This is a genomic window from Streptomyces sp. NPDC031100 (assembly GCF_055570785.1).
The window spans coordinates 1-57,478 of record NZ_JBVIGN010000012.1 but is presented as its reverse complement, the minus strand read 5'-3'; the positions used below and the strand labels follow the sequence as shown (position 1 = coordinate 57,478).

The window sequence follows — 57,478 nt, the reverse complement described above, 5'->3', positions numbered from 1 at the left end:
GCCGGTCTCCAGGACGTGCCGTACCCGCTCCTCGGCCGGACCCCCGTCCTCGTCGACCAGGAATTCGCGGGCGCGGTGGCCCACCGGCGCCTCGGCCGGGACGCCGGTTGCCTTTTCGATCGCACGGTTGACCCGTATCACGGTCATGTCCGGGCTGTGGATGGCCAGGCCGATCGGGGACCGGTGGTACAGGCCGTCCAGCAGCGCACGGTCCCGCTGCCAGGCAATGACCTCCGCGGCGGGGGCGCCGACCAGGACCCACTCCTGACTGTCCCCGTCCCGAGTGATCGCACGGGCCCGGAAACCCATTTCCACCCGCCGTCCGTCGCGGTGTCGGACAGGCAGGACCCCGAACCAGCCCCCCGCCCTCACGGCGTTGACGACGACGGACCGTGCGACAGGCAGGTCACGGGCATCGACCAGGAGGTCCTGCCACGCCCGTCCGATCACTTCCTTGGTCGGATAGCCCAGCAGTTCCTGCGCACGTGCGCTCCAGCCGACCACGATGCCGTGATCGTCGAGCACAGCCGAGGCGCCACGCCCGAGGGCGAACGGATCTTCCGGACTCTCGCTGAAATCCATCGACGGCGTCCCCATAGCCACCACCTTGCCTCTGTGACTTCGATGCTCCTCCCCCTGGTATCCGTCCGCGACTCTCCCGTTCCTCTCGGTCCGGCGGTTCGGCAGGAGCGGCACGGCGACGCTCAGCGTGTGCAACGAACGCGGTGGCCACTGCCCGGGACCGCAGGTGGTTCGCCGGCAGCGCGTCCACCCGTGCTCCCGGTCAGCCCGGCAGGCTCGCCGGGCTGCCGCCGTTTGCCTCGTAGCCCCCCACGGCCAGCGCGCGGTAGAGGGCGAACTCGGCGGCCGGGTCGGTGGACAGGGTCCAGGGCAGGGCGCCCACATGGCCGTCGACGTGGATCAGCTGGTCCATGGCCTCCGCCCAGCGCTCGGCGCGGACCAGGAAGAAGACCAGCAGATGGCGGACGTGCGCGAGCATCGGGTCGTCGGGGCGGGCGGTGTGCACGGCGTGCAGCGCGCCGTGCATCGCCTTGGTGACGACCTCGCTCTCGTAGAAGCTCGCCACCAGGTTCACCTCGGGGAGGTGCTCGAAGACCGCGAACAGCGGCAGCGCGGCGAGCAGCGAGCCCTCGGGGGCGCGGGCCGCGGCGGCCTGGGCGAACGCGTACGCCTGCTCGCGCGAGCCGTGCCACTTCTCGCACCAGTAGTGCAGCGCTGCCAGGTGCGCGCCCATGTGGTGGGGCGCGCGGTCCAGGACGCTCAGCCAGAGCTTCTCGAACTCGGGCTGCGGATAGGCGAGGCCGCGGGCGACGGACAGCTCCACGAGGTACGGCACCGGGTCGCCGGGGGCCAGCAGCGCCGCCTGCTCGCAAGCCTGCTTGGCCTCCTCCATGATGATCCGGAAGTCGTCCGTGCCCGGCGTCGACGTCCGCCACGCCTGCTGCACCAGGAACTCGGCGTGCACCGCCGCGCCGCCCGCGTCCTTGGGCTGCTCGGCCCGCCACACCCTGAGCCACTGACCGCCCGGGGTCTCGTGTATTCCGCCCGGCCGCTGCTGCAGCTCAAGGGCCGCCGCACCGGCGAAGGCCTGCACCCGCTGCCAGCGCTGCTCGCCCTCGGCCTCGGTGCCGGCCAGCAGCTGGGCCGCTGCGCGGTAGTCCTGCGTGCGCTGCACCAGCTCCAGGACGTCCAGCAGGTCCTGGTCGGGGCCGGGCATCCGCACGTCCAGCTCCTCCTCGCGCACGAAGCCGTAGTTCGCCGGGTCGGCGGCGTCCGGGTGGCCCGGGGGGACCAGCCCGATCGCCCCGCGCCTGCGCCGGATGAGCGGGAGCAGCACGAAGCTCAGCAGGACCAACGCCATGAGCAGCCAGAGAATCGACATGACTCCAGCGAACCAGACGCCGCCGACACATGGCCAACCCCGCCCGCCGGGCCTGTGGAAAACTCCTCCCCGGCTCGAGGACCAGCCCGCCGGACAACACCATCCGGTGAAGCGCACTACGCTCGGTGGACATGAGCGACAGGCATATCAGTCAGCATTTCGAGACCCTCGCGATCCACGCGGGCAACACCGCGGATCCCCTCACCGGCGCGGTCGTCCCGCCGATCTACCAGGTCTCGACCTACAAGCAGGACGGCGTCGGCGGACTGCGCGGCGGCTACGAGTACAGCCGTAGCGCCAACCCGACCAGGACCGCCCTGGAGGAGAACCTCGCAGCGCTGGAGGGCGGCCGCCGCGGCCTCGCGTTCGCGTCCGGCCTGGCGGCCGAGGACACGCTGCTGCGCACGCTGCTCAGCCCCGGCGACCACGTGGTGATCCCGAACGACGCCTACGGCGGCACGTTCCGCCTGTTCGCCAAGGTCGTCACGCGGTGGGGCGTGGAGTGGTCCGTCGCCGACACCAGCGACCCGGCCTCCGTGCGCGCCGCGATCACCCCGAAGACCAAGGCCGTCTGGGTGGAGACCCCCTCCAACCCGCTGCTCGGCATCACCGACATCGCCGCCGTCGCCCAGATCGCCCACGACGCGGGCGCGAAGCTCGTCGTCGACAACACCTTCGCCACCCCCTACCTCCAGCAGCCGCTGTCGCTCGGGGCGGACGTCGTCGTGCACTCTCTGACCAAGTACATGGGCGGCCACTCGGACGTGGTCGGCGGTGCGCTGATCGTCTCCGACCAGGCGCTGGGCGAGGAGCTGGCCTACCACCAGAACGCGATGGGCGCCGTCGCCGGCCCCTTCGACTCCTGGCTGGTGCTGCGCGGCACCAAGACCCTCGCGGTGCGCATGGACCGGCACAGCGAGAACGCCACCCGGATCGCCGACATGCTCACCCGGCACCCGCGCGTGACCCGCGTCCTGTACCCGGGGCTGCCCGAGCACCCCGGTCACGAGACCGCCGCCAAGCAGATGAAGGCGTTCGGCGGCATGGTGTCCTTCCAGGTCGAGGGCGGCGAGGAGGCCGCCGTCGAGGTGTGCAACCGCGCCAAGGTGTTCACCCTCGGCGAGTCCCTCGGCGGTGTCGAGTCGCTCATCGAGCACCCGGGCCGCATGACGCACGCCTCCGCGGCGGGCTCCGCCCTGGAGGTCCCCGCCGACCTGGTGCGCCTGTCCGTCGGCATCGAGAACGTCGACGACCTGCTGGAGGACCTGCAGCAGGCCCTGGGCTAGGGCCCGTCCGGGTCACCAGCCGGTGACCGGTGGAGTCGTCTGCGACGGCGGCTCCACCCAGGGGCGGGCCAACACCGCCCAGACGGTGAACGCCACTGCCGCGGCGAACAACAGCAGCCACAGCAGGCGGTGGACGACTTGGCGGCGCCGCAGCAGGCGATTGCCGCGGCGGACGGCCTCGCCGTACACGTCCGGCGGCACGGGGGCCGGCGCCTGCTCCAGGATCCGGCGCACCGCGGCCTCCCGCTGGGGGCGGTTCACCGGTGCCTCCCCGCCGGAGGGGAGGCCCATGACGGCGTCACCTTCGCACGCACCGCGCGCGGGACGGCCGTGGGCGCCGGATGCAGCACGGTGGTCGTGGCGCGGTCGCAGAGTGACAGCACCCGTTCGACGGGCAGGCCGAGCAGGGCCGCCACCTGTTCCTCGGCGATTCCCTCGTACATCCGCAGCACCAGGACCAGCCGCTCCTGCGGACTCAGGGCGGCGAGCGGGCTGCGCGGATGCGGCCGGGCGCGGCCGAAGGCGCCGTACTGGTGCCACATCCCGTGCGCGAAACGCGTGGCGAGGTCCTGGCGGGCGCACTCGTAGGGGTCCTCGCCGTGCAGCCGGTCCCAGCAGGCGTAGGTGTGGGCGAGCGCGAGCGTCAGCAGGCGCCGCGCGCGCGGGTTGGCGTCCGGCGCCTCCGCGGTGAGCAGGGTGGCGGTGTGCAGCAGCCGCCCCGCCGCGCCCGCGACGAACGCCTCGAACTCCCGGGCCCGGCGGGCATCACGGGATGCCTGCCGATCACGCACCGCGCCTCCCCCCTGAGGGGGCCCTGTCCGGTACGGGACGGCCGCACCGCACACGCCGCAGGACCCGGTCTCATATGAGGCCAGTGGCGGCCCGAGGTCAATACTCGGGACGGCACCAGTGCGGCGGGCCTCAGGACGCCGGCGGCTGCTCCGGGGACGGCACTCCCTGGACCGCCATGCGCGCGGAGAGCGCGGTGTTGAAGCGCGTGAGGAGCGTGCAGAACTGCTCGCGCTCCTCCGGCGCCCAGTCGTGTGTCAGCTCGGCCATCAACTGACGCCGCGACGAACGCACCTCCTCCAGCCGCGAGGCCCCGCGCGGAGACAGCTGGAGGACCACCGCACGCCCGTCCTCCGGGTGCGAGGTGCGCTTGACGAGCCCGGTGTCGACCAGGGGCGCCACCTGCCGGGTGACCGTGGAGGAGTCGATCCCCATGCTCGCGGCGAGCGCCTTGACGCCCATCGGGCCTTCCTTGTCGAGGCGGTTGAGCAGCAGGTACGCGGCGCGGTCCATGGAGTTGCGCACCTGTCCGACGCCGCCGAGCCGGGTCTGTTCGGCACGGCGGGCGAACACCGCCACCTCGTGCTGGAGGGTGTCGAGAAGACCGGTGTCACCAACGGTCGTCATGTCCATCGACATTTCAGGTGTTGTGGGCATGGCCGGAGGCTCGCTTCATGAAGGGCTGCTGGGTTGGGGGACAGGGTACGCGGCCCGGGGGCAAGCCGTACCGGCGCCGACCAAACCGGTCTCGGAGCTTGGTCACACCAGCGCTGTACGTGCGTGAACTGCGAGACTTGAGTCATGAGCTATGGCACCGCTGACTCCTTGCGCTCCGTCACCCTCGACGATGTGCGCGGAGCCCGGAAGATGCTCTCCGGCGTGGCTCGCGTGACGGCGATGGAGGGCAGCCGTCACCTGTCCCAGCTGGTCGGTGCGCCGGTGCACCTGAAGTGCGAGAACCTCCAGCGGACCGGCTCGTTCAAGCTGCGCGGCGCCTACGTCCGGATCGCCGGACTTCTCCCGGAGGAACGTGCCGCCGGAGTCGTGGCCGCGAGCGCCGGCAACCATGCGCAGGGCGTCGCGCTCGCCTCCGCCCTGCTCGGCGTCCACGCCACCGTGTTCATGCCGAAGGGCGCCCCGCTGCCGAAGATCAGTGCGACCCGGGACTACGGCGCCGAGGTGCGCCTGCACGGCCAGGTGGTCGACGAGACGCTGGCCGCCGCCGAGGAGTACGCGCAGCAGACGGGCGCCGTGCTCATCCACCCCTTCGACCACCCGGACATCATCGCAGGTCAGGGCACCATCGGCCTGGAGATACTGGAGCAGTGCCCGGAGGTCCGCACGATCGTCGTCGGCATCGGCGGGGGCGGGCTCGCGGCCGGCATCGCGGTCGCGGTGAAGGCGCTCAGGCCGGACGTGCGGATCGTCGGAGTGCAGGCCGAGGGCGCGGCGGCCTACCCGCCCTCGCTCGCGGCAGGCCGCCCGGTGTCGGTGGAGGGCCCGACGACGATGGCCGACGGCATCAAGGTGGGGCGGCCGGGGCTCGTGCCGTTCGGGATCATCGCAGAGCTGGTGGACGAGGTGCGCACGGTCAGCGAGGACCAACTGTCCGCCGCGCTGCTGCTGTTGCTGGAGCGGGCCAAGCTGGTCGTGGAACCGGCCGGGGCGAGCCCGGTCGCGGCCCTGCTCGCGGAGCCGGGCGCCTTCCCCGGCCCGGTCGTCGCCGTACTGTCCGGCGGCAACGTCGACCCGGTGCTGCTGCAGCGGGTGCTGCGGCACGGCATGGCCGCCCAGGGCCGCTACCTGGCCGTTCGGCTGCGGCTGACGGACCGGCCGGGCGCCCTCGCCACGCTCCTCGGGGTGTTGTCAGTGGTCGACGCTAACGTCCTCGACGTGAGTCATGTACGAACCGATCCCCGGCTCGGGCTCACGGAGGCGGAGGTGGAGTTGCACCTCGAGACGAAGGGACCGGCGCACTGCGCCGAGGTCGGCCAGGCCCTGCGCGAGGCGGGCTACACGGTCATCGACTAGGGCCGCGACCGAGGTCTGAAGCGACGGTGTCACTCGTCCGGGAAAACCCATTGAGAGACGCGATACATCGCGTTATGGTGTGGTGCACTCAGCCTCTTCCGAAGCATCCCCGACGACGTGGAGACCCACATGCCAGGCGCCATCTATGCCGAAGGCCTGGTGAAGACCTTCGGCGACGTAAGGGCACTGGACGGCGTCGACCTCGATGTCCCCGAGGGCACCGTCCTCGGCCTGCTCGGGCCGAACGGCGCCGGCAAGACGACGACGGTCCGCTGTCTGACGACCCTCCTCACCCCCGACAGCGGCCGCGCCGTCGTCGCAGGCGTCGACGTGCTCAAACACCCCGACACCGTGCGCCGCTCCATAGGCCTGTCCGGCCAGTTCGCGGCGGTCGACGAATACCTGACCGGCCGGGAGAACCTGCAGATGGTCGGGCAGCTCTACCAGATGAAGGCCAAGGCGGCCAAGCAGCGCGCAGCCGAGCTGCTGGAACAGTTCAACCTCGCGGACGCCGCCGACCGCCCCGCCAAGACCTACTCCGGCGGCATGCGCCGCCGGCTCGACCTCGCCGCCGCCCTCGTGGTCTCCCCGCCCGTGATGTTCATGGACGAACCCACCACCGGACTCGACCCGCGCAACCGCCAGCAGCTGTGGGAGGTCATCAAGCAGCTCGTCTCCGGCGGTACGACCCTGCTGCTGACCACGCAGTATCTGGAGGAGGCCGACCACCTCGCCCACGACATCGCGGTCGTCGACCACGGCCGGGTCATCGCCAAGGGCACCTCCGACCAACTCAAGGCCCGCACCGGCGGCGAGCGCGTCGAGGTCGTGGTGCACGAGCGCGAGCACATCCCGACCGCCGCGGAGGTCCTGCGCGGCTTCGGCAAGGGCGACACCACGGTCGAGGACCACACCCGCAAGCTCACCGTCCCCGTCACCGGCGGCGCCAAGCTGCTCGCCGAGGTCATCCGGGAGCTGGACAGCCGCGGGATCGAGATAGACGACATCGGACTGCGCCGTCCCACCCTCGACGACGTCTTCCTGTCCCTGACCGGACACGTGGCCGAGGCCACCGACCAGGGCGAGACCAACGGCAAGGAGGCCGTGAAGTGAGTGCCGTCACCGACGCCGTACGCATCGCGGCGCCCGGCAACCCCGTCAGCCGGTCCGTCCGCGACTCGCTGATCGTTGCAAAACGCAATCTGATTCGTATGTCCCGGATTCCCGAGGTGGTGATTTTCGGGCTGATCCAGCCGATCATGTTCGTGGTGCTGTTCACCTATGTGTTCGGCGGTTCCATGAAGATCGACGGCAGCACCAGCGCCGAGTCCTACAAGAACTTCCTGATGGCCGGCATCTTCGCGCAGACCGTCACCTTCGCCACCGCCAGCTCCGGCGCGGGCATCGCCGACGACATGCACAAGGGCCTCATCGACCGCTTCCGCTCCCTGCCCATGGCGCGCGGTGCGGTGCTGACCGGGCGGACCCTCGCCGACAGCGTTCAGACGGCGCTCACCCTGCTCGTCCTCGCCGTTGTCGCGCTCCTGGTCGGCTGGCGGGTCGGGACCTTTCACGACACCAACGCCGGCCGGGTCCTCGCGGCCTTCGGCCTGCTGCTCCTGCTCGGGTACGCGTTCACCTGGATCGGCGCTCTCATCGGCCTGACCGTGCGCACCCCCGAGGCGGCCACCTCCGGCGGACTGGTCTGGCTCTTCCCGGTGACCTTCATCTCCAACGCGTTCGTGGACACCAGCAACATGACCCCGTGGCTGCGCCACATCGCGGAGTGGAACCCGTTCAGTGCCACCGTCCAGGCGAGCCGCGTCCTGTTCGGCAACCCCGGCCAGTCCCATTCGACGGCCTGGCCGATGGAGCACCCGGTCTGGGCCTCACTGCTCTACTCGGTCCTGATCGTGGTCATATTCCGCACCCTGGCCGTCCGCAAGTACCGCTCGGCGACCGCCTGACGACATGCGGCGCCCCCGGCATCACGCGGACGCCGGGGGCGCAGTACGCATCGGGGCGGTGGGATCAGCCCGAGTAGGGCTCGGCCCTCAGGATCCGCACCGAGGCCTTCTTGCCGTTCGGCAGCTCGTACTCCGCGTCCTCGCCGACCTTGTGGCCGATGACGCCGGCGCCGAGCGGGGACTGCGGCGAGTACGTCTCGATGTCGGTGCTCGCGTACTCGCGGGAGGCGAGCAGGAACTCGAGCGTGTCGTCCTCGTCACCGTCGAAGGCGATCGTGACGACCATGCCCGGCGCGACGGCACCGTCGGCGGAGGCCGGAGCCTCGCCCACCTGGGCGTTCTCCAGAAGCTGGGTCAGCTGGCGCACACGCAGCTCCTGCTTGCCCTGCTCCTCCTTGGCAGCGTGGTACCCGCCGTTCTCGCGCAGGTCGCCCTCCTCGCGCGCGGCCGCGATCTTGGCGGCGATCTCCGTGCGCGCAGGACCAGTAAGGTACTCAAGCTCGTCCCTGAGCTTGTTGTACGCCTCCTGGGTCAGCCAGGTGACGTTCTCGCTGGTCTGGGTCACAGGGTGCTCCTCGTCGGTACTGGGAATACAAAGCATCGCCCTACCCAGAAGCATGTTCCCTCTTGGAAGGGCGAAACCACGAGCCTAACAATTCAATGGCGAAAGGGGGAGGACATAAGCCATCAGAATCGCATCAACGCAGGTCAGCGTGTATGCATTCGGGGTGAACGATCAGCCGGTGTGGCAGCCGAGCAGCTCGGCCGTGGTGCCCTTGGCGGTCGTACGGAGCGTGACGACCTTGTCGATGCGCGTGGCCGAACCGGTGAAGCGGAAGTCCGCCCGGCCCACCTCGGCACCTTCGGCCGACTGGGAGCGCAGGGTGCAGTAGCCGGAGGCGCCGGAGTCCTTGTGGACCTCCAGATGCACCTGGACCGCGTCGTCCGACGCCTTGAAGGTGATCACCTGGGCGCTGATCTCGTTCTGCGCGACGTAGTGGTAGGCGAAGTACCCGACCAGTGCGAGCAGGGTCGCGCCCAGCACCGATCCGGCGACCTTGAGCTTGCGGTCGGCACGCTCGTCCGAGGAACGGCCGTAGCGGCCCTCGGGCAGCCGCGCGCTCGCCGTACTCATGATCGTCCTCTCCGCGGAATTATTCGCCCCCCGATTCGGTCACTATAGAAGCCGCCGATCGCACCCCAAGACACGGGGCGCCGACTACCGAGGATTGAGTCTTGACTGACCAGCTGCGACTGATGGCCGTGCACGCGCACCCCGACGACGAGTCGAGCAAGGGCGCGGCGACCATGGCGAAGTACGTGTCCGAGGAGGTGGACGTGCTGGTGGTGACCTGCACCGGCGGAGAGCGCGGGTCCATCCTCAATCCCAAGCTCCAGGGCGACCAGTACATCGAGGAGCACATCCACGAGGTACGCAAGAAGGAGATGGACGAGGCCCGGGAGATCCTCGGCGTGAAGCAGGAGTGGCTCGGCTTCGTCGACTCCGGCCTGCCCGAGGGCGACCCGCTGCCGCCGCTGCCCGAGGGCTGCTTCGCCCTCGAGGACGTCGACAAGGCGGCCGGCGAGCTGGTGCGGAAGATCCGCTCCTTCCGCCCGCAGGTGATCACCACCTACGACGAGAACGGCGGGTACCCGCACCCCGACCACATCATGACCCACAAGATCTCGATGGTGGCGTTCGAGGGCGCGGCGGACACCGAGAAGTACCCCGAGAGCGAGTACGGCCCGGCCTACCAGCCGCTCAAGCTCTACTACAACCAGGGCTTCAACCGCCCCCGCACCGAGGCCCTGCACCAGGCGATGCTCGACCGCGGCCTGGACTCGCCGTACGGGGAGTGGCTCAAGCGCTGGAAGGAGTTCGAGCGCACCGAGCGCACGCTGACCACGCACATCCCGTGCGCGGACTTCTTCGAGATCCGCGACAAGGCGCTGATCGCCCACGCCACGCAGATCGACCCCGACGGCGGCTGGTTCAAGGTGCCGATGGAGCTGCAGAAAGAGGTCTGGCCGACGGAGGAGTACGAGCTGGCGAAGTCTCTCGTCGACACCTCCCTCCCCGAGGACGACCTCTTCGCGGGCATCCGCGACAATGCCTGACATGAGCGCAAGCCTGGCACTGACGCATCTCGTCCCCCTCGCCAAGGAGGTCGACGAGAACAAGGTCACCCCCGGCGTCCTCGGCTTCATCGTCTTCGCGGTGATGGCCCTGGCCGTCTGGGGCCTGATGAAGTCGATGAACAAGCACATGCAGAAGGTCGACTTCAAGGAGGCCCCGGACACCGAGGCGGACAAGAAGGCCGACTCGGCCGCGCAGCGGGGCTGAGAGCCTGTGTCATATCCCCGGCCGGGCGCGCGGCGTCTGGCACGCACTCCCCCACTGCCTTAAGGGCGTGGGGGGACCCCCAGCCGCGTTGCCGAACCACCCACGTGGCTCCTCCCCCACGCTCGGCTTCGCTCGCGCGGGGGCACCCCCATCGAGGGTGCTCCGGCGCCTTGCGATCGCACGCACCAGACGCCGCGCGCTGATCCGACCGGAGATATGACACAGGCTCTGACCGCGGCTCAGCGTTCCGCCGGCACCGCCACTCCCATCACCTCCCGGGCGTGGCGGTCCGGTGTCATGCGCAGCGGCCAGGCCTGCCAGCCCGCCTCCAGGCTCACGCCCCGCTCCAGCAGCAGGGCGTAGGCCGACACCCACTCGTCCAGCTTCTCGTCCCGCAGCGGATGCGTGGTGCGGGCCAGCTGGGCCAGCTCCTCCTGGGCCACGGCCGTCCCCACCTCCACCCCGCCCGGCGCCGCGTACGGCAGCAGTGTGCAGCGCAGGAAGCGCGCCCAGTCCTCGCCGCGCCGGTCGCCGTAGGACGTGAACAGGGTCAGCGCCTCGTCGCACAGGCCGAGCCCCTGCTGGATCCGGGCGTTGCCCGCGTCCACCACCGCCAGCTCCAGGCAGGTCCACGCCTCGCCATGGGCGACGCCGATGCGCTGGAAGTCGGCGCGGGCGTCCACCAGCAGCTGGCGGGCGAAGCCCGAGTTGCGCAGCGAGCCCGTCTGCGCGGCCCGCTGGTCCCGGGTGACCCGGGCCGAGTGGTGCCGGGCGCAGGCCAGGCCGTAGACGTCCCGCATCCGGGAGAACATCTGCCGGGAGCGCTCGAGCTCCCGGACCGACTGGTCCAGATCGCCGGTCTCCTCCAGAGCCTGGCCGAGGTAGTACAGCGTCCAGGCCTCGCCGCGTGCGTCCTCGTTCTCCCGGTGCCTTGCCGCCGCCTGACGCAGGCCCTCCACGGCGGGTGAGGCGTCGCCGCCGACCAGCCGCGCCCGGGCCAGCTGGGTCAGCGCCCAGGCTTCCCCGCGGGCGTCGTGCGTCCGGCCGTACCGCTCCAGGGCGGAGCGCAGCTCCGTCTCCGCACGCGGCACGTCGCCCATGCGCAGGGCCAGCTGGCCGAGCTGGAAGTGGGCCCAGGCCTCGCCGTGCAGGGAGCCGCCCTCGCGGTGCAGGACCAGGGAGCGGGTGAGCAGGTCCAGGGCCTCCGACAGCCGGGCACGGTCACGCTGCACCGCCGCCAGCGCGTGCATCGTCCAGGCGCGGTCCGTCGCCAGCTCCGGGGCCGCCTGCAGGTCCAGGGCTTCCTGGAGCTTGGCCGCCGCCTCGGTGAGGTTGCCCTGGTGGTGCAGGGTGATCCCGAGCGAGCACAGGGCGCGGGCGGCGCCCGCGTCGTGGTGGGCCTCCCGGTACAGGTCCACGACCGAGGCCAGCGTGGAGCGCGCCTTGTCCAGCTCGCCCAGCTGGCGGGCCGCGATACCGGTGCGCCACTGCACCGAGCGCACCAGCAGGCCCTGGTCGACGGCCTGGGCCAGCTCGCTGATCTCGCCGAGCCGGTAGAGGTCGCCGCGCAGCAGGCAGTAGTCGCACAGGGCGCCGAGCAGGTTCTGCACGGCGGCCTGGTCCACGCCCTCCGCGTGGCGCAGCGCCGCCGTGATGAAGCTGGACTCGTCGTCCAGCCAGCGCAGCGCCTCGTCCAGCGAGGTGAAGCCGTGCGGGCCGAACCGGTCCGAACGCGTCGACATGTTGCCGTCGACCAGACGCAGCACCGAATCGGCCAGCTCCGCGTAGTTCACGATCAGCCGCTCCTGCGCGGCCGTACGGTCGGCCGGGTCCTCCTCGTCCAGCAGCCGGGCCTCGGCGAAGGCACGGACCAGGTCGTGCAGCCGGTAGCGGCTGCCGCGCACATGGTCGATCAGGCCGGCCCCGGCGAGGGCGACCAGATGACGGGTGGCCTCCTGCTCGTCGGTGGCCAGCAGAGCGGCGGCCGCGGCCGCGCCGAGGGAGGACCGCCCGGCGAGCGCGAGCCTCCTCAGCAGCCGGCGGGTGGTCTCCGGCTGGTCGGTGTAGCGCAGCCACAGCACGCGCTCCACCGGCTCCACCGGGCCGTACGCGTCGAGGTCCGCGGCCAGCTGCCGGGGCGAGCGCGGGCCCAGCGACGAGCCCGCGACGCGCAGCGCCAGCGGCAGGCCCCCGCACAACCGGCCGATCCGGTCGGCGGATTCGGCGTCGTACGGCCCCGACGCGTCCTCGGCGGCCGCGCTCAGCAGCTCCTCGGCGCCCGCCGCGTCCAGCGCCTCGACCGGCAGGTGATGCACCCAGGCCGACAGGTCCGCGGGCAGTTCGAGCGGCGTGCGGGCGGTGACCAGGACCAGGCTGTCGGAGCGGTCGGGCACCAGGGCGCACACCTGCTCCGCGTCCGAGGCGTCGTCCAGCACGATCGTCACCGGCAGACCGGTCAGCGTCCGGTGGTACAGCTCGCCGAGCCGCTTCACCTGCTGGTCGGGGGAGGAGCGCTCACGGAACAGCAACTGCTCGCGGGGTGCGCCGAGCCGGTTGAGCAGATGCAGCAGGGCGTCCCGGGTGGGCAGTGGCGGCTCGTTCCGGCTGGCGCCGCGCAGGTCCACCACGACCGCGCCCCGGAAGTGGTCCCTGAGGTCGTGCGCCGCCCGGACCGCGAGAGTCGTACGGCCCGAGCCGGGCTCTCCGTGCAGCACGACCACCGTGGGCCGGGTCTCCGTGGCCGCCCGCGCCGACTGCGCCCACTGCCTGATCCGCGCCAGCTCCTGACGGCGCCCCGCGAACGGGCCGTCCGGCTCGGGCAGTTGCCCGAACGACTGCTCCAGCACCGTACGCCTGCGGGCCGCCGCGCTCTTGTCCGCGCCGCGCAGCGCCGGGCCGCCGGTCTTCGCCGGGCCCGTGGAGGCGGTGATCACCCGCTGCTGGTCGAGGAACGGGCGGATACCGCGCACCTCCAGCGCGGTCAGCCACTGGAGCCGCAGCTGCTCCGGGCCACCGGGCTGGCCGGCCGCGCCCGCGCGATGGTGAGCTGCGGGCAGATGGGAGCCGGCCACCTTCACCACGGTGGCCGCGGCACCCACCACGCCCACGGCGACGCCCGCGCCCACGGCCGTGCCGGTGCCGGTGCCGAGGGAGAGGTCGGCGACGGCGGCGGCCACCGCGGCAACAGCGGCCACCAGCAAGGCCGTTCCGGCGCCCTCGCGTGCGTAGCGCTGGCCGAAGGTGAGGCGGCCGGCCTCGGTCTCGTCGAGCGCGCGGGTATAGGTCTCGTACTCCTCGGCGGCCTTCTGGGCCATGGTGTCCAGTGCGCCGCGGGCCCGTGACAGCAGGAGCTGCCCGTCGGTCCGGCCGCCGGAGCGCCGTACCTCCTCCTCCACGGCCCGTCCCAGCAGCCGCTCGGCCTCCGCCCGATGGCTGTCCCGCATGTCCCGTCCCCCTCCGGTGGCAACTCCGTTGGCTACGAGTGTGCTTCGGGGGTGGCGGGAACGCGAGGGGTCCGGGATCACGGGGTGAGTGAGGATTTCGTGGCAACTCCCTGGTGTGCGGCCGGTTTCGCTACGGTGACTCCTGCCGGCCGCGCCCCTTGGACAGCGCCAGGAACACGCACGCCCCCGCCAGCACCGTCTCCGCCACCGCGCATGCGAGGGCCTGCACGAAGTCGCTGCCCGACTGGGCCGTCGTCATGTCGAACCACCCGTCCAGCACCGCCATCGCCGCCGTCGCCGAGGCCGTGAGGCGGGCGCGGGGATCGCCGCGCAGGCCGAGTAGGGCCGTGGCGGCGCAGCCCGCCGCCATCAGGACGTCCAGGCCGATCCAGGCCAGCGACCAGTGCCGGACCTCCGCGCTGCCCGGGAGGGTCACGGCGAGCACCACCACCCATGGCACGAGCAGGACGGCACCTGTGCCGAGCAGGATCAGCGTCCACTTCTTCATCGCGGCCCCCGTTTCCTTCATCACAGCCCCGTTTCGTCATCCGGCCCCCACCGTAGACCGCAGAGAAAACTCTGCAAAGAAAATTCGGCATACATCAGGGACGTCTCAGGGTTCTCAGGGTTACGGTGGCCGCATGACCGACGGCATGCCCGAGATGACAAGCCTTGAGCGCACCGCTCTCTACAAGTCCCTCGGCAACCCGCTGCGCCGCCGGATCCTCGACTACCTCGGCCGGCACGGCGAGGCGAACTCCACCGTCCTCGCCCGCGAACTCGGCGAAAGCTCCGGCACCACCAGCTACCACCTGCGCAAACTCGCCGAGCAGCGGCTCATCGAGGAGATCCCGGAGAAGTCCGGCGGGCGCGAGCGCTGGTGGCGGGTGCTCCCCTTCAGCCACACCACACCCGACCCGGCCACGATGTCCCCCGAGGAGTACGCGGCCGCCGAACAGCTCGCCCACCTCAAGATCGAGGTCGACACCGCCCTCTTCCGCCGCGCCCACCAGGAGTACCGCGGCCCCGAGGGCTGGGCCCAGGTCCAGCGCCACGGCACCTGGATGACCAGGGAGGAACTCCTCGCCTTCCTGCGCGAGTACCACGCCCTCTGCCAGCGCTACGGTCACCTCCGTGAGGAGGCTCCGGAGGGGGCGCGCCCGGTGTCGATGCGTTTCTACGCGGTGCCGGAGCCCGTGGTGGAGGTGGACGGGTGAACCGTCCGGCACCTGGGCGATGCGCCGGCTCGCCGCGAACGTCCGACGACGGCCGACGGCGCGATGGCCTGGACCACTCCCGGGTGCGCCCAAGGCGGAAGGTCGAGCCGCCGCAGGACTGACCGGAACGCGTGGGGCAGGATGGGAGCATGCCGAATCGACTGGCTCACGAAACGTCGCCCTACCTGCTCCAGCACGCCGACAACCCCGTCGACTGGTGGCCCTGGTCGGCCGAGGCATTCGGCGAGGCGCGGCAGAGGGGTGTTCCCGTGCTGCTGAGCGTCGGCTATTCGAGCTGTCACTGGTGTCACGTCCTCGCGAGCGAAAGCTTCGAGGACGACGTGACCGCCGCCTTCATGAACGAGCACTTCGTCAACATCAAGGTCGACCGGGAAGAGCGCCCCGACGTCGACGCCGTCTACATGGAGGCCGTCCAGGCGGCCACCGGTCAGGGCGGCTGGCCCATGACCGTCTTCCTCACGCCGGACGCCGCACCCTTCTACTTCGGCACCTACTTCCCGCCCGAGCCCAGGCACGGCATGCCCTCCTTCCGGCAGGTGCTGGAGGGTGTCCGGCATGCCTGGTACCAGCGGCGCGACGAGGTCGGTGAGGTCGCCGGGAAGATCGTGCGCGACCTCGCGGAGCGGGAGATCAGCCACCAGGGTGCCCAGGCGCCCGGCGAGCAGGAACTCGCCCAGGCCCTCCTCGGGCTCACCCGCGAGTACGACGCGCAGCGCGGCGGATTCGGCGGCGCGCCGAAGTTCCCGCCGTCCATGGTGCTGGAGTTCCTGCTGCGTCACCATGCGCGGACCGGGGCCGAGGGCGCGCTGCAGATGGCCCAGGACACCTGTGAGCGGATGGCCCGGGGCGGTATCTACGACCAGCTCGGCGGCGGGTTCGCCCGCTACTCCGTCGACCGGGACTGGGTGGTGCCGCACTTCGAGAAGATGCTGTACGACAACGCCCTGCTGTGCCGCGTCTATGCCCACCTGTGGCGGGCCACCGGCTCGGATCTCGCCCGGCGGGTCGCGCTGGAGACCGCCGACTTCATGGTGCGCGAACTGCGCACGAACGAGGGCGGGTTCGCCTCGGCGCTCGACGCCGACAGCGACGACGGAGGTGGGCGGCATGTCGAAGGCGCGTACTACGTGTGGACCCCCGAGCAGCTCCGTGCCGCCCTCGGGGACGAGGACGCCGAACTCGCCGTCCGGTACTTCGGGGTGACCGAGGAAGGCACCTTCGAGCAGGGGCGGTCCGTTCTCCAGCTTCCGCAGGAGGAAGGGGTTTTTGACGCCCAGGGGATCGCTTCCGTCAAGGACCGGCTCCTCGCGCAGCGTGCCGAGCGGCCCGCCCCCGGGCGGGACGACAAGGTCGTCGCCGCCTGGAACGGGCTCGCGATCGCCGCGCTCGCCGAGACCGGTGCCTACTTCGGCCGGCCCGATCTCGTCGAGGCCGCCGTCGGCGCCGCCGATCTCCTCGTACGGGTGCATCTCGACGAGCAGGCCCGGCTCGCCCGGACCAGCCGGGACGGCCGGGTGGGGCCCAACGCAGGCGTGTTGGAGGACTACGCCGACGTCGCCGAGGGCTTCCTCGCGCTCGCGTCCGTGACCGGCGAGGGGGTCTGGCTCGACTTCGCCGGGCTGCTTCTCGACCATGTGCTGGCCCGCTTCGTCGACCCGGAGAGCGGCGCCCTGTACGACACCGCCTCCGACGCCGAGCGGCTCATCCGCCGCCCCCAGGACCCCACCGACAACGCCACCCCGTCCGGCTGGACGGCGGCGGCCGGCGCCCTGCTGGGCTATGCGGCCCACACGGGATCGGAGCCGCACCGGGCCGCGGCGGAGCGGGCGTTGGGCGTCGTCCACACGCTCGGACCGCGCGTGCCCCGGTTCATCGGGTGGGGGCTGGCCGTCGCGGAGGCGCTGCTCGACGGGCCCCGGGAGGTCGCGGTCGTCGGGCCGTCCCTCGCCGACGAGAAGACGGCCGCCCTGCACCGCACGGCCCTGCTCGGCACCGCCCCGGGTGCCGTCGTCGCCGCGGGGACTCCGGACAGTGACGAGTTCCCGCTGCTCGCCGACCGTCCGCTCGTCGGCGGTGAACCGGCGGCGTACGTCTGCCGTAACTTCACGTGTGACGCGCCGACGACCGATCCGGAACGGCTGGGAGCGGCGCTGAACACCCGCTGAGCAGCGCGGATGCGCGGGGAGTGGAGACGGCGAACTGTCCGAATCTGAGCGGGTGTTCGGATAGATCCCACTACCCGCACGACCGTTCCGAAACAAGCTATTTATCGGAACAGCTCCCGCATTTCACAGATCCCCCCTAGTCTCTCCACAGTGCGTGCGACGGGTGTAACTGACCGTTGCGTGCAGGGGGTATTGGGGATCTGGGGGGATCTTTTTGCTGACGTCTGTCTTCATTGCTGCCGTCTCGCTGGCGTTGTTCTGGATGGCGGCGTTCACCCTGTGGTGGCAGATGCACGCGTGGCGCACGCCCGAGGTGCTCGCCTCCACCCGGTTCAGCAGACCGGACGGGGACGAGCATCTGTCGTTCTCGCTGCTGCTGCCGGCGCGGCACGAGCAGGCCGTGCTCGACCACACCATCCAGCGGCTGCTGGAGTCCACGCACACCGACTTCGAGATCATCGTGATCGTCGGGCACGACGACCCGGAGACCACCGAGGTGGCCCGGGCGGCGGCCGAGCGCGACGCGCGCGTCCGCGTCGTCGTCGACACCCACGAGAAGAAGAACAAGCCCAAGGCGATGAACACGGCGCTGCCGCACTGCCGCGGTGACGTCGTCGGGGTCTTCGACGCCGAGGACCAGGTCCACCCGGAGCTGCTCGCCCACGTCGACCACGCGTTCCGGACCACCGGGGCGGACGTCGTCCAGGGCGGCGTCCAGCTCATCAACTTCCACTCCAGCTGGTACAGCCTGCGCAACTGCCTGGAGTACTTCTTCTGGTTCCGCTCCCGGCTGCACCTGCATGCGCAGAAGGGGTTCATCCCGCTCGGCGGCAACACCGTGTTCGTGCGGACCGACGTCCTCAGGGAAGCGGACGGCTGGGATCCCAACTGCCTCGCCGAGGACTGCGACCTGGGGGTCAGGCTCTCCAGCGTCGGCAAGAAGGTCGTCGTCGCCTACGACTCCGACATGGTCACCCGCGAGGAGACCCCGGGTTCACTGATGTCGCTGCTCAAGCAGCGCACCCGCTGGAACCAGGGCTTCCTGCAGGTGTACCGGAAGAAGGACTGGAAGCAACTCCCGGGATTCGGGCAGCGGTTGCTCGCCCGGTACACGCTGATGACGCCGTTCCTGCAGGCCTTCTCCGGCGTGATCATCCCGCTGAACGCGGCTGTCGCCCTCTTCCTCGACGTGCCCGTCGGGGTCGCCTTCCTCACCTTCCTGCCGCTGGTCACCGCCGCCGTCACCTTCGTCTTCGAGGTGGTCGGGCTGCACGACTTCGGCCGGCAGTACGGGCTCCGCGTCCGCTTGGTCCACTACGTGAAGCTCATCGTGGGCGGGCCCTTCTACCAGGTCCTCCTCGCCGGGGCCGCGATCCGCGCCGTATGGCGCGAGCAGCGCGGCCGTAACGACTGGGAGTTGACCACTCACGTCGGCGCGCACCTCACCGCGGCCGAGCCGATCCGAGAGGACGTTCCTGCGTGACCTCCACTCTTCCCGCGGTGACCCCTACGAAGGTCCCCGCGCAGAACCGGCCTGCGCCTGCTGCGCGTTCGACCGGCCGAACGACCCCGCCGGCGCGGCTCCGCTCCTCCCGCTCCGACCTGCTGCTGTGCGGTGCCCTGCTCGTGGCGATCCTCGTCGTCCAGGGCTGGAACATCGCCGACTACCCGACCCTCAGCGACGACGAGGGCACCTATCTCGCCCAGGCCTGGGCCGTCCAGGAGGGCAAGGGCCTGGCCCACTACACCTACTGGTACGACCACCCTCCGCTCGGCTGGCTCCAGATAGCCCTGCTCACCTGGATCCCCTCCGCGATCAGCCCCGGCTCCATGACCGTCGGCTCCATGCGGACGGCCATGCTCGTCATCAGCGGGGTCAGCGCGGTGCTGGTGTACGTCCTCGGCCGCAGGCTCTCCCTGCCGCGCTGGGCCGCCGGGCTCGGCATGGCCCTCTTCGGCCTCTCCCCGCTGGCCGTCGTGCTCCAGAGGGAGATCTTCCTCGACAACATCGCCGTGATGTGGATGCTGCTGGCGTTCTGCCTGGCCGCCTCGCCCAGCCGGCACCTGTGGCACCACTTCGGCGCGGGCCTCGCGGCCGCCGCGGGCGTGCTCACCAAGGAGACGATGCTCGTCGTCCTGCCCGCCCTGTTCGTCACCATGTGGCGGCACAGCCACCGCGACACCCGCAAGTTCGCCCTCACCGGAGCGGTCACCGCCTGCGCCCTGATCGGCTTCTCGTATCCGCTCTTCGCCCTGCTCAAGGGCGAGTTGTTCCCGGGCGCCGGGCACGTCTCGCTGTGGGACGGCATCACCTACCAGATGTCCAGGCCGGGTTCGGGCTTCATCCTCGACCGGGGATCCGGCTCGTACGGTGTGCTGCACTCCTGGCTGTACTACGACCGCGTCCTGCCCCTCGGTGGCCTCGCCGGAGCCCTGCTGCTGATCGTCACCTGGCGCTGGTCGGTCACCGCCCGCGCGCTCGCCGGACCGGGCCTGACCGTGGCGATCCTGGCCGCCGTGGCCATGCGGCCAGGCGGCTATCTGCCCGCCATGTACATCATCGGCGCGCTGCCTTTCCTGGCTCTGGTCCTGGCCGGGGGCGCCGCCTCGGTCGCCCACGCGGTGCTGCGCCGGTGGCGCGCCGAGGGCGAGAAGCGGTTCGTCTCCGTCGGCCGGTACGCGCTGGCCGCCGTCCTCGCCCTCGCCGCGGGCGCCTACGTCGTCCCGCACTGGTACGACGGCGACCGCACCGCCCTCACCGCCGACGCCAACAAGCCCTACCGGCAGGCCTCCACCTGGCTCAGCACCAAGGTCGAGAACCCGAAGAGCACCCGGGTCCTGGTCGACGACGCCCTCTGGCTGGACCTCGTGCACGCCGGATACCGGCCCGGGCTCGGCGCGATCTGGTTCTACAAGGCGGACCTCGACCCGGCCGTCACCAAGACCATGCCCCACGGCTGGCGGGACATCGACTACGTGGTCGCCTCGCCGACCGTCCGCCGCGACGCCAAGGACCTGCCGAACGTCAAGGCCGCCATCCGGCACTCCGAGCCGGTCGCCACCTTCGGCACCGGAGACGACCGCATCGAGATCCGGCAGATCCGGGCGGCAGCCGCGGGAGGTGTGCGATGAGCAGCCACGAGTACACGGTCCCCGCCGAGGGGCTGGAAGCAGCGGAACTCGCCGAACCCGGCGCCGTCACCATCGTCGTACCGACCTTCAACGAGTCCGCGAACATCCGGCAGCTGCTGCACCAGATCACCGAGTCGGTGCCCGCGCGGCTGCCCTGCGAGGTCGTCTTCGTGGACGACTCCACCGACGACACCCCCGAGGTGATCCGCGAGGCCGCCCAGGACTGTCCGTTCCCGGTGGCCGTGCTGCACCGCGAGGAGCCGGTCGGCGGGCTCGGCGGGGCGGTGGTCGAGGGGCTGAAGGCGGCGACCTCGGAGTGGATCGTCGTCATGGACGGCGACTGCCAGCATCCGCCGTCGCTGGTACCGGAGTTGGTGGCCACCGGTGAACGGGCGAACGCCGGGCTCGTCGTCGCCTCCCGGTACATCAAGGGCGGCAGCCGGGCCGGGCTCGCCGGCAGCTACCGGGTGGCCGTCTCGCGCGGCGCGACCTGGCTGACCAAGGCCCTGTTCCCGCGCAGGCTGCACGGCATCAGCGACCCGATGAGCGGCTTCTTCGCCATCCGGCGCAGCGCGGTCACCGCGGAGGTGCTCAAGCCCCTCGGCTACAAGATCCTCCTGGAGCTGGCCGTCCGCAGCCGTCCCCGGCAGGTTGCCGAGGTGCCGTTCGTCTTCCAGGACCGGTTCGCCGGCGAGTCCAAGTCGACCGCGCAGGAAGGCTTCCGGTTCCTGCGCCACCTGGCCGGGCTGCGCACCGCCTCACCGGTCGCCCGCATGGTCGGCTTCGGGCTGATCGGCGCGAGCGGCTTCGTGCCGAACCTCGTCGGGCTGTGGGCGCTGACCGCCGTCGGCCTGCACTACGTCCCCGCCGAGATCCTCGCCAACCAGCTCGGCGTCGCCTGGAACTTCCTGCTCATCGAGCAGCTGCTGTTCCGCGACCGGCGCGCGCACCGCCGCTGGTGGGACCGGCTGGGCCGGTTCGCGCTGCTCGCCAACGCGGACCTGGTGCTGCGCATCCCGCTGATCGCGCTGTTCGTCGACCGGTTCGGGATGGGCGCGCTGCCCGCCACCGCGCTCGCGCTGGTCATGACGTTCGTCCTGCGCTTCGTCGGGACCGAAGCGCTGGTCTACCTCCCTCGCCGCAAGACCGGGGGTCGTACAACCGCAAGGAGAGCCGTGTGAACAAGCACCGCAGACGGACCGCGCTGGTCGGGGTGGGGGCCCTGACCGCCGGTCTGCTCCTCACCTCGCCACAGGCCGCCGAGGCCGCCAACCTCGTCAAGAACCCGGGCTTCGAGACCGCCGGCACGGACGACATGCCGTACTGCTGGGAGAAGTCCGGCTGGGGCGACAACGACTTCAGCTTCCAGACCACGTCCGACGCCCACTCCGGCGCCAAGGCCATGAAGGTCACCCTGACCCGCCGGGTCAGTGGCGACCGCAAGGCGCTGATCACCGAGTCCACCGGCTGCGCGCCGGTGGTGTCCGTCGGCAAGCAGTACGACCTGGGGCTCTGGTACAAGACCACGACACCCGACGCCAACATCACCCTCTTCCGGCACGACACGACCGCCGGCTGGCAGTACTGGACCGACCTCAAGACCCTGGACACGGCGTCGAACTGGACGCAGGCCACGGTCCGCACCCCCGAGGTCCCGGCCGGCACCGACCGGATCACCTGGGGAGTGTCGGTGTACGGCACCGGGTCCGCGACCACCGACGACTACACCATGGAGCAGGTCCCGGACGTGCTCCCGCCCGCCCAGTGCACCGGCACCAACGACCAGTGTGCGAACGGCAGTTGGTCGGTTCTTCCGACGCAGAACCCGGTCCGCTCCATGCACTCCGTCGTCCTCAGCAACGGCAAGGTGCTGCTGATCGCCGGCTCCGGCAACAGCGAGGAGAACTTCAACGCGGGCAGCTTCACCAGCGCGGTGTACGACCCGGCGAACGGCACCTACAAGGTGATCCCGACGCCGAAGGACATGTTCTGCGCGGGGCACGTGCAGCTCCAGGACGGGCGGGTGCTCGTCATGAGCGGCAACAAGGCCTACCCGGTCCCGGGCGGGCACGGCTACGAAGGCTTCAAGGACTCGTACATCTTCGACCCGAAGACCGAGACCTACAGCAAGACCAACGACCTCAACGACGGCCACTGGTACCCGTCGGCGACCGAACTCGGCAACGGTGACGTCATCTCCTTCGGCGGCCTGCGCGAGGACTCCACCGGCTCGGTGACCGCCGAGTACTGGTCGGACAAGGACCAGCAGTGGCTGCCGCTGTGGAAGGTCAACCAGACCTGGTCGTACTGGGGTCTGTACCCGTCGATGGTGCTCATGCAGGACGGCCGTCTCTTCTACACGGGCAGCCACGTCTTCGGGAACAACATCCCCGGCACGGGCTCGGCGATCTACGACTACGGCGCCAACACGGTCACCCAGATCCCGGGGCTGCAGAACAAGGACCAGCGGGACCAGTCGGCGAGCGTGCTGCTGCCTCCGGCGCAGGACCAGAAGGTCCTCACGATCGGCGGCGGCAACATCGACTCCAACCCGGACGGCAACCGGCTGACCGACCTGATCGACCTCAAGCAGGCCAACCCGTCGTACGTCGCCGGGCCGCCGATCCCGCAGGGCACGGTCGACCTCGGCAACGGAAAGGTCGCCGAGACCGGCAACCAGGGCAAGATGTACGTCTCCGCCGTGCTGCTGCCCGACGGCAAGGTATTGGAGACGGGCGGCGCCCTGCACAACCGCGCCAACCCGGTGTACGAGTCCTCGATCTACGACCCGAACACCAACACCTTCGACCCCGTCGCCGCCGACCCCGAGTCCCGCGGCTACCACTCCTCCGCGTTCCTCCTCCCCGACGGCCGGGTGATGGCCACCGGCGACAACCCCGGCAACGGCACCTGGAACCACAACGTGTCGATCTACACCCCGCCCTACCTCTACAAGGGCACCCGGCCGACGATCACCTCGGTGATCAACCAGGAGTGGAAGTACGGCGACACCCAGCGCATCACCGTCGACCGGCCCATCGCCAAGGCCGAGCTGATCCGCCCGGCCGCGGTCACCCACTCCTCCGACCCGAACCAGCGGTTCGTCGACCTGCCGCTGTCCGTCGACGGCAACAACGTCGACCTGAACGTGACGAGCAACCCCAACCTGGCCCCGCCAGGCTGGTACATGCTCTTCGCGGTGGACGCCAATGGGGTGCCATCGGTGGCCAAGTGGGTGCACCTGCAGGGTCCGGCCGCGCTGAGCGCCTCCGCCGCCTCCCCGCACGTCCACTCCTTCGCCGACTCGCTGCAGGGCAAGGTCTCCGGGCCCGGCGAGAAGAAGGCATCACAGAAGGTCAGCCCGACGATCTCCGGCTGCGACCGGCACTACGGCTCGATCAACGTGTGCGTGCCGACGGTGTTCCCGCCGCAGGTGAAGAAGACGGCGGCCGCCCGCTGCACCTGGCTGAAGCAGAACCACTACGGCCGGCTGAAGGTCAACGGCGGTGACGACCCGCTGGGTCTGGACCGGAACCGGAACAAGGTGGCCTGTGACCGGGGTGATGTGAGGCAACGCTAGCCGTGCTCGGTGAGGGCGCGCTCCACGATCGCTTCCAGCTGGTCGTGGTGCGCGCCCTTCCAGTACGCGCGGCCGCACTCCGTGCACTGGGCGAAGACGTCGTACGTGCGCTGGGTGCCGCCCTTGAGCTGATCGGCGAGCTCGTCCTTCGTGGCTTCCTTCAGCAGGCCGTTGCAGGCGGTGCAGCGGGTCCAGGGGCGCAGGTCGGGTGCGAAGCGGTCGAGGACGTCCTGCAACTGGTCGTCGGGGCGGGTGCTGTAGACGTACGCCCCGGCCCACAGCTCGCGGCGGCGCAGCAGGCCCCGGTCGCGGCTGAGCATGACCCGCTTCTCGGCCGCCGAGCGGGCGGCGAGCGCCGGGTCGCCGATGTCGGTCGACTCGTACGCCGTGTCCACGCCGAGCAGCCGCAGCCGGCGGGCGAGGGTGCCGAGGTGGACGTCGAGGAGGAAACGGAGGGGGGCGCCGGGGACCTGTTGGGGGCGCGGGACCGGGCGGACGCTCACCGACTCCCCGTCCGCCGGGACGTGGGAGGGCGGCACCGCGCGGCCGTCCACCAGGAGCGCGCCGACCTCGGTCAGCGGGACGCCGAGGGACTCGATGACGTGGCCGAGCGTCGAGATGCCGTCGGTGACGAGCGGGGTCGCGCCCTGCCGGCGTCCGGGCGGGACGAACAGGGAAAGCTCGGGCGCGATGTCGACGTGGATCTCGGGACCGTTCACCTGGTCAGCATGGCATGGACAGCGCCGGGTGCCTCAGGGGTTTTTGGCGGGGAGGCCGTGCTCCAGGACGTCCAGGGCCCGGTCCATGAGGTCGCGGAGTTCGCCCTCGAAGCCGTTCTCCGCCCAGGTCATGGAGACCTCCATCATGCCGCCGATGAGGGACATCGCGTAGACGCGCACCTCAAGGCTGTCCGGGTCCAGGCCGGCCCGCTCGGCGAGGACCCCGCGGAGCAGGCGCCCGGTCTCCGACATGCTCTCGAACATCCGGGAGCGGACGGCGGGGACCTGCGCCCCGAGGTGCGCGCGCATCCGCAGCACCTCGGGATCCTCCTCCGTCATCGCGTCGAGGGTCTTGTGCATCACGTACCGCAGCGAGTCCATCCACGACTCGTCGGTGGGCCGTGCGCGAAACTCCTCGACCATCAAAGGGTCGTACTCGTCCGTGAGGACGATGTCCTCCTTGGTCGGGAAGTAACGGAAGACGGTCGACGGCGACACCTCGGCCCGCTCGGCGATCTGCTCGATCGTCGTGGCGTCGTATCCCTGCTCCTTGACCAGCGCGTACGTCGCGGCGCGGATCGCCTCGCGGGTCTTGATCTTCTTGCGTTCGCGCAGGCCCAGCTGGGGGCGGTCGGCGGGGGAGAGCGGGGAACGTGCGGCCGTCATGGGGGTCATTGTCAGGCATCCGTTCCGGAGGGGGCCATCTCCGGCGTGTCACGGGGCTCGTCGCGTACGTGAGAAATGAGAGTTGTTTTCAAAAGCTAGCCCCAGTCAAGACGGGGTGCCCTGTTAGGGCATGAAAAACGGCCACGGCTGGTGGACTGCCGTGGCCGGAAAGAGGCTGCTCGAAAGGGTTACGCGTGCTGGTACGCCACCAGCGAGATGCCGACGTAGTGGACGACGAAGGCGGCGAGGGTGAAGGAGTGGAAGACCTCGTGGAAGCCGAACCAGCGCGGTGAGGGGTTCGGGCGCTTGATGCCGTAGATCACGCCCCCGGCGCTGTAGAGGAGGCCGCCGACGATCACCAGGACCAGGACGGCGATGCCGCCGGTGCGCAGGAAGTCGGGCAGGAAGAAGACGGCCGCCCAGCCCATTGCTATGTAGCAAGGGGTGTAGAGCCAGCGCGGGGCGCCGACCCAGAAGACGCGGAAGACGATGCCCGCGGCGGCCGCGGCCCAGATGCCCCACAGCAGCCACAGGCCCTTGGCGCCGGGCAGGAGCAGCATGGTCAGCGGGGTGTAGGTGCCCGCGATGATCAGGAAGATGTTGGCGTGGTCGAGGCGACGCAGGACGCCGTCCATCCGCGGGCTCCAGTTGCCCCGGTGGTACAGCGCGCTGACGCCGAAGAGCAGGCATGCCGTCAGGACGTAGATCCCGCAGGCGATGCGGCCTCTGCTGGAGTCGGCCAGGGCGGTGAGCACCAGCCCGGCGACGAGTACGGCCGGGAACATGCCGAGGTGCAGCCAGCCGCGGAGTCTGGGCTTGACCGGATGCGGCACAGAGGGCGCGGCGGGACCGCGGCCGGCGGCCGTCGAGTCCGTGGGCGCGTCGGGGACGGACGCAGTCATGCGGGGCATCGTACCTACGGAGCCGTAAGTCGTGTGTGAGTGCACGCTCGTGAGCGCATGCAACGCAAAAAGTCCTCCTGTTGAACTCCACGTGCACGCAAAGAATCACGGAAACCGTGGGATTCGTCACGTCGCTCACCTGTGATGCCCTCTGGACAGATGGGCACTAGAATCGGATGATCAAATGAGTGCGGTCGGCACCGGATGAGCGCCAGAAGAGCAACATCGTGAAGCGTCCGGGTCGCGGCCCCCACGGGGCGACAAGACAAAAATCCCTCAATTAGGAGCAATCGTGGCGCGCGATATCGCGGCTCCCCCCGTCATCCCCACCCACCACCAGGAACTGATCTCGTGGGTCAACGAGATCGCCGAACTGACCCAGCCGGACAACGTGGTCTGGTGTGACGGATCCGAGGCCGAGTACCAGCGGCTGAGCGAGGAGCTCGTCGCCAAGGGGACGTTCAAGAAGCTCGACCCGATCAAGCGCCCGCACTCCTACTATGCCGCCTCCGACCCGACCGACGTCGCGCGCGTCGAGGACCGGACCTTCATCTGCTCCGAGAAGGAGGAGGACGCCGGCCCGACGAACCACTGGATGGCCCCCGCCGAGATGCGCGAGGTCTTCTCCGGCGAGAAGGGCGTCTTCCGCGGTTCGATGCGCGGCCGCACGATGTACGTCGTCCCGTTCTGCATGGGCCCGCTCGGCTCCAAGCTGTCCGCGATCGGCGTCGAGATCACCGACTCCGCGTACGTCGCCGTCTCCATGCGCACCATGACCCGCATGGGACAGGCCGTCCTCGACGAGCTGGGCAGCGACGGCTTCTTCGTGAAGGCCGTGCACTCGGTCGGCGCCCCGCTGGCGGAGGGTGAGGCGGACGTCCCCTGGCCCTGCAACCAGACCAAGTACATCTCCCACTTCCCGGAGACCCGCGAGATCTGGTCGTACGGCTCCGGCTACGGCGGCAACGCGCTGCTCGGCAAGAAGTGCTACGCCCTGCGCATCGCCTCCGTCATGGCCCGCGACGAGGGCTGGCTGGCCGAGCACATGCTGATCCTCAAGCTGACCCCGCCGCAGGGCGAGGCCAAGTACGTCGCCGCCGCCTTCCCGAGCGCCTGCGGCAAGACCAACCTCGCCATGCTGGAGCCCACGATCTCCGGCTGGACCGTGGAGACCATCGGCGACGACATCGCCTGGATGCGGTTCGGCGAGGACGGCCGGCTGTACGCGATCAACCCCGAGGCCGGCTTCTTCGGCGTCGCGCCCGGCACCGGTGAGCACACCAACGCCAACGCGATGAAGACGCTGTGGGGCAACGCGGTCTTCACCAACGTCGCGCTCACCGACGACGGCGATGTGTGGTGGGAGGGCATGACCGAGGAGGCGCCCGCGCACCTGACGGACTGGAAGGGCAACGACTGGACGCCGGCGTCCGAGACCCCGGCCGCCCACCCGAACGCCCGCTTCACCGTCCCGGCCTCGCAGTGCCCGATCATCGCGCCGGAGTGGGAGGACCCCAAGGGCGTGCCGATCTCGGCGATCCTCTTCGGCGGCCGCCGCGCCACCGCGGTGCCGCTGGTGACGGAGTCCTTCGACTGGAACCACGGCGTGTTCCTCGGCGCCAACGTGGCCTCCGAGAAGACCGCCGCCGCCGAGGGCAAGGTCGGCGAGCTGCGCCGCGACCCGTTCGCGATGCTGCCGTTCTGCGGCTACAACATGGGCGACTACATGGCCCACTGGATCGACGTGGCCAAGGACAAGGACCAGTCCAAGCTGCCGAAGATCTACTACGTCAACTGGTTCCGCAAGAACGACGCGGGCAAGTTCGTCTGGCCCGGCTTCGGCGAGAACAGCCGCGTCCTGAAGTGGATCGTGGAGCGCCTGGACGGCAAGGCCGAGGGCGTCGAGAGCCCGATCGGCATCCTGCCGACCCGGGACGCGCTGGACACGGCCGGTCTCGAACTGGCGGAGTCCGACCTGGACTTCCTGCTCACGGTCGACAAGGACGTCTGGCGCGAGGAGGCGGCCCTCGTCCCCGAGCACCTCAACACCTTCGGTGACCACACCCCGAAGGAGCTGTGGGACCAGTACCGCGCGCTGGTCGAGCGCCTGGGCTGATACCCGCACGAAAAAGGCTCCACGGCCGGTTGGGATGCCCTGACCAGCGATCGTCACGGCCGGCCGTGGTGACGACATCGGGGCCCCGCACAACGGCGTGCGGGGCCCCGGTCTTTGGCTGCGGGACGACGGCCGGGGCCGAGGTCCGGGAGCCTCACCCCGGCGGGTGGATTCCTGCGCCTGGTGAGCCCAACGCGGCTCGTGGCGGACGGGCTTCCGTGCGCGTGACGCAAGGCTGTGGCCCATGCTCACATCTCATGTGCTATCGGCCTGGCGCCGATCCCGCGAAAGGCGCCGCCGGTTCCTCCCGTTCCGGTCCGCGACCGTGGCGGGCACCGTCCTGGCGCTGGTCCTGGCCCTGCCCGGCACCGCGGCCGCCGCCCCGGGCGACCTGGATCCCACCTTCAGCGGCGACGGCAAGGTGCTCACCAGCTTCGCCGACGACGATCAGGCCGGCGACGTGGCGGTGCAGCCCGACGGCAAGATCGTCTCTGTCGGCTCTGCCGTCGACTACGCGACAGTGGAGAGCGACTTCGCGCTGACCCGTCACAACGCCGATGGCACGCCGGACACCAGCTTCAGCGGCGACGGCAAAGTGGCGACCGCCATCAACAACATGAACCCGGATCTCCAGTGGAGCGAGGCCCGCGCCGTCGCGCTGCAGCCCGACCACAAGATCGTCGTGGTGGGCTACAGCTGGCGGTCGTACGAGAACTGCTGCTGGTTCACGGTGGCCCGGTACAACGAGAACGGCACGCTGGACACGAGTTTCGGTAACGGCGACGGCAGGGTGTTCACCGACTTCGGGGCCGGGGACGAGGCCCGGGACGTGGCGGTGCAGCCCGACGGCAAGATCGTGGTCGCCGGCTTCGGGGGCGGCGAGGTCGCGGTGGCCCGCTACAACCCCGACGGCAGCCTGGACACCACCTTCAGCGGCGACGGCAAGGTGATCACCGATCCGGAGCCGGCATCACCGGAGGAGGGCGGCGACGCCCGCACCCTGGCGCTGCAGCCCGACGGAAAGATCGTCGTCGGCGGCGAGGTCGGATCGACCCGCTTCGACTTCGTCGTCCTCCGGTACAACGCCAACGGCAGTCTCGACACCGGCTTCAGCGGTGACGGCATCGAGCGCACCGACTTCGGCGACTACGAGTCCGTGGAGGGGCTCGCGGTCCAGTCGGACGGCAGGATCGTCGCGGCCGGCGGCAGCGGCGGCAGGTTCGCGCTGGCACGCTACAACTCCAACGGCACCCTGGACACGAGTTTCGACGGCGACGGCAAGGTACTCACCCCCGGCGGTGGAGCCGAGGACGTGGCGGTGCAGCCGAGCGACGGCAGGATCGTCATCGCCGGCAGCAACGGGGCCGGCGGCCACTTCGCCGTCCTGCGGTACAACCCCGACGGCACCCTGGACAGCGGCTTCGGCACCGGGGGCATGACCACCACGAGCTTCGGCGGCACCGATGTGGCCCATGGCGTGGCCCTCCAGTCCGACGGCAGGATCGTCGCAGCCGGTCAGGGCGGACCGAACGTCGACTTCGCCCTGGCCCGCTACCAAGGCGGTGGCAGCGCACCACCGCCACCGAGCGCGGACATCTCGGTGACCAAGACGGGGCCGTCCTCCAACACCCTGGGCGACCGGGCCACCTACACCGTGCGGGTGACCAACTCCGCCGGCTCCACCGCGTCCGCCACCGGTATCACGCTGAACGACACGGTCTCCGGAGCGGGTTCGACCCTGGTGTCGGCCACGACCGCCCAGGGCACCTGCACCACGACCGCCACCAGCGCCCAGTGTGCCCTGAACGCGCTGGCTCCCGGCGCGAGCGCCACCGTCACGGTGGTCGCCGAACCCCGGACCACCGGCACGCTCACGAACACCGCCACGGCCGGTGCCACGCAGACGGACCCGGTCCCGGGCAACAACACGTCCACGGCGACCACCAGCGTGACCAACCCCCGCGGCTGCACGATCGTCGGCACCAGCGCGGCCGAGACCATCAACGGCACGGCCGGCAACGACGTGATCTGCGCTCTGGGAGGCAACGACATCATCCGCGCGGGCGGCGGCACCGACACCGTCTACGGCGACTACGGCGACGACAACGCCGACGGCGGCACCGGCAACGACACCCTCTACGGCGGCCCCGGAAACGACACTGTGACCGGCTCGTACGGCAACGACCGGCTCATCACCACCGACGGTGTGTCCGGCAACGACACGGCCAACGGCGGCCCCGACATCGACTCCTGCACCACCGACACGGGCGACACACGCATCAGCTGCCCCTGACCCCCACGGCACCGGATTCGGCCGACCTCCTGCGGACAGGAGGTCGGCCGTTTCAGTTGCCGCGGTCCTCCAGGTACCGCGTGTGCGTCTCCTGCCGCCGCGCCTCCGTGTCGCGCAGCGCCGACGCCAGGCGTTCGGCCTCCTCGCGCAGCAGGGTGAGCTGCCGCTCCAGATGCTTCTCGGGCGGTTCGGTCCCCGGGGTCAGCCGGGTCCACCACCGGGTCCGCACGAAGGTGTCGACGGCCTCGGGAACGTCCTGCCGTACGGCCCGGGACAGGGTGTGCACGGCCTCGGGGTCCTGGGCGAGCACCTCGGCGACCCAGCCCGGCTCCAGCAGCGCGCCCAGCAGATCGGTCAGTTCGGCGAGCCGGGCGCGCGGGGCGGGCGGCAGGTCGACGTCGGCGAGATAGCCGCCGAGCTTCGCGAAGTCCTCGCGTACCGCGTCCAGCTGCGCCGACGGGTCCGGGAACGCGGGCGGTGCCGGCCGCTCCGGCGGGGCGATCAGCGCGCCCGCGCCGTAGAGCCCGGCCACCACGACGGGCCAGTACGGGCCCGCGACCCCGGTGAAGGTCAGCACCAGGCCGAGCAGGCCGCAGGCGCCGCCCGCGAGGTTCTTGCGGGACTCGAGATAGCCGAGGACCTTACTGGTAGCCACGGATCTCCTCGAAGGCGCCGTCCAGCGAGCCGCTTTGGGCGTCGAAGAGGCGGCCGCCGGTCAGGTCGGCGATGTGGGCCAGCTCGGAGCGGTCGGAGTCGCCGAAGACGATCGGGAAGACGGGGGTGTCCCGCCGGGTGCCGGTGAGCCGGCGGTAGAAGTCGTCGAAGTCGCCGGCCTTCGCGCCGGTGGTGTTGTCGCCGTCGGTCATCAGCACGATCGAGGTGAACGTGTCGCGGTCGGCGCCGAGGTGGTCGTAGGCCTTCTCCAGCGAGGTGTAGATCGCGGTGTTGCCGTCGGCTTCGAGAGCGTCGGTGTCCTCGCGGATGGCGTCCAGACCGGCTTTCGGATCCTTGGGGTCAACGACGTGCGTCGTCACGCTCTTCACGTCCGAGCCGAACGGCATCAGCGTGACCTCCTCGCGGTCGCGGAAGTCGCCGGTGAGTCCGGTCAGCGCCTTCTTCAGCGCGGCCAGCCGGTCGCCCTCCATCGAGCCGGAGGTGTCGAGGACGTACACCGTGCGGGAGGGGCGGCGCAGCTCGTTCTCGTAGGAGTCGAGGAGCCCGTCGGCCACGGAACGGCTGCCGGGGAAGGGCAGTTCGCGCCGGCGGCTCGTGTCCAGGCCGGACGCGGGTGCCACCGAGGCGACGACCGGGCGGCGGTGGGTGGTGTCGGTGATGAGCTTCTGCACGGCGGCGGTGTGCAGGTCCTCGGCCACCTTGCGGACGTCCTCGCGGGTGCGGGCGTCGCTCGCGGTGAGCGAGGACAGCGGGTAGTCGGCGGTGACGACGCCGTCCTTGGGGCGGATCACCGTCAGGCCCGGGATGCCCTTGAGGACGGACTCGTAGTTGAGCAGGGCGTCGACGGTGCCGCGCCGCTTGTACGCCGTCGCCAGCCAGCCCGACGAACCCGACGTCAGCTTCTGGCCCTTGAAGAACTCCTTCAGTCTCGGCGTGGCCTTGGCGACGTCCGCATCCGTCAGCGCGGACTGGGCGCCGGAGAGGGCCGAGGCGACCGAGATCAGGGTGGAGAAGCCGGAGTTGGAGCGGGCCGGGTCGGTCATGCCGTAGGTCAGCTTCCCGTCCTGCACGGCCTGCTCGATCTGCGACCAGGTGACCTGCTCGGGCTTCCAGCCGAGGGCCTGGACCTTGGCCGGCTTGACGCCGACGGCGACCGGGCTGGACATGACCGGCGTCTCGGAGAGCACCTTCTTCGCCGCGTCGGGGCGCAGCCGCAGATAGTCGTCCGAGGACAGCCACAGCGCGTCGTACCTCCCGTCGGCCTTGCCCCTGGCGAGCAGGTCGACGGCGTCCAGGGTGCCCATGTAGGTGGGGCGGACGGTGACGCCGGTGTCCTTGCGGACCCGGTCGAAGACGGCGGTCATGTCGCTGAGTTCGCTGGAGGCGAGGATCCGCAGCGTGCCGGGCTTCGGGGCGGTGGAGTCGTCCTGGTTCCCCTCGGCTGTGCAGGCGGTCAGCAGGGCGGCGGTCGTGGCGAGCAGGGCCAGTGCGCGTGTCGTACGTCTTCTCATCCGAGGCCGCCCTCCAGCGCGTTCTGCGACCGGCTGCGCTCCAGGTACGCGCTCGCGTTCTGCAGCTCGTCCGTCAGCGACCGGACCGTCGAGGCCATCGCCTCCGTCGCCTGCACCTTGTAGGTGTCGATGGCGTCGAGGGTGCGGTAGATCTGCTGGAACGCCGAGCGCAGCGTCTCCGCGCCGACGGCCGGGTCGGCGGCGATGCGCTGGATCTCGCCGCTCTGCGTGGCCAGCATCTCCGCGTTGCCCCGGATGAGGTCCTCGGTGGTGCCGCGCAGCGCGTTGACCTGCTCGACGACCTTCTTCTGGTTGTCGAGCGCGGAGGCCAGCATCACGGAGATGCGCAGCGCCGAGACAGTGGTCGTGGCGGCCCGCTCGACGCCCTTGATCAGCTCGTCGTTGTTGCGGCGTACGACGTCCATGGCGAGGTAGCCCTGGGCGCACACCGCGAGCTGGGTGAGCAGGTCCTGGTGCTTCTGCCGGACCGGGAAGAGCACGTCGGCGCGGAGCGTGTCGGCGGCCTCGGGGTCGCCCGACTCGACGCCGGAGATGTGCTGCTCGACGGCCGTGTCGAGGGCCTGGGCCAGGACCACGTACTCCTGGAGCTTGCCCATGGTCTCCCACAGCCGGACCCGCTCGGTCTGCAACGCGGCGTTGTCCCGGCGCAGTTCGTCCTGTCCGCCGCGCAGCGAGCCCACGATCTTGTTGAGCGTGCCCTGTGCGGAGGCGTACTTGGCGACGTGGTCGCGCAGCTTGTTGCCGCCGGGCAGCCGGGAGAGGAACTTGCGGCCCCTGCTCGCGGGCAGGTCACGCGGGTCCAGGTCCTCCACGACCCGGCGCAGCTCCACCAGCGACCCGGCGACCTTCGACTGGGCGTCCCCGCCCTTGTCGGGCAGGCTGCGCACGGCCCGCTCCAGCATCCGGTTGGACTGGGCGGTGGCGGTGCGCATCTCGCCGGAGCCGAGGGCGGTGATCTCGCCGACCTTGCCCGCGAACTCGGGCGAGCGGGCGTCGAGCGAGGCGAGGCCCTCCACGTAGGCGGCGGCCTTGCGTGCCATGTCCGTACGGACGCTGTCCTCGACGGGCACGAGCCCGCCGGCCTTGTCCCGCGGCACGGGTGCGACGGCCTCGGGCGGGGTGAGCGCGAACGCGTCGTCGCCGGGCGGCGTGAGCGTGAACTCGTTGTCCCTCGTGGTCACTTACTGGTCTCCCCGTCATCCGCGCGCCCGGCGGGCCATCTCGTGCAGCACCGCGGAGGTGGGCACGGGCGCCTGCCGGACGCCGGTCAGTTTCTGGTTGAGGTAGGCGGTGCGGTCCGCGGTGGCCGCGACGAACTCGGCGGCGTCGCCCTGCGGCCGGAAGCCGTGCCGGACGGCGAGCTTGCGCAGGGTCGGGTCGGTGCTGAGGAGTTCCCCGAGAGCGCGGCCGTTCGCATCGAGCGGTACGACGGTGTGGTCGCTGTTGACCGTGGTGTCCGGGTAGAGCACCACGAGGTCGTCTGCGTCCGAGCTGGGCTGCTGTTCGGCCGGCAGCGAGGCGACCTGCGACTCGTACACGAGCACCAGCGGGTTTCCGGCGCCGCTGATGAAGTCCCGGAAGACCGCGTCCGTGCTGGACTGCTGGGCGCCCTGGACGCTGACCAGCTGGTGCAGCAGGGGTGCGGTGCGGTCGACGTCGGCTTTGCCCGCGGCCACCTTGCCGCCGTTCGCGACATAGGAGGCGGCGGCGAGGTACAGCGCGCCCGAGTTGGAGGACTCCGGGTCGGTGCTCGCGATGTACAGCGTGCCGGTCAGCTCGCCGTGGGCGGAGGCTCCCTTGAGCTGCTGCCAGGTGCGGTTGTGCCGGGCGGCATCGAGATAGGCACCCATCTTCAGCGTGCCCCGGCTCTTCCCGTCGAGCTTGGCGAGGCCGTTGGCCGCCAGCACCTCGGCCGCGCTGCGGTGGGCCACGACCACGAGGGGCGAGTAGAAGGGCCGCGGCAGCGGCTCCTGCACGTGGTACTTGGCGGCCAGCCGGCGGGCGGGCGCCTGGCTGGACGGGAACGCGAAGTCGTACCCCTTGAGGTCCAGGCCCTCCATGGCCCAGGACCCGGACGCCTCCGTCTTCACGGTGTAGCCCTTGGCGGCGAGGGCCTTCACCACGTCGGGATCGGCGAAGAAGGCGGCCTTCTCCGATCCGATCACTCCTCGCACGGTCTTCGTTGCCGTGCCCTTGTCCTCCCCATGCCGCCCCGCGACGACGGCGGCCACCACGCCACCGATCAGCAGGACTGCGAGGACGATTCCAGCGATACGTCTCACGCGGGGGAGCGTGCTCCCGGAACCCAACATTCCCCGAGGTGGACGGTGAACGGGGGGTGACATACCGGCACCGGCACTGCAACGCCGATAGGGGCGCGGGGAACTGCGCGAGAAGCCACATACGGTCGGCAGCCGCAGGACGACACAAGCCCCCACGGCGAAAGGCGCCCGGCCAAAGCCAACGCAGTGCATGGCGCCCGGTCCGCGCGTCTCTGCGGGCGCGCGGACCGGGGCCGTTCGGGGGGACCCTGGGTGGGGTCAGTGGGCCGGGCTGAGTTCCTTCGGGTCGGACAGAGCGGCGGCGTGCGCGTCCATCCGTTCGGCCGCGAGGATGGCCGCCGCGGTGTCCGCCCGGGAGGCCGCGACCACGAGGGCGCGACCCGCCAGCGCGTGCGCCCGCTGGTGCAGGGCCTCGGGCGTGCCGGTGGCGGACGGTGCCGCCCGCAGCGGGGTGCGCCCGCCCCGGAGCCGGGCGACCTGGGTGGCGAGCCGCTCGGCGGCCGTCTCCAGGTCGGCCGACGGGGTCAGGGCGCACAGCTCGTCCGTGACGGCGAGCAGCGCGGCGAGGTGTCCGGCGAGCTGGATGTCCAGCTCCTCCTCGCGCGACCGGTGCGGGAAGTCGGAAGGGGTGCCGGCCATCGTGCTGTGGACCGACTTGGTGCGGATCGGTTCGTACATGGGGATGGCCTCCTGTGCTCTTACAGGAAGCCATCCTAGCTTAGATCTCGTCTAAAGTTGAGCCCTGTCACGGAACGCGGTTCGCCGGTCTCCGTCCGCTACGGCTGGCCGTATCCGTCCAGGAAGTTCCCGATCCGGGTCACCGCGTCCCGCAGATCGCCGGCGGTCGGCAGCGTCACCAGGCGGAAGTGGTCCGGTTCGGGCCAGTTGAAGCCGGTGCCCTGGACGACCATGATCTTCTCCTGGCGCAGCAGGTCCAGCACCATCTGCCGGTCGTCCTTGATCTTGAAGACCTGGGGATCGAGACGCGGGAAGAGATACAGCGCGCCCTTGGGCCGTACGCAGCTCACGCCCGGGATCTGGGTGAGCAGGTCGTAGGCGATGTCCATCTGCTCCTTCAGCCGCCCGCCCGGCAGCACCAGGTCGTTGATCGACTGGCGTCCGCTGAGCGCGGCGACCACCCCGTGCTGGCCCGGCATGTTGGCGCACAGCCGCATGTTCGCCAGGATCGTCAGGCCCTCGATGTAGGAGTCGGCGTGGGCGCGCGGGCCGGAGATCGACATCCAGCCCACCCGGTAGCCCGCCACCCGGTACGCCTTCGACATGCCGTTGAAGGTCAGGGTGAGGACATCCGGGGCCACCGCAGCCGTGGGGGTGTGCGTGGCGCCGTCGTAGAGGATCTTGTCGTAGATCTCGTCGGAGCAGACCAGCAGGTTGTGGCGGCGGGCGATGTCGGTCAGCCCCCTGATCATCGCCTCGTCGTAGACCGCGCCCGTCGGGTTGTTCGGGTTGATGATGACGATCGCCTTGGTGCGGTCGGTGACCTTGCGCTCGATGTCGGCGAGGTCGGGCATCCAGTCGGACTGCTCGTCGCAGCGGTAGTGCACCGCCGTGCCGCCGGCCAGGGAGACGGCCGCCGTCCACAGTGGGTAGTCCGGGGCCGGTACCAGCACCTCGTCGCCGTCGTCCAGCAGGCCCTGCATCGCCATCACGATCAGCTCGGAGACGCCGTTGCCGATGAAGACGTGCTCGACGTCCGTCTCGATGCCGAGGGTCTGGTTGTGCATGACGACCGCGCGGCGGGCGGCCAGCAGGCCCTTGGCGTCGCCGTAGCCGTGTGCCGTGGAGACGTTGCGGAGGATGTCCTCGAGGATCTCCGGCGGGCACTCGAAGCCGAAGGCGGCCGGGTTGCCGGTGTTGAGCTTCAGGATGCGGTGACCGGCCGCCTCGAGCCGCATCGCCTCCTCGAGCACCGGACCCCGGATCTCGTAACAGACGTTGGCGAGCTTGGTCGACTGGATCACCTGCATGTCCGTGAGCTTACGGCGCGGTATCGCCTCACGGCTCGTGTTTTCCACCACGTGGGACAGCGAGGTTTGCACTGTTATCGGCGGTAGCTGTCTCAGGAGTCACTTGCGTCTCTAGAATCCGCGGTCATGTCCACCGAACGCGAGCATGGGGCGGGGGCGTACGGTGCGCACGGATCGGCCGGCGAGCCGGGTGTCCGGCCGAACGTGTACCACCCGCAGACGGCCCCGCCACCGTCGTACGACGAGTACGCCGATCCCGCCACGGCCCACGGCTGGGAGAACGCCTACGACCAGACCCGCGAGCTGCCTCGGGTGCCCGCGCCGGACGATCCCGCCGGTCCGCCCGGTCCCGCGGTGGGCCGCGGCCGGGCCGATCTCCGGCGGCAGCGGAAGCAGGGCGGCCGTCGTCGGGTGGCGGCCGCCGTCGGCGTCCTCGGTGCGGCCGGTGTCGTTGCCGTGATCGCCGGTCTGGCGGGCGGCTCGGGCTCGCCTGCCGGACAGCAGCCCGCGAAGGGCGGCCGTGTCTCCTCCGACGACTCCGCTGCCCCGAGCGCGCGGCGGGACAGTGGTGAGCCGAGCGCCACGACCGTCGCCGGGACTCCCGGCGGGACCTCGCCGTCCCCCGCTCCCGCGTCCACCGCCACCTCGTCGGCGAGTACGGCGGCCTCTGCGGGCGCGCAGACCTCCGCCACCCCCGGGCCGACGGCGACGAGCGTGTCGCCGACCGCGTCCGCGACGACGACGGCGTCGGGCGTCCCCGGCGGCCGGGGGCACGGCCGGGGTGCCACCAAGAAGCCCAGATGGTCGCAGAATTAGCTGGGTTGACGGTCCATCAGGAAAACAGTTCGCATACAACTGCTTGCTCGCGCATGCCCCTCTCATGAGAATGCCCATGACAAGACTGCGGGCGGCCGGAAGATCTCCGGTCGCCTATGTCTGCAGAGGGGACCCCCACATGAACAAGCCTCTCCTGGCCGCACTCTCCGCCCTGGCGATCGCCGGGCTCGGCGCGACCCCCGCGGTCGCCGCACCGCACGCCAAGGCGGCCAAGGCGGTGACCGTCACCTACGCCGGGACCGTCTCGCTCAGCAACTGCTCCGGCTCGGTCATCCGCTTCCCGAACTCCGCCGACACCGACCCGGCGCTCGTGATGACCAACGGCCACTGCCTGGAGACCGGCTTCCCGGAGCCGGGCGAGGTCATCACCGGCCAGTCCTCCAGCCGCAGCTTCGGCCTGCTGAACTCCTCCGGCAGCAGGATCGCCACGCTCCGCGCCAACCAGGTCGTCTACTCGACCATGACGGACACGGACGTCACGATCTACCGGCTGACCACCACGTACGCGGCGATCAAGAACTCGTACGGCATCAGCCCGCTCACCGTGCAGAACACGCACCCGACCGCCGGCACCGCCATCAAGGTCGTCTCCGGCTACTGGAAGCGGACCTACAGCTGCAACGTCGACGGGTTCGTGTACCGGCTGCAGGAGGGCGACTGGACCTGGAAGGACTCGCTGCGCTACACCTCCGCCTGCAACACCATCGGCGGCACCTCCGGCTCGCCGGTGATCGACACGGCCACCGGCAATGTCGTAGCCGTCAACAACACGGGCAACGAGGACGGCGAGACCTGCACCGAGAACAACCCGTGCGAGGTCGACGAGAGCGGCAACGTCACCGTCCGCAAGGGCATCAACTACGCCGAGGAGACCTACCAGATCCCGGCCTGCTTCACGACCGGCAACAAGCTCAACCTGAACGCCTCCGGCTGCACCCTGCCCAAGCCGTAGTGCCGGCCCGGGCGGTCACACCGGTGTCCGGCGGACCGCCCGGCCCGCCAGGACGTCCGTGCGGCGGCCGTCCTCGATGACGAAGCGGCCGTCGACCAGCACGTACGGGATCCCGGTCGGGAGCGTGCGGGGCTCGACGAAGGTGGCCCCGGGCGCGACCGTCTCCGGGTCGAAGAGCACCAGGTCGGCCCGGTGGCCCTCGCGCACCAGCCCGCGGTCCGGCAGGCGCAGCCGGGCCGCGGGCCGCGCCGTGAGGTGCGCGACGCACTCCTCCAGCGTCAGCACGCCCAACTCCCGTACATAGTGGCCGAGATAGCGGGGGAAGGTGCCGTAGGCCCGCGGGTGCGGCTTGGCGCCCTGCAGGATGCCGTCGGAGCCGCCGGTGTGGGCGCGGTGCCGCATGATCGTGCGGATGTTCTCCTCGTGGCCGACGTGGTGGAGGATCGTCGTACCGAGCCGGTCCTCGAGCAGCAGGCGGCGGGCGGTCGTCCAGGGTTCCTCGCCGCGCAGGTCCGCCGACTCCCGTACGGTACGGCCGACATGGTCCGCAAGCGCCGGGTCGGTCACCCCGGAGATCTCGATCGTCTCCCACTCCACCGGCACGCCGTGGCTGCCGTCCGAGCCGGTCACCTCCAGGTCGTGCCGGATCCGCCGGGCCGCCGCCGGGTCGGCGAGCCGGGCCAGGATCCGCTCCGGGCCGCCCTCGCTCGCCCAGCTCGGCAGCAGCGCGGCCAGGGTGGTGGACCCCGGGGTGTAGGGATAGGTGTCCAGCGTGATGTCCGCGCCGGAGTCCAGGGCCGTGTCGAGCAGCGTCATCAGCTCCGGCGCCCGGCCCTTGTTCACGCCGAAGTTCATCGTCGCGTGGGCCAGGTGCAGCGGACAGCCCGCCTCCCGGGAGAGCGCCACCATCTCGGCGTAGGCCTCCAGGGCGCCGGCGCCGTAGGAGCGGTGGTGCGGGCAGTAGTAGCCGCCGTACCGCGCCACCACCCGGCACAGCTCGGTCAGTTCGGCGTCCTCGGCATACATGCCCGGCGTGTACGTGAGCCCCGAGGACAGACCGACCGCGCCCTGCTCCAGGCCCTCCGCGACCAGCTGCCGCATCCGCTCCAGCTCGGCGGGCGTGGCCGGCCGGTCCTCCCAGCCGACGGCGAGCGCGCGGACCGTGCCCTGCGGGACGAGATAGGCCGCGTTGACGGCGATGCCCCGGTCCAGCCGGTCGAGATACTCGCCGACCGTCCGCCAGTCGATGTCGACGTCGTCGCCGTACCCGTTCCAGCCGGTGATGGCCCGCCGGACCTCCTCCAGCGTGCGGTCGTCCACCGGGGCGTACGACAGACCGTCCTGGCCGATCACCTCCAGCGTCACCCCCTGCGCGGCCTTCGCGCTGTGGTCCGGGTCGCGCAGCAGGGCGAGGTCGGAGTGGGCGTGCATGTCGATGAAGCCGGGGGAGAGGACGAGCCCCTCCGCGTCCAGCTCCCGCCGTGCCCCGGGCCGCTGACAGCCCGCCGCCGCGGCCTCCTTGACGATCGAGACGATCCGGCCGCCGTCGACCACGACATCGGCGCGGTAGGAGTCCGCGCCGCTGCCGTCGACGACCTCCGCGTCCCGGATGACCAGTTCCTCCACGGCGCTCCCCGACTCCCTGTCCTTAGAAGAACGTACGGATGTAGTCGACGACCGTCCCGTCGGCCTCGGCCACCGGGATCAGCTGCCACTTGTCGAAGGCCGTACAGGGGTGGGACAGGCCGAAGCCGACCCAGTCGCCGACCTCGACGTCCGCACCTGGGGCGGTGCCCAGCCAGAGGTGCTGGTCGGACAGGGCGGTCACCTCGATGCCGGTTGCCGGGTGCTCGGTGCCCTCTCGGCGCACCACCTGGGCCACGGGGTGGTCGAGGTCGTAGGCGGCGTCCCGCTTGCCCGCGTTGACGAAGGCCTGCTCGGGGGAGGGGCGGGAGACGACCTGCGCCCACAGCCGGAACGCGGGCTCCAGCGCACCCTCCTCGGGCACCCGGTTGAACGGGGTGAGCCTGCTGTAGTGCACGTCGTCGTGCGAGACGTACGCGCCCGAGCGGAGCAACTTCAGGACGGGCAGGGAGAGTTCGGGGACGTCGGCGAAGACATCGGCGACCGCGTCGAACCATTCACTGCCGCCCGCGCTCACCACGATCTCGTCCCCCTGCGCGAACCGCCCCGCCTTGTCGAACTCGGCGGCGAGAGCCACCAGCCGCCGCAGCCAGCCGCGCACGCGGGCCGGAGACGCGCCCGGCACCTGGGCCTCGTAGCCCGCGACGCCCACCAGCCGCAGCGTCTCGGTGCCTGCCACCGCGTCCGCGACCGCCGTCGCATCCGCCTCCGTACGCACGCCGGTACGGGCTCCCTCGCCCGCGCCCAGCTCGACCACGACGTCCACCGGGCGGGTGGCGCCGCGCAGGGCCGCGTCCATCAGCTCGACGCCGCGCACGGAGTCGACGTAGCAGACGAAGCGGAAGTCGGGGTCGGCGGCCAGATCGGTGGCGATACGGCGCAGGGCGGAAGCGTCCACGAGCTCGTTGGCGAGGAAGATCCTGCGGGTGCCGAAGGCGCGGGCCACCCACACCTGGTGGGGCAGGGCGAGCGTGATGCCCCACGCCCCGTGCTCGATCTGGCGCTGGAAGAGCTGGGGGGCCATGGAGGTCTTGCCGTGCGGGGCGAAGGCGAGGCCGTGCCGGGCGGCGTACGTCTCCATGAGCTGCAGGTTGTGTTCCAGGCGCTCGGCGGAGAGCGCGAGCACGGGCGTGGTGAAGCCGCCGGTGAAGAGGTTGCGGCGCTGGCCGGAAAGCTCGGCGACGGTCAGGCCCACGGCGTCCGGCGGGAGGCCCTTGAAGCGGTGGTCGATACGTTCCTCGGCCAGGTGGGCGAGCGCGGTGGTGCTCATGAAGCCCCTCTCTCGCGTTGCAGCATGTGCAACATACATTGCATGCTGTGTTCATGGTGTCTAGCATCTCGCCGACACCCGGTCAACGGCGCGGTCGCCCGGGACACCGACAGGAGCCATCATCGCCAACGCTACTTACGAGGCCGCTCTCGCCCCCGACGTCGTGGACGTTGTCGCACTCGGCGAGTCCATGGTCGCGTTCCTGCCCACCCGCCCGGGCCGCCTCGCCGACGTGCCGTCCTTCGACCGGGGCATCGGAGGAGCCGAGTCCAATGTGGCGTGTGTGCTGGCGGCCTTCGGTCACTCCGCTCGGTGGGTGAGCCGCGTGGGGGCGGACGGCTTCGGGGACCACCTGGTGGAGACGGTCGGGGCGTACGGCGTCGACGTCGCTCACGTACGGCGGGACGCGACCCGGCCGACGGGCGTCTACTTCCGCACGGCGGCCGACCGGGCCACCGACGCGCACGAGGTGGCGTACTTCCGGGCCGGCTCTGCGGCCTCCGCGATGGCCGTGGACACCGTGGACCTGGAGGCGGTGCGGGCAGGCCGCGTGCTGCACCTGTCGGGGATCACGGCGGCGCTGTCCGAGGAGTGCCTGGAACTCGTACGTGAGCTGGTGAAACCCGGCGAGGGGCGGCCCTTGGTCTCCTTCGACGTCAACTACCGGCCCGGGCTGTGGCCGGATGCCGATGACGCCCGGGTGCTGCTGGAGCTGGCGCGCGCGGCCGACATCGTGTTCGTGGGCCACGACGAGGCACGCCAGGCCTGGGGGCTGCACGGTGGCCGGGCCATCGTGGAGGCGTTGTCCGAGCCGGAGATCGTGGTCGTCAAGCAGGGCAGGGGCGCAGCGGTCGCGTTCGACAGGAACACCGACGGGATGGAGGACGCGGACGGCACGGCAACCCTCGTCCGGGCACCGCGGGTCGACGTCGTCGCCCATGTCGGTGCCGGAGACGCCTTCGCCGCCGGGTTTCTCTCCGCCACCCTCCGGGAACTCCCGATGCGCGACCGCCTCCGCCATGGCCACCTCATGGCGGCAGCCGCCCTCACCGTCCCCGGCGACCTCGCCACCCCTCCCGCCCGTAGCCACGCCGACCGCCTCGCCGCCCTGGACGACGAGGCATGGGGGAGACTTCGACTCGGCCCCGGCTGGACGCAAGCCGAGCAGGCCGCCCCGGAGGAGGCGAACACCCCATGAGCCAGACCGTCGACCGCGCCCTGAGCATCCTGCCGCTGCTCGCCGAGGGCCCCGCCGACCTCGGCCAGGTCGCCGACCGCCTCGGCGTCCACAAGTCCACGGCCCTACGGCTCCTGCGCACCCTGCACGAGCACGGCCTGGTCTACCGCCAGTCCGACCAGCGCTACCGCCTCGGCGCCCGCCTCTTCGCCCTCGCCCAGGAGGCGATGGAGAACCTCGACATCCGCGAGATCGCCCACCCCCACCTGGCCCGGTTGAACGAGCAGTGCGGGCACACCGTCCACCTGGCCGTGTACGAGGAGGGCGAGGTCCTCTACATCGACAAGGTGGAGAGCCGCTACCCGGTCCGCATGTACTCGCGGATCGGCAAGCCGGTCGCCATCACCGTCGCCGCGGTGGCCAAGCTGCTCCTGGCCGACCTGCCCGAACCCGAGCGCCGCGCCCTCGCGGACAAGCTCGACTACCCCCTCTACACGGCCCGTTCCACCCCCAACGCCGCCGCGTTCCTGCGGGAGTTGGAGCAGGTCCGCGAACAGGGCTGGGCCACCGACCTCGGCGGCCACGAGGAGTCCATCAACTGCGTCGCGGCCCCCATCCGCGGCGCCGACGGCCGGGTGGTCGCCGCGATGTCGGTCTCCGCGCCGAACGTCGTCGTCACCGCCGAGGAACTCCTCACCCTGCTCCCGCAGGTGCGCCGTACCGCGGACGCGATCAGCGGCGAGTACTCCGGAAGAACACCGGTGAAGGGCACCCGCGAATGACCGAGACGCCGGTGAAGGGCATCCGCGAATGACCGAGACGCCGGTGAAGGGCACCCACGAATGACCGAGACGCCAGTGAAGGGCCCCCGCATGACCGAGAAGATCGCGCTCACCCCGAAGACCCACACCACCCCGCCCGCGCAGTTCTCCCACGGCGTCAAGAAGGGCAACATCCTCCAGGTCGCCGGCCAGGTCGGCTTCCTGCCCGCCGAGGAGGGCAAGCCCCCGACGCCGGCCGGTCCCACCCTGCGCGAGCAGACCCTGCAGACCCTCGCCAACGTCAAGGCGATCCTCGAAGAGGGCGGCGCGAGCTGGGACGACGTGATGATGATCCGCGTCTACCTCACCGACGTGGACCACTTCGCCGAGATGAACGAGATCTACAACGGCTACTTCGAGGAGCAGGGCCTCACCCAGCCGCCCGCCGCCCGGACCACGGTCTACGTCGGTCTGCCGGCCGGCCTCCTCATCGAGATCGACGCTCTCGCCGTCCTGGGCTGACGGCACACCCCGACTCCCTCCCGCACGTCCCGCACGGCACGGCGCCCACGAGGGGTGCCGTGCCGCGCTCCCCCTTACCCGAAAGCACGATGCATTGTCGGCCTCCTCACCGGACTCTCGGTCACCGAACTCTTCGGCACCGTCCAGCGCTCCGACGCCGTCTCCACCATCGAGTCCGGCATGGGCGGCATCCTCGGCCATGTCGCGATCATCGTCGGGCTGGGCACCATGCTCGGCGCGATCCTTGAAGTCAGCGGCGGAGCCGAGGGGTTGGCGACCCGGCTGCTCGGCCTCTTCGGCGAGCGGCGCGCACCACTCGCCATGGGCCTGACCGGCCTGATCTTCGGTATCCCGGTCTTCTTCGACGTTGGCATCTTCGTCCTCGCGCCGATCGTCTACGCGGCCGCCAGGCGCTCCGGTAGGTCGATCCTGCTCTACTGCCTGCCGCTCCTCGCCGGCCTGTCCATGACCCACGCCTTCCTGCCACCGCACCCGGGCCCGGTGGCCGCCGCCGGTCTGCTGCACGTCCAGCTCGGCTGGGTGATCCTCATGGGCATCGTCTGCGGCATCCCCGCCGTCCTGGCCGGCTGGGCGTTCTCCGCCCGGATCGGCAAGCGGATCTTCGTCGCCGTACCGCAGGACATGGTCGAGGCGGCCGCGGAGGCCAGGCTCGCCGTGCTCGACGAGCAGCGGGAGGCCGGCGTCGAACCACAGGAGAAACCGGTGCCCCTCGGCACGGTCCTCGCCATCATCGGTACGCCGCTGATCCTCATCCTCGCGGCGACCTTCTCCTCGATCGCGCTCGACCCCTCCACCGGCCGCTCGGTGATCGAGTTCTTCGGCAGCCCGTTCGTCGCCCTCACCCTCGCCCTGCTGCTCGCCTACTACCTGCTCGGCATCCGGCGCGGCTGGTCCCGCAAGTCCCTGGAGGCCGTGTCGACTTCGTCCCTCAAGCCGGTCGGCAACATCCTGCTGGTGGTCGGCGCGGGCGGCGTCTTCGGTGCGATCCTCAAGGCGAGCGGCGTCGCGCAGGCACTCTCCGACACCTTCGACGGTGTCGCTCCTCGCCGAGGGCGACCACTCCCAGTCCTTCGTCGCCCTGGTCATCATGGCCATCTCGGCCGGCTCCATCTTCGCCTCCCACGTCAACGACGGGGCCCGCGCGCGGAGCGCGCTATCGGATGCAGCTGGATGGTCGCCAAGTACTTCGGCATCAGCGAACGGGACACGCTGCGGACGTGGACGGTGCTGGAGTCGGTGCTGTCGGTGGCGGGGTTTGTCGTTGCCGGGGTGGTAAGTCTGTTCCTGTAGGCCCAGAGGTTGCGGATGTGTCAGGTGGTCCGACTGGTTCCGGCACAGGAATGTCGTCCATACTTCCGCCGTGGAGCAGCGCATAGGATCGAGCAGCAAGCCCCTGGAGGGCGAGCCCGTCAAGGGTGCCGGTTTCGACCCGGCCTTCATCCCCGGGCTCACCGTGCCTGTACAGGCCGGGCCGGAGGACGCGGAGCCGACGGCGGAGTCGGAGCAGCCGCCGGCACCGGAACCCGCCGAGGAGCCGGAGGCACAGGCGCCCGAAGCGCCGGCGGAGCCGGAGGAAGAGGCGGAGCCGGAGGAAGAGGCGGAGGCGCCCGTGGACGGCCCCGTCTTCGAGGCCTCCGACCGCCGCGCCAAGTTCGTCGCCGACCACCGCGGGGTCCGTCTCAGCCTGGACGAGGAGAACTGCGAGTTCCGCTGGGACGAGATCGCCGCGGTCGAGACGGAGTCCCCCCGCTTCGGCAAGCGTTTCACCATCACGGTGCACACCCCTGACCGCCGCTGGTACCCGATCGAGATCGAGGCGGCGGCCAGGGCGCGCTTCAAGGAGTGGGAGGAGCAGCTGGACGCTGTCCTGGACGCGTACTTCGAGGAGGCCTAGCCGCAGTACTGGTCCGCTTTCCCGATGGACCTGTACATGCAGTCGGCGTTCTCCAGCAGCTGCAACACCGCATTCTTGTTCCGGGACGTCTCCCGCTCGATGACCTCGTCGGGCGGGTAGAACCCACCCTCCGAACTGGATGTCGGATACATCTCGAAGGTGTAGTCGAAGATCTTCTGTGTACCCCACAGATAGTCGTCGATCGTCCCGTCGGTGATGTACAGATCACTCGACTGCTCCGGCGTGTACCCGTTGCTCGCGGCCATCTTCTGCCCCACGGCCTTGAACGCGGCCGCGTCGTCCGCGGTCATCCCGGTCGCGGTGTCCGAGTACGTGTACCCGAACGGCCACAACACCAGCTCGCTGTAGGTGTGGAAGTCGATCCCGGCCCTGATCTGCTGCTTGCCCCCGACGACCCGGCTGCGCACGAAGTCGGCGACGACCTTCACCTCGGGCGCGGACTCGGCGGCGGAGCCACGGTAGGTCTCGGACGACCTCGAGCTCGACGACCCGCCGCAGCAGCCCCACTTGTAGTTCCAGTTCCGGTTGAGGTCGGTCCCGACGTACGACGACCCCGAGTTGGGCTGCCGGTTCTTGCGCCACGACCGGTACGACCCGGTGGCGATGTCGTACTCCCCGCCGTCCGGATTCAGATCCGGGACGATCCAGATCTCCCGGCTGTTGACGAGGTTCGTGATCCGGGAGTCGCTCCCGTACCCGGCGCCGAACTCGCGCAGCAGGTACAGCGCCATCTCCACGGTCAGATGCTCACGAGCGTGCTGGTGGAAGGTGAACAGCACCTCGGGCTCGTCCTCGTCGGTGCCCACGTTGTCGCTGACCTTGATGGCGACGATGTCCCGCCCCTGGTACGACTTCCCGATGACCCGCTTGCTCATGATGTTCGGGTAGGCGGCGAGCCGCTGGTCGATCTCGGCGTTCATCTCGGCGTAGTTGTGGTACTTGGAGTCGGCGCTGGGGAAGTCGTGGAGCCGGAGCCCGGACCGCTCGGGTGCCGCGCCCAACGGGCGGACGTCATAGCCGAGTCGACGTAGCTTCCTGATCTGCTCGGCCCGCCCGGAGACGACCACGGTCTCCTCGTCGGCCTCGTCCACGGTGACGCCGGTGGCCTGGATGGCCGTACGGGTCACGGGGTTGGTGCTCTGATGGATCTCGTACTGCCGGATGTCCTCGCCGGAGGACGGGGCCTTCCGGGCGCTGTCGGCGGTGGCGTGTGTGGCGGTGGCCGACACGGGGGCGGCGAGGGCGAGGGCCAGCAGCGCGCCGAGTGCGGCCGTGCGCCTGCCACCGCGCGCGCCGGAGCCGCGGATACGGAGTCGCATGAACTCTCCTTGGGTCTCCAGGAATTCCGGGGTCGCCGGAGGTGGGGAGTGGAGCTGGGGGGTGCTTCAGTGCGACGTGCGGGTGCGAACCTGTCGTGCGTGGTGCCGTGCGTGTCGCTGTGGGTCCGCTGTGCGGGGGTTGGCGCTCATGGTGAAGTGTTGACATGATCAGGTCAAGAGCATGTCAAGGTGGCTTCGGGGTCCGGCTGAAAGTCGCCGGGCGTCACCAGCACACCGGCAGGGCCTCGGGCCCTCGGTTGACGGTGCCCCGGCGCCAGCGCACCTCCCGTGCGGCGCAGGCGAGCCGGAGGCCCGGAAGCTCACGCAGCAGGGTCGACAGGATCACCTCGCACTGCATCCTGGCCAGTGCCGCGCCCAGGCAGTAGTGCGCGCCCGCCCCGAAAGCGAGGTGCGGCGCCTGGTTCCGGGTCAGATCCAGCCGGTCGGGGTCGGTGAAGACGCGGGGATCGCGGTTGGCCGCCAGGTAGGAGACGTGGACGGCTTCTCCGGCCCTGATCAGGACGTCGCCCACGGGTACGTCCGTCACGGCGATCCGGGGCAGGCCCACACCGTTGCGCTGCGGGATGAACCGCAGCAGTTCCTCGACGGCGCGCGGGACGAGCGCGGGTTCGGCGCGCAGCCGGGCGAGCTGGGCGGGGTGGGTGAGCAGCGTGTAGACCATCGTGGCGGCCTGGTTGAGCACCTGGTCGAGCGTGTTCAGCACCACCATCACGGTCAGCGAGATCAGCTCGGGGCCGCTCAGTGCCCCGGCCGTCCGCGCGGCGACCAGGTCGCTGAACAGGTCGTCGCGCGGTTCCCGGCCCCGCAGCTCGGCGAGTTCACGGAAGTACACCCCGATCTCGGCCTTCACGGCGTCGCTCTCCTGCAGCGAGCGGTCGCTGGAGAGCAGGACCCGGCGCCAGCCCTGGAGCCGTGCGAAGTCGCCGGCGGGCAGCCCCAGCAGCGTGCCGATCAACCGCTCCGGCATCGGCCCGGTCACCGCTTCGGTCAGGTCGGCGGGCGGCCCCAGGGCGGTCATGGCGGCGACCAGGCGCCCGGCGGTGCCCTCGGCGTCCACCCGCAGCAGGGCCGCCCGCCTGCGGTTGAACGCCCGGGAGACCAGACGCCTGAGACGGGTGTGGTCGGGCGGATCGGTCCTGCCGATGCCGCCGGCCGGGGCCACCGTGTGCGGGGTCATGCTCGTCACTGGCCGGCCGACGGTGAGCGCCCGGCTGAAGCGCGGATCGGCGGTGACCTTCTTGACGTGCTCGTACGACGTCACGAGCCACGCGTCTCCCTCGCCGTAGCGCATCCGCACCCGCGCCACCGGCTCCTCACGCACCAGCCGCCACAGCAAGGGATCCATGTCGAGGCCGTCGAGATGGTCCACCGGCCAGTAGTGCACGACGGAGGACGTCTCGGGGCGACGCCCGGCGGGGACGGCGGCGGCCGCGGTCACCCCCTCGCCTTCCCGGCTCCTCGCCCCGGTCATCCGTCCGCCGCCCTCGCCGCGGCCGCCGGCGCGTGCCGCAGCGGCGTCAACTGCTGGATGTCGTACCGCGAACGCAGCTCCTCGATCGCCTCGGCGTCGGGCCCGCCCGAGGAGTTCAGCAGTTCCAGCAGCTCTTCGAAGTACCGCTCGTGATCGGGTGGCGGCGCGGACTGGAACAGCATCCGGGCCGGACTGCCGGTGGGGTTGGCGAACGCGTGCGGGCAGCCGGGCGGTACGAGGATCAGCGTCCCCGGGGTCGCGCGGACCGGGCGCTCGCCCGCGGCCGACTCCCAGTCCCGCCAGCCGTCACCCGTGCGCACCTTGGGCTCGAATGCCATGACGTCCAGCTCGCCCTCGATCACGAAGAACAGTTCCTCGCCCCGGACATGGGTGTGCGCCCCCACGTCGAAGCCGGGTGGCACCACGACCTCGAAGGTGGACGCCACGCGGGAGTGGGCTCCCGTGACCTTGAAGGTCACCTGCTGGGCGGCTGCCCGGACGGTGCGCCCGGCACCGGGCGGGACCACCAGGCCGTTGGTGGGCCGCTCGATCGTCATCGTGTCTCCCGTTCTCCGCCGTGCGTCTCTTCCTTGCTCCTCACCACCGGACCGGCAACTCCTCCGGCCCGCGGATCAGCGCGCCCCGCTGCCAGCGCGGCTGTTCCTCGGGCACGGCGAGCCGAAGGGCGGGGAAGCGGTCCCACAGCGAGGTGACGACGAGTTCGGACTCCATCCGGGCCAGCGCGGCGCCGGGACAGTAGTGGGGCCCATGGCCGAACGCGACGTGCGCCGGGCCGGCCCGGTCGAAGTCGAGCGCGTCCGGGTCGGCGAACACCGCGGGATCCCGGTTGGCGGTGAGGTACGAGACGTACACCGCGTCGCCCCCGGGAATGGTCACCCCGCCCACCGCCACGTCCTCCAGCGCGATACGGGAGAGGCCGACGGCGTTGCGGTGGGGGATGTAGCGCAGCAGTTCCTCGACGGCGCGCGGGACGAGCGCGGGTTCGGCGCGCAGCCGGGCGAGCTGGGCGGGGTGGGTGAGCAGCGCGTAGACCATGGTGGCGCTGTTGTTGCGCACGGCGTGGGCGCCGCTGATCTGCACCAGCACCGCAAGGGCGACGGCCTCGTCCAGGCTCAGCGCGCCCGCCTCCACACCCCCGGCGAGGACGCCGGCCAGGTCGTCCGGACGGCCCTGCGCGGGGACCCGGGGACCGGCGGCACGACGCTGCAGCAACGCGGTGAAGTAGCCGGCGATCTCCCCCTTGGCCCGCTCACTGACCGCCCGCCCGGCCGTCGCCGAGATGATGGCGTCGGACCAGCGGGCCATCTGCTCCCGGTCCTCCTCGGGCACGCCCGTCAGGGTGCTCACCATCGCGAGGGGGAAGGGCCGGTTGAGGTGCGCGACGAGGTCGACGGGTGGGCCGTGCCGCTCCATCCGGTCCAGCAGCTCGCCCATGACCTGCCGGGCGCGGTCGCGCAGACGGCTCATGCTGCGGACGGTGAAGGCGCCCGCCACGACCCGCCGCATCCGCGTGTGGTCCGGGGGATCGGCGAGCCCGATCGCCTCGTCCAGCGGGATGAAGTGCGGGGTGAGCCGGGTGACGGAGCGACCGACGACGGCCTTCCGGCTGAACCGCGGGTCCGCGGAGACGAACCTGACGTCCTCGTACCGGGTCACCAGCCAGGCGTGCCCCTCGCCGTTCGGCAACCGGATCCGGGCCACCGGTTCCTCGTGCAGCAGCCGGGCGAGCAGGGGGTCGAACTCGAGACCGGGGAGGTCCGGCGGGGTCCAGAAGTGGACGGGTGGCGTGCTCGGTGAACTGATCAAGGGCTGACCGTCCTGGGTGTGTGGGGGATCGGTGTCGCGGGTGATCCTCAGCGGGCCGGATCGAGCCCGGCGACGGAGGAGGAACGCTGGCGGCCGATGACGGTGGTGATCCGCTGTCGTGACATTGCTCCGGACCCGGTCCAGCGGCCGAGGGCGATCTCCGCGGTGATGCCGGGCCCGAACCCGGCGATCAGCCCCTTGGCCCCGTCCACCGCACCGCCCTCGGCGAAGAACCGGGCGAGGGCGTCCAGGACGACCACGCTCGCCACGTTCCCGTACTCGGTGAGCGTGGCCCGGCTGAAGCGGAAGACGTGCGGCGGGACCCGCAGATGGGTGCACAGGTCGTCGAGGATGCGCGGTCCGCCGGCGTGGACGAGATAGAAGTCGAGGTCCGAGACGTTCCAGCCGTGCCGGTCCGCGAGTTGGGCGAGGACCGGAGCGAGCGGCTCCATGGTGCCCGGAACGCGCTTGTCCAGCAGGAAGTGGAAGCCGGTGGCGCGGACGCTGTACGCGATCCAGTCCTCGGTGTCCGGTACGAGATAGGAGGCGTTGCGCTCCAGCCGGATCCCGGTGCCGCCGCTGCCGCGCACCACCGCCGCAGCCACCGCGTCACCGAACAGGCCGTTGGACAACAGGCTGCCGACGCTCAGGTCGGTGGGCTGGTAGGACAGCGAGCAGAACTCACAGGCGACGACGAGGACGTTGGCCGCGGGGTGCGCGGTGCAGAAGTCGTGCGCCCGGTTGACGGCGCTGCCGCCCGCCGCGCAACCGAGCTGCGCGATGGGCAGCTGCCGGGTGTCGTGCCTGAAGCCCATGCGGTTGATGAGCCAGGCGGTCAGCGAGGGCATCAGGAACCCGGTGCACGAGACGTACACGATCATGTCGATGTCGCGCGGACCCAACTCGGCGTGTTCCAGGGCCTGTCGGACAACGCCCGGCACACGCCGCCTGGCCTCGGCCTCGTAGACCTTGTTGCGAGCCTCGAACCCGGGATGCCGCAGGGTCTCCTCGACGGGCTGCACGAGGTGCCGCTTGCGGACCCCGGTGTTCTCGATCAGGCGGGTGGCGAGGGCCAGTTGGGGGTGGTCCGGATGGAGGGTACGGGCCAGCTCCAGGGTCTCGGCCAGGGTGAGGACGTGTTCGGGAACCGCTACGGCAGGGCGGCACAGGGTTGCCATGGCAGGGATGGTTCCGGAAAACGATCATTTGGGCAAACTGGTCGTACTTGCATATTTAATGCTCTTCGCCGAGTCGGTGGAGCCGGTCACCGAAAGGAAACGCTGATCCAGGGGCTGCCCGGATCCGACATCAGAACGCGATGCACGTCGACCATGTCCGTGTACCACGTCCCGAACTCTTCGTCATCGAAGTGCAGGCAGCGCCCGAGGATGTACCCGGCGGCGAAGTCCTGCCAGGACTTGTACGACCGCGCGGCGGCCCGCCCGGCCGCAACGACAGCGGACTCGGCTTCCTGCAGCGAGCAGTACCGGGCCCCCAGCCCCCAGCGGGCCATGCCTGAGGCCCGCCCGAAGTTCCACGCATCCACGGAGCTGACGAACCGGTTCTCGTCGAGGATGCCGTCGGCCCGGAAGCGCGCCTCGTACCGGGTGATGCGCCCGACGAGATGCTGCACGCCCTTGATACGCGCCTCGGTCTCGGCCTCGGGGACGGTGGGCGTGGTGGTGACCCCGTCCGGGGTGATGACGGTCTCGCCGCCTGCGCTGTTGCGCAGCACCCGGGCGACCGCGTCACGCCAGTAGGCGGTGTCGACGTGCCCGCCGAAGTCACGCGCGATGGTCCGACGCAGCCCGAGGGCGAACTCCCAGACGGGATTGGCGCCGTCGGGATCGAGCAGAGCGCGCTGCTGCTCCTGCCACCCCTCGCGACTGGTGACACCCCACCACTCCCGCAGCGACCGGCGCTCCGACGGATAGCCGTCGCCGTGGTACGCCATGGCGTTCCAGGCCAGCCCGTCGCGCACGATCAGCAGTGCGCCGCAGGCCAGCCCGCGCGCGACAGGCCCCTCCAGGGGCCCGCCGACCCGGAGCGTGAGCACCCTCGCCCGGTTCAGCGGAGCCTTCGCCCGCTCACTGTGCTGAGCCCACACGGCGGAATGCGGCGGCGCCGAGGGCAGGAACGCCTCGCACGGACTGCCCGGATTGACCACGATCATGGCCGGATCGCTCGGCTCCCACACCCGGGCGAACCACCCGAGGCTCTGCCAGTCGAGAACCCGGTGCGGGTCCGGCACGGGCAGCATGCCCTCCGTGTACACGGCCCAGACCCGACCGCCCGCCACCCGGGGATCGTGCCCGTAGACGGGCTGGCACCTGCTCGGCTCGGCATCCGCGCCGTCGCGCCGTATCTCGAAGAACAGACGGCTGTCCGCGAGGGTGTCGAAGTAGGCGGCCCAGTCCTCGCGCGACTTGGCGTCCAGGAGGGCCTGCTCGATCTCGGTCGGCGGGGTCCAGACGGGCGGGATCGAGACAGGGGGATTAGAGGCAGGCGGATTCGAGGCTGGCGGGGTCGCAGGCCCGAACCCTGCGGGCGGCGGACCGAATGACATGGAGTGCCCTTCTCAACCTGTGCGCATGTACGACGACTTGGCTCGGCTGGTCATGCTATGTGACCCATGGCGGGCCATTTCTGGGAGGGCGGTGTGCGGGTGGCGGGCCGCTCGGTGTCGAGTGGCTGGAGTCACGCGGCTTTACCGTGACCTGACCCTCCCGCCGTTTCCCACAGGGACTTTCAGCGTGACGACTGCGCCGGCGGGGCTGGGAAGTCCGCCATAGGCACGCCCTGGTCGCAAGAAGAGGTGATGGTCGAGCCGCCCTCGAGCATGCCGACCGCTGTGCCCGTCAGCCGGACTTTGGCGCTGTGGGGAGGAGCCACGAAATCCACCGGTCGCGCGTAGCGAAGAATCCCCTCAAGAGCCACCAGCGGCACGCCCTCTCTTGTGCCATCGTCCGGCCGGACGCCGAACCGCTGCCCGACCCGCGCGACTCCGCCCACGCACCGGACGATGCACGTGGCAGATACTGCGTCCCGCTCCTCCACGGAGTGGATCTGCAGCTGCGCGTCGGCCCGGGTGACGAAGAGCCGCTCCTCGTGGTGCAGGACGAGGACTCGTTCGTAACGGTCGATGATCACCAGGTCGTCCTGGCCCGGGTACCAGAGGTCATCGAGCCGTTCGAGGACGGCCCGGTAGGCGACCCGCACCGCCGTACGATCGGCCGGCCAGGCCACCCAGACGTCCTGTCCCGCATCCTCGACGGCGGCGCGCAGGGCGTCTCTCAGCTGGTCTGTGTCGAGGTCGGAGACGTCCAGGGCGATCTCGGCCCGCTTGATCAACGCGGCAAGCCTGGCGTGTGATCCGCCGAGTGCGCTGAGGAAGGCGTCGTATGCGCCGGGACCCTCGTAGGCCCCTATGGCGGTCAAGGCTTCTCTCAGGTGGGGAGGCATCTTTCCGGCTCACAGCCCCGTGGGGTGAGTCTCCTTCAAGGCGTCGATGAAGGGGATGAAAGATGCAGTGGGGAAGGTGAGAGTGGCTCTGGCTGGGGCTTTTGAGTCGCGGATGGATATGTGGGTGGAGCGGTGGGCGACCTCCACGCAGGCGTCGCCCTCGTCGCCACCGGAGAAGGAGGACTTCTGCCAGGAGTCGGGGGTCAGCATGCTCACAGCTCCTTCGCTAGCCGGTGGATGAAGTCCCGCGAACGGTCCGGGTCCAGTGACGCTGCCTCTACCCTACGGAATCGCGTTCGATATCGGTTGAGCTGGGCTTCGGTATCGATGTAGACCGGCCCGCCGGGGCCGTCACGGACGACGGTGTCCAGCTTGGGGACGGGGCCACCCGCGTAGACCATCGCACTTCCGGCCCCGCCGAAGCCATCCAGGTCGAAGGGGATGACGCGTACGGTGACGTGATCGGCTTCGGAGATTTCCAGGACACGGGTGAGCTGAGCCCGTGTCGTGGATCGGTCGCCGACCCTGATGCGTAGTGCCGCCTCGTGGATCACGGCTTCGTACGGCACCGGGTCCGGGCGCTCGATGATGACCCTGCGCTTCATCCGGTGATCGACCCGCCGCTCGACATCGCTCGGCGGGAACTCCGGGTTCACGTACGAGAAGAGAAACCGAGCGTAATCCGCCGTCTGAAGAAGACCCGGGACATGCAGGAACTCCACGTCCCGGCGGAAGCGGGCGTGATGCTCCAGCTCGGGCAGATCCATGAACGACGCCGGCAGCAGATCTCGGTACTCCTCCCACCAGCCACGGGTCCGGTTGGTCGCCATGGTCACGAGCGCGTCGATCAACGCCTCGTCTGTACAGGCGTAGTGCGTCGCCAGGCGTCGTACGCGTTCGGCGCTCACGCCGGCGACACCCGACTCGATCTGGCTCATCTGCACGGAGTCGGCTCCCAACAGGGCCGCCGCTTCGCGAGCCTTCATGCCTGTCGCCTCGCGCAGTCTGCGCAGTTCGGTGCCCAGCCGCACCCTGCGGACTGTGAGATGCCTCTTCGGCGGCACCGTTACCTCCTGTCGCAACTGCCATGTGGACGTAGCTCGTTCGGGGACCAGAGTACGGCAACAGCTTGCGCCTTCCTAAGTTTAGGAAATACCGTCAGTGACGAGACGCGCACACTGCGGAAGTGCACCGTGCCGTCCTGCCATGACGGCTGCGGCAATGCCACCGCACATGAAATCCCCTGCCCCCGAACGGAGTTGACGCATGCCCGAGACCTGGGACTACACCCTCTACATCCCCAACGACCTCAGAGCGATCACAATCTGTCGCCGCACCCTGCGCCTGATCCTCACGATGCACGGGCTGATCGGGCTGGTGGACACCGCGGAACTCCTCGCCGCGGAGTTGGTCTCCAATGCCGTGCGGCATACGAAGGGGCCGGCTGCGCTCAGGGTGCGTCGGTCGGCGGAGGGCGTGGTCTGGATCGGGGCGTGGGACACCGACCCCGAGCCACCGGACCCGCCACGGCCGCTGGAGCAGGTGGGCGACGTGGAGGAGGGGAGGGGGCTGGGCCTGGTGATGGCCTGCGCTGACTACTGGGGCTGGCAGCCGTCGGCCAGGTTCGGGAACCGGGGCAAGTACGTGTGGTGCGAACTGGCGGGGGCTGCGTGATGGCCGGCTCGTCGCATGAGGCGCTGCACCGGATCTTCCAGAAGGACCCGGCGCTGCTGACCCGTGCCTTACAGCGGGTGCTGGACATCCCGTTTCCCGAACCCCGGGAGATCGCCGCGCTGAACGTGGACCTCACCGAGATCGAACCGGTCGAGCGGCGCGTGGACACCCTGCTGCGGGCGGAGACGGACGAGGGCACGTACCTCCTCGTGGTCGAGTCACGGGGAAAGGTGGACGACCGCAAGCGCGGCAGCTGGCCCTACTACCTCTCCTACCTGTACGAGAAATACCGCTGCGAGCCCGTGCTCATCGTCATCATCCAGAGCAGCGCCACGGCCAAGTGAGCCTCGCAGCCCATTCGGCTCGGCTTCCCCGGTTGGTACTCGCTGACGGTACGGCCGCTCGCCATACTGGAATCCCTGGCATCCGCCCTGCGGACCACCGACCCCGACAACGCCGCAGTCTTCGTGCAGTTCGTCGACTCATGCCTGGCCGACCCCCAGGCGAAGCAGATGTGGAGGGAATTGATGACGGCGATCCAGTACTTCTGGTGACACCCGCTGGCTGAGCAGGTACGCGAAGAAGGCCGAGAACAGGGGCGTGAGGAAGGCCGTGAAGAAGGCCGTGAAGAAGGTCGCATCGAGGATCGCCGGGAGATGATCCTCCGCATCGTGGAATGGCGTGGCGTCTCGGTATCCGAAGCCGTCCGTGAGCAGGTGAGTGCCTGTACGGATCTGGACCGACTCGAGTTGTGGGCGCAGCGAGCCGTGCACGCGGCGGACGCGGCGGAGTTGTTCGTCGGCGAATGAGTGAACGGGGTTGGGGCGGACCGCCCGCTTCTTGGCCAGTGTCGTGCCTCCACGAGCCGAGTCAAGGGCGCTCCCGTTCCGCTGCGCTCCACTCCCGCGTCGCCTTCGGCGATGGCCCTCCGGGCCACCCTTGACTCGCCTCGCTCCAGCACGGGGAAGAAGCGAGCGGGCGGCCGGGGGAACTGGGCGGCTTGGCTCTGTTGGCCCTTAGGTGGGCTGCGTTCGTGCCGTTGGCTGAGGGGGCGGCGTCGCGCTGCGGCGGCACGCCGGGCGGGTGCAGCGGGTGCCGGTCGGCGGGTGGCGGCAGCCTGCGCGTCGGGTGGGTTCGGCGACTGCCCCGCTCGTCACGGAAGCCTCGCCCGCCCCACTCAGACGATGAGTGGGGGATCTGTGCCAGAAGGTCCGAACATAGTCGCAGGTCAGACGGCTGTCCATGGTTTTCGGATGGAACAGATCTACCACTCGTTGCCGCAGCCTTCGTTCAGTTCGGTCGAGCGTAGGCGTGCACGGATCTCGACCAGTTCGAGGTCTGGGCCCAGATGGCGATCCACACCTCGGACGCGGCGGAGCTGTTCGCCGGGCCGGTCACCGGAACGGAATGTTGAGCCAGGGGCTGCCGGGGTTGGACATCAGGATGCGATGGGCCTCCACCATGTTCTGGTACCAGTCCCCGAACTCCTCCTCATCGAAGTGAAGGCAGCGTCCGAGGATGTAGCCGGCGGAAAAGTCCTGCCACGACTTGTAG

The 57,478-nt window shown here is 70.5% G+C and carries 51 protein-coding genes and 2 pseudogenes (1 of these 53 cut by a window edge); 23 read left to right on the top strand and 30 right to left on the bottom strand.

The window, feature by feature from the left end; translation table 11 throughout:
- A protein-coding gene (locus tag ACZ5DS_RS30280) for a SpoIIE family protein phosphatase (protein WP_468244763.1) crosses the window boundary here: on the bottom strand, window positions 1-597 show its beginning. It extends 1,854 nt beyond the left edge of the window; the window shows 597 of its 2,451 coding nt (coding positions 1-597); it begins with the start codon at window positions 595-597; the stop codon falls past the left edge of the window.
- A 187-nt stretch (window positions 598-784) separates the two neighbouring features.
- Complete coding sequence (locus ACZ5DS_RS30275; RefSeq protein WP_468244760.1) at window positions 785-1,903, bottom strand: hypothetical protein; 1,119 nt, start codon at window positions 1,901-1,903, stop codon at window positions 785-787.
- 131 nt (window positions 1,904-2,034) lie between these two features.
- Here ACZ5DS_RS30275 and ACZ5DS_RS30270 point away from each other — a divergent pair, with 131 nt between their 5' ends.
- Complete coding sequence (locus ACZ5DS_RS30270; protein ID WP_468244758.1) at window positions 2,035-3,189, top strand: cystathionine gamma-synthase; 1,155 nt, start codon at window positions 2,035-2,037, stop codon at window positions 3,187-3,189.
- Window positions 3,190-3,201: 12 nt separating this feature from the next.
- Here the strand turns inward: ACZ5DS_RS30270 and ACZ5DS_RS30265 are convergent, their stop codons facing one another.
- The 3 genes from ACZ5DS_RS30265 to ACZ5DS_RS30255 form a co-directional block, all read right to left on the bottom strand.
- On the bottom strand, window positions 3,202-3,450 hold the full coding sequence (locus ACZ5DS_RS30265; protein WP_468244755.1) for a hypothetical protein: 249 nt from the start codon (window positions 3,448-3,450) through the stop codon (window positions 3,202-3,204).
- Complete coding sequence (locus ACZ5DS_RS30260; RefSeq protein ID WP_468244753.1) at window positions 3,447-3,980, bottom strand: sigma factor-like helix-turn-helix DNA-binding protein; 534 nt, start codon at window positions 3,978-3,980, stop codon at window positions 3,447-3,449. Before ACZ5DS_RS30260 ends, ACZ5DS_RS30265 begins: the two co-directional genes overlap by 4 nt.
- A 130-nt stretch (window positions 3,981-4,110) precedes the next feature.
- A complete protein-coding gene (locus ACZ5DS_RS30255; RefSeq protein ID WP_468245272.1) occupies window positions 4,111-4,617 on the bottom strand; it encodes a MarR family winged helix-turn-helix transcriptional regulator in 507 nt (168 codons plus the stop codon).
- A 162-nt stretch (window positions 4,618-4,779) separates the two neighbouring features.
- Between ACZ5DS_RS30255 and ilvA the strand changes: the two genes are divergently transcribed.
- From ilvA to ACZ5DS_RS30240, 3 genes are all read left to right on the top strand, one after another.
- On the top strand, window positions 4,780-6,009 hold the full coding sequence (ilvA, locus tag ACZ5DS_RS30250; protein ID WP_468244751.1) for a threonine ammonia-lyase: 1,230 nt from the start codon (window positions 4,780-4,782) through the stop codon (window positions 6,007-6,009).
- A 129-nt stretch (window positions 6,010-6,138) separates the two neighbouring features.
- Complete coding sequence (locus tag ACZ5DS_RS30245) at window positions 6,139-7,122, top strand: ATP-binding cassette domain-containing protein (protein WP_468244748.1); 984 nt, start codon at window positions 6,139-6,141, stop codon at window positions 7,120-7,122.
- Window positions 7,119-7,976 (top strand): ABC transporter permease, encoded by an 858-nt coding sequence (locus tag ACZ5DS_RS30240; protein WP_468244746.1) that lies wholly within the window; start codon window positions 7,119-7,121, stop codon window positions 7,974-7,976. Before ACZ5DS_RS30245 ends, ACZ5DS_RS30240 begins: the two co-directional genes overlap by 4 nt.
- 64 nt (window positions 7,977-8,040) lie before the next feature.
- Here the strand turns inward: ACZ5DS_RS30240 and greA are convergent, their stop codons facing one another.
- Entirely contained in the window at window positions 8,041-8,541 is a 501-nt protein-coding gene (gene greA / locus ACZ5DS_RS30235) for a transcription elongation factor GreA (protein ID WP_468244744.1), read from the bottom strand.
- A gap of 171 nt (window positions 8,542-8,712) precedes the next feature.
- Complete coding sequence (locus ACZ5DS_RS30230; RefSeq protein ID WP_468244741.1) at window positions 8,713-9,111, bottom strand: DUF4307 domain-containing protein; 399 nt, start codon at window positions 9,109-9,111, stop codon at window positions 8,713-8,715.
- Window positions 9,112-9,212: 101 nt separating this feature from the next.
- On the opposite strand from ACZ5DS_RS30230, the gene mca reads away from it, so the two are divergent.
- A complete protein-coding gene (mca, locus tag ACZ5DS_RS30225) occupies window positions 9,213-10,094 on the top strand; it encodes a mycothiol conjugate amidase Mca (protein WP_468244737.1) in 882 nt (293 codons plus the stop codon).
- Window position 10,095: 1 nt separating this feature from the next.
- Window positions 10,096-10,320: a hypothetical protein gene (locus ACZ5DS_RS30220; RefSeq protein ID WP_468244735.1), complete on the top strand. Its 225-nt coding sequence runs from the start codon at window positions 10,096-10,098 to the stop codon at window positions 10,318-10,320.
- Window positions 10,321-10,559: 239 nt separating this feature from the next.
- Here ACZ5DS_RS30220 and ACZ5DS_RS30215 read toward each other — a convergent pair whose 3' ends face one another.
- Together ACZ5DS_RS30215 and ACZ5DS_RS30210 are read right to left on the bottom strand one after the other, a co-directional pair.
- Window positions 10,560-13,763 (bottom strand): tetratricopeptide repeat protein, encoded by a 3,204-nt coding sequence (locus tag ACZ5DS_RS30215; protein WP_468244733.1) that lies wholly within the window; start codon window positions 13,761-13,763, stop codon window positions 10,560-10,562.
- Window positions 13,764-13,893: 130 nt separating this feature from the next.
- Entirely contained in the window at window positions 13,894-14,292 is a 399-nt protein-coding gene (locus tag ACZ5DS_RS30210; protein ID WP_468244731.1) for a hypothetical protein, read from the bottom strand.
- 112 nt (window positions 14,293-14,404) lie between these two features.
- Here ACZ5DS_RS30210 and ACZ5DS_RS30205 point away from each other — a divergent pair, with 112 nt between their 5' ends.
- From ACZ5DS_RS30205 to ACZ5DS_RS30180, 6 genes are all read left to right on the top strand, one after another.
- Entirely contained in the window at window positions 14,405-14,980 is a 576-nt protein-coding gene (locus tag ACZ5DS_RS30205; protein WP_468244729.1) for an ArsR/SmtB family transcription factor, read from the top strand.
- A gap of 149 nt (window positions 14,981-15,129) precedes the next feature.
- Complete coding sequence (locus ACZ5DS_RS30200; RefSeq protein ID WP_468244726.1) at window positions 15,130-17,166, top strand: thioredoxin domain-containing protein; 2,037 nt, start codon at window positions 15,130-15,132, stop codon at window positions 17,164-17,166.
- A 214-nt stretch (window positions 17,167-17,380) separates the two neighbouring features.
- Complete coding sequence (locus ACZ5DS_RS30195; RefSeq protein WP_468244723.1) at window positions 17,381-18,649, top strand: glycosyltransferase; 1,269 nt, start codon at window positions 17,381-17,383, stop codon at window positions 18,647-18,649.
- Entirely contained in the window at window positions 18,646-20,298 is a 1,653-nt protein-coding gene (locus tag ACZ5DS_RS30190) for an ArnT family glycosyltransferase (RefSeq protein ID WP_468244720.1), read from the top strand. Before ACZ5DS_RS30195 ends, ACZ5DS_RS30190 begins: the two co-directional genes overlap by 4 nt.
- Complete coding sequence (locus ACZ5DS_RS30185; RefSeq protein ID WP_468244717.1) at window positions 20,295-21,479, top strand: glycosyltransferase; 1,185 nt, start codon at window positions 20,295-20,297, stop codon at window positions 21,477-21,479. Before ACZ5DS_RS30190 ends, ACZ5DS_RS30185 begins: the two co-directional genes overlap by 4 nt.
- Entirely contained in the window at window positions 21,476-23,878 is a 2,403-nt protein-coding gene (locus ACZ5DS_RS30180; RefSeq protein WP_468244714.1) for a galactose oxidase-like domain-containing protein, read from the top strand. Before ACZ5DS_RS30185 ends, ACZ5DS_RS30180 begins: the two co-directional genes overlap by 4 nt.
- On the opposite strand, the gene ACZ5DS_RS30175 is transcribed toward ACZ5DS_RS30180, so the two are convergent.
- The 3 genes from ACZ5DS_RS30175 to trhA all read right to left on the bottom strand — a co-directional run bounded on the left by ACZ5DS_RS30175 (window position 23,875) and on the right by trhA (window position 26,165).
- Window positions 23,875-24,597, bottom strand: a complete 723-nt coding sequence (locus tag ACZ5DS_RS30175; protein WP_468244711.1) for a Mut7-C RNAse domain-containing protein — start codon at window positions 24,595-24,597, stop codon at window positions 23,875-23,877. The two genes, ACZ5DS_RS30180 and ACZ5DS_RS30175, sit on opposite strands and share 4 nt — an antisense overlap.
- 33 nt (window positions 24,598-24,630) lie before the next feature.
- Window positions 24,631-25,263, bottom strand: a complete 633-nt coding sequence (locus ACZ5DS_RS30170; RefSeq protein ID WP_468244709.1) for a TetR/AcrR family transcriptional regulator — start codon at window positions 25,261-25,263, stop codon at window positions 24,631-24,633.
- Between the two features lie 188 nt (window positions 25,264-25,451).
- The gene (trhA, locus tag ACZ5DS_RS30165; protein WP_468244706.1) at window positions 25,452-26,165 is read right to left on the bottom strand and encodes a PAQR family membrane homeostasis protein TrhA; all 714 of its coding nucleotides are present in this window, start codon (window positions 26,163-26,165) and stop codon (window positions 25,452-25,454) included.
- 292 nt (window positions 26,166-26,457) lie between these two features.
- Here trhA and ACZ5DS_RS30160 point away from each other — a divergent pair, with 292 nt between their 5' ends.
- Together ACZ5DS_RS30160 and ACZ5DS_RS30155 are read left to right on the top strand one after the other, a co-directional pair.
- Complete coding sequence (locus tag ACZ5DS_RS30160) at window positions 26,458-28,281, top strand: phosphoenolpyruvate carboxykinase (GTP) (RefSeq protein WP_468244704.1); 1,824 nt, start codon at window positions 26,458-26,460, stop codon at window positions 28,279-28,281.
- Between the two features lie 325 nt (window positions 28,282-28,606).
- Window positions 28,607-30,574: a calcium-binding protein gene (locus ACZ5DS_RS30155; protein WP_468244701.1), complete on the top strand. Its 1,968-nt coding sequence runs from the start codon at window positions 28,607-28,609 to the stop codon at window positions 30,572-30,574.
- Between the two features lie 52 nt (window positions 30,575-30,626).
- Here the strand turns inward: ACZ5DS_RS30155 and ACZ5DS_RS30150 are convergent, their stop codons facing one another.
- The 6 genes from ACZ5DS_RS30150 to ACZ5DS_RS30125 form a co-directional block, all read right to left on the bottom strand.
- On the bottom strand, window positions 30,627-31,229 hold the full coding sequence (locus ACZ5DS_RS30150; RefSeq protein ID WP_468244698.1) for a hypothetical protein: 603 nt from the start codon (window positions 31,227-31,229) through the stop codon (window positions 30,627-30,629).
- The gene (locus tag ACZ5DS_RS30145; RefSeq protein ID WP_468244696.1) at window positions 31,216-32,760 is read right to left on the bottom strand and encodes a vWA domain-containing protein; all 1,545 of its coding nucleotides are present in this window, start codon (window positions 32,758-32,760) and stop codon (window positions 31,216-31,218) included. Before ACZ5DS_RS30145 ends, ACZ5DS_RS30150 begins: the two co-directional genes overlap by 14 nt.
- Entirely contained in the window at window positions 32,757-33,962 is a 1,206-nt protein-coding gene (locus ACZ5DS_RS30140) for a toxic anion resistance protein (protein WP_468244694.1), read from the bottom strand. The genes ACZ5DS_RS30145 and ACZ5DS_RS30140 overlap by 4 nt, the downstream gene beginning before the upstream one ends.
- A 15-nt stretch (window positions 33,963-33,977) precedes the next feature.
- A complete protein-coding gene (locus ACZ5DS_RS30135) occupies window positions 33,978-35,063 on the bottom strand; it encodes a hypothetical protein (RefSeq protein WP_468244692.1) in 1,086 nt (361 codons plus the stop codon).
- Between the two features lie 258 nt (window positions 35,064-35,321).
- A complete protein-coding gene (locus ACZ5DS_RS30130; RefSeq protein ID WP_468244689.1) occupies window positions 35,322-35,741 on the bottom strand; it encodes an SCO4983 family protein in 420 nt (139 codons plus the stop codon).
- A 98-nt stretch (window positions 35,742-35,839) separates the two neighbouring features.
- On the bottom strand, window positions 35,840-37,051 hold the full coding sequence (locus tag ACZ5DS_RS30125) for a pyridoxal phosphate-dependent aminotransferase (protein WP_468244686.1): 1,212 nt from the start codon (window positions 37,049-37,051) through the stop codon (window positions 35,840-35,842).
- Window positions 37,052-37,177: 126 nt separating this feature from the next.
- Here ACZ5DS_RS30125 and ACZ5DS_RS30120 point away from each other — a divergent pair, with 126 nt between their 5' ends.
- Together ACZ5DS_RS30120 and ACZ5DS_RS30115 are read left to right on the top strand one after the other, a co-directional pair.
- Window positions 37,178-37,867, top strand: coding sequence for a hypothetical protein (locus ACZ5DS_RS30120; RefSeq protein ID WP_468244684.1), 690 nt, complete (start codon window positions 37,178-37,180; stop codon window positions 37,865-37,867).
- Window positions 37,868-38,006: 139 nt separating this feature from the next.
- Window positions 38,007-38,840, top strand: coding sequence for a trypsin-like serine peptidase (locus ACZ5DS_RS30115; protein WP_468244681.1), 834 nt, complete (start codon window positions 38,007-38,009; stop codon window positions 38,838-38,840).
- A gap of 15 nt (window positions 38,841-38,855) precedes the next feature.
- On the opposite strand, the gene ACZ5DS_RS30110 is transcribed toward ACZ5DS_RS30115, so the two are convergent.
- Entirely contained in the window at window positions 38,856-40,466 is a 1,611-nt protein-coding gene (locus ACZ5DS_RS30110; RefSeq protein ID WP_468244679.1) for an N-acyl-D-amino-acid deacylase family protein, read from the bottom strand.
- A 22-nt stretch (window positions 40,467-40,488) separates the two neighbouring features.
- Window positions 40,489-41,754 (bottom strand): alanine racemase, encoded by a 1,266-nt coding sequence (locus tag ACZ5DS_RS30105; RefSeq protein WP_468244677.1) that lies wholly within the window; start codon window positions 41,752-41,754, stop codon window positions 40,489-40,491.
- Window positions 41,755-41,917: 163 nt separating this feature from the next.
- On the opposite strand from ACZ5DS_RS30105, the gene ACZ5DS_RS30100 reads away from it, so the two are divergent.
- From ACZ5DS_RS30100 to ACZ5DS_RS30080, 5 genes and pseudogenes are all read left to right on the top strand, one after another.
- A complete protein-coding gene (locus ACZ5DS_RS30100) occupies window positions 41,918-42,952 on the top strand; it encodes a sugar kinase (protein ID WP_468244674.1) in 1,035 nt (344 codons plus the stop codon).
- A complete protein-coding gene (locus ACZ5DS_RS30095; protein ID WP_468244672.1) occupies window positions 42,949-43,713 on the top strand; it encodes an IclR family transcriptional regulator in 765 nt (254 codons plus the stop codon). The genes ACZ5DS_RS30100 and ACZ5DS_RS30095 overlap by 4 nt, the downstream gene beginning before the upstream one ends.
- A 90-nt stretch (window positions 43,714-43,803) precedes the next feature.
- Window positions 43,804-44,214, top strand: a complete 411-nt coding sequence (locus ACZ5DS_RS30090) for a RidA family protein (protein ID WP_468244669.1) — start codon at window positions 43,804-43,806, stop codon at window positions 44,212-44,214.
- 96 nt (window positions 44,215-44,310) lie between these two features.
- Window positions 44,311-45,525 (top strand): annotated as a pseudogene (locus ACZ5DS_RS30085) (GntP family permease); the annotation flags it as partial.
- A gap of 70 nt (window positions 45,526-45,595) precedes the next feature.
- The gene (locus ACZ5DS_RS30080; RefSeq protein ID WP_468244667.1) at window positions 45,596-46,129 is read left to right on the top strand and encodes a hypothetical protein; all 534 of its coding nucleotides are present in this window, start codon (window positions 45,596-45,598) and stop codon (window positions 46,127-46,129) included.
- On the opposite strand, the gene ACZ5DS_RS30075 is transcribed toward ACZ5DS_RS30080, so the two are convergent.
- From ACZ5DS_RS30075 to ACZ5DS_RS30035, 9 genes are all read right to left on the bottom strand, one after another.
- Window positions 46,126-47,469: a M14 family metallopeptidase gene (locus ACZ5DS_RS30075; RefSeq protein WP_468244664.1), complete on the bottom strand. Its 1,344-nt coding sequence runs from the start codon at window positions 47,467-47,469 to the stop codon at window positions 46,126-46,128. The genes ACZ5DS_RS30080 and ACZ5DS_RS30075 overlap by 4 nt on opposite strands.
- Window positions 47,470-47,692: 223 nt before the next feature.
- Window positions 47,693-48,928, bottom strand: coding sequence for a cytochrome P450 (locus ACZ5DS_RS30070; protein WP_468244662.1), 1,236 nt, complete (start codon window positions 48,926-48,928; stop codon window positions 47,693-47,695).
- 29 nt (window positions 48,929-48,957) lie between these two features.
- Window positions 48,958-49,518 (bottom strand): cupin domain-containing protein, encoded by a 561-nt coding sequence (locus ACZ5DS_RS30065; RefSeq protein ID WP_468244660.1) that lies wholly within the window; start codon window positions 49,516-49,518, stop codon window positions 48,958-48,960.
- A 40-nt stretch (window positions 49,519-49,558) separates the two neighbouring features.
- On the bottom strand, window positions 49,559-50,788 hold the full coding sequence (locus ACZ5DS_RS30060; RefSeq protein WP_468244657.1) for a cytochrome P450: 1,230 nt from the start codon (window positions 50,786-50,788) through the stop codon (window positions 49,559-49,561).
- Between the two features lie 47 nt (window positions 50,789-50,835).
- Window positions 50,836-51,966: a type III polyketide synthase gene (locus ACZ5DS_RS30055; RefSeq protein WP_468244654.1), complete on the bottom strand. Its 1,131-nt coding sequence runs from the start codon at window positions 51,964-51,966 to the stop codon at window positions 50,836-50,838.
- 86 nt (window positions 51,967-52,052) lie between these two features.
- Window positions 52,053-53,354, bottom strand: a complete 1,302-nt coding sequence (locus ACZ5DS_RS30050) for a DUF1266 domain-containing protein (protein ID WP_468244652.1) — start codon at window positions 53,352-53,354, stop codon at window positions 52,053-52,055.
- A 182-nt stretch (window positions 53,355-53,536) separates the two neighbouring features.
- Complete coding sequence (locus ACZ5DS_RS30045) at window positions 53,537-54,226, bottom strand: hypothetical protein (protein ID WP_468244649.1); 690 nt, start codon at window positions 54,224-54,226, stop codon at window positions 53,537-53,539.
- A gap of 33 nt (window positions 54,227-54,259) precedes the next feature.
- Window positions 54,260-54,460, bottom strand: coding sequence for a DUF397 domain-containing protein (locus tag ACZ5DS_RS30040; protein ID WP_468244646.1), 201 nt, complete (start codon window positions 54,458-54,460; stop codon window positions 54,260-54,262).
- A gap of 2 nt (window positions 54,461-54,462) precedes the next feature.
- A complete protein-coding gene (locus ACZ5DS_RS30035) occupies window positions 54,463-55,281 on the bottom strand; it encodes a helix-turn-helix domain-containing protein (RefSeq protein ID WP_468244644.1) in 819 nt (272 codons plus the stop codon).
- Between the two features lie 235 nt (window positions 55,282-55,516).
- Here ACZ5DS_RS30035 and ACZ5DS_RS30030 point away from each other — a divergent pair, with 235 nt between their 5' ends.
- Window positions 55,517-55,924, top strand: a complete 408-nt coding sequence (locus tag ACZ5DS_RS30030) for an ATP-binding protein (RefSeq protein WP_468244641.1) — start codon at window positions 55,517-55,519, stop codon at window positions 55,922-55,924.
- Window positions 55,924-56,733 (top strand): annotated as a pseudogene (locus ACZ5DS_RS30025) (hypothetical protein). Before ACZ5DS_RS30030 ends, ACZ5DS_RS30025 begins: the two are co-directional and overlap by 1 nt.
- A gap of 585 nt (window positions 56,734-57,318) precedes the next feature.
- On the opposite strand, the gene ACZ5DS_RS30020 reads toward ACZ5DS_RS30025, so the two are convergent.
- Window positions 57,319-57,478 (bottom strand): DUF1266 domain-containing protein (locus ACZ5DS_RS30020; RefSeq protein ID WP_468245270.1); only part of this gene is annotated, 160 nt, incomplete at its 5' end.

Bases quoted from the DNA above. Each gene is read 5' to 3' on its own strand.
- ACZ5DS_RS30275 (WP_468244760.1), bottom strand. From the start codon at position 1,903: ATGTCGATTCTCTGGCTGCTCATGGCGTTGGTCCTGCTGAGCTTCGTG.
- ACZ5DS_RS30030 (WP_468244641.1), top strand. From the start codon at position 55,517: ATGCCCGAGACCTGGGACTACACCCTCTACATCCCCAACGACCTCAGA.
- ACZ5DS_RS30125 (WP_468244686.1), bottom strand. From the start codon at position 37,051: ATGCAGGTGATCCAGTCGACCAAGCTCGCCAACGTCTGTTACGAGATC.
- trhA (WP_468244706.1), bottom strand. From the start codon at position 26,165: ATGACTGCGTCCGTCCCCGACGCGCCCACGGACTCGACGGCCGCCGGC.
- ACZ5DS_RS30220 (WP_468244735.1), top strand. From the start codon at position 10,096: ATGAGCGCAAGCCTGGCACTGACGCATCTCGTCCCCCTCGCCAAGGAG.
- ACZ5DS_RS30075 (WP_468244664.1), bottom strand. From the start codon at position 47,469: ATGCGACTCCGTATCCGCGGCTCCGGCGCGCGCGGTGGCAGGCGCACG.
- ACZ5DS_RS30230 (WP_468244741.1), bottom strand. From the start codon at position 9,111: ATGAGTACGGCGAGCGCGCGGCTGCCCGAGGGCCGCTACGGCCGTTCC.
- ACZ5DS_RS30185 (WP_468244717.1), top strand. From the start codon at position 20,295: ATGAGCAGCCACGAGTACACGGTCCCCGCCGAGGGGCTGGAAGCAGCG.
- ACZ5DS_RS30055 (WP_468244654.1), bottom strand. From the start codon at position 51,966: ATGGCAACCCTGTGCCGCCCTGCCGTAGCGGTTCCCGAACACGTCCTC.
- ACZ5DS_RS30105 (WP_468244677.1), bottom strand. From the start codon at position 41,754: ATGAGCACCACCGCGCTCGCCCACCTGGCCGAGGAACGTATCGACCAC.
- ACZ5DS_RS30130 (WP_468244689.1), bottom strand. From the start codon at position 35,741: ATGTACGAACCGATCCGCACCAAGTCGGTCCACAGCACGATGGCCGGC.
- ACZ5DS_RS30065 (WP_468244660.1), bottom strand. From the start codon at position 49,518: ATGACGATCGAGCGGCCCACCAACGGCCTGGTGGTCCCGCCCGGTGCC.
- ACZ5DS_RS30095 (WP_468244672.1), top strand. From the start codon at position 42,949: ATGAGCCAGACCGTCGACCGCGCCCTGAGCATCCTGCCGCTGCTCGCC.
- ACZ5DS_RS30040 (WP_468244646.1), bottom strand. From the start codon at position 54,460: ATGCTGACCCCCGACTCCTGGCAGAAGTCCTCCTTCTCCGGTGGCGAC.
- ACZ5DS_RS30170 (WP_468244709.1), bottom strand. From the start codon at position 25,263: ATGACGGCCGCACGTTCCCCGCTCTCCCCCGCCGACCGCCCCCAGCTG.
- ACZ5DS_RS30145 (WP_468244696.1), bottom strand. From the start codon at position 32,760: ATGAGAAGACGTACGACACGCGCACTGGCCCTGCTCGCCACGACCGCC.
- ACZ5DS_RS30120 (WP_468244684.1), top strand. From the start codon at position 37,178: ATGTCCACCGAACGCGAGCATGGGGCGGGGGCGTACGGTGCGCACGGA.
- ACZ5DS_RS30115 (WP_468244681.1), top strand. From the start codon at position 38,007: ATGAACAAGCCTCTCCTGGCCGCACTCTCCGCCCTGGCGATCGCCGGG.
- ACZ5DS_RS30245 (WP_468244748.1), top strand. From the start codon at position 6,139: ATGCCAGGCGCCATCTATGCCGAAGGCCTGGTGAAGACCTTCGGCGAC.
- ACZ5DS_RS30270 (WP_468244758.1), top strand. From the start codon at position 2,035: ATGAGCGACAGGCATATCAGTCAGCATTTCGAGACCCTCGCGATCCAC.
- ACZ5DS_RS30215 (WP_468244733.1), bottom strand. From the start codon at position 13,763: ATGCGGGACAGCCATCGGGCGGAGGCCGAGCGGCTGCTGGGACGGGCC.
- ACZ5DS_RS30090 (WP_468244669.1), top strand. From the start codon at position 43,804: ATGACCGAGAAGATCGCGCTCACCCCGAAGACCCACACCACCCCGCCC.
- ACZ5DS_RS30210 (WP_468244731.1), bottom strand. From the start codon at position 14,292: ATGAAGGAAACGGGGGCCGCGATGAAGAAGTGGACGCTGATCCTGCTC.
- ilvA (WP_468244751.1), top strand. From the start codon at position 4,780: ATGAGCTATGGCACCGCTGACTCCTTGCGCTCCGTCACCCTCGACGAT.
- ACZ5DS_RS30255 (WP_468245272.1), bottom strand. From the start codon at position 4,617: ATGTCGATGGACATGACGACCGTTGGTGACACCGGTCTTCTCGACACC.
- ACZ5DS_RS30205 (WP_468244729.1), top strand. From the start codon at position 14,405: ATGACCGACGGCATGCCCGAGATGACAAGCCTTGAGCGCACCGCTCTC.
- ACZ5DS_RS30200 (WP_468244726.1), top strand. From the start codon at position 15,130: ATGCCGAATCGACTGGCTCACGAAACGTCGCCCTACCTGCTCCAGCAC.
- ACZ5DS_RS30050 (WP_468244652.1), bottom strand. From the start codon at position 53,354: ATGTCATTCGGTCCGCCGCCCGCAGGGTTCGGGCCTGCGACCCCGCCA.